43 protein-coding genes and 2 pseudogenes (1 of these 45 running past the window's edge) are annotated in these 57,671 nt (G+C 31.0%); 29 read left to right on the top strand and 16 right to left on the bottom strand.

Annotation, left to right across the window (positions count from 1 at the left end; all coding sequences use genetic code 11):
- From CF66_RS00225 to CF66_RS00210, 4 genes are all read left to right on the top strand, one after another.
- Window positions 1-169, top strand: the 3' portion of a protein-coding gene (locus CF66_RS00225) for a glycosyltransferase family 2 protein (protein WP_187649141.1). 1,028 nt of this gene lie to the left of the window's left edge; the window shows 169 of its 1,197 coding nt (coding positions 1,029-1,197); the start codon falls outside the window, past its left edge; its stop codon occupies window positions 167-169.
- Window positions 162-827 (top strand): sugar transferase, encoded by a 666-nt coding sequence (locus CF66_RS00220; protein ID WP_420887249.1) that lies wholly within the window; start codon window positions 162-164, stop codon window positions 825-827. Before CF66_RS00225 ends, CF66_RS00220 begins: the two co-directional genes overlap by 8 nt.
- Window positions 828-890: 63 nt before the next feature.
- Window positions 891-1,469, top strand: coding sequence for a nucleoside triphosphate pyrophosphohydrolase family protein (locus CF66_RS00215; RefSeq protein WP_016504032.1), 579 nt, complete (start codon window positions 891-893; stop codon window positions 1,467-1,469).
- Between the two features lie 10 nt (window positions 1,470-1,479).
- On the top strand, window positions 1,480-3,282 hold the full coding sequence (locus tag CF66_RS00210) for a M3 family oligoendopeptidase (RefSeq protein ID WP_034411062.1): 1,803 nt from the start codon (window positions 1,480-1,482) through the stop codon (window positions 3,280-3,282).
- A 209-nt stretch (window positions 3,283-3,491) separates the two neighbouring features.
- On the opposite strand, the gene asd is transcribed toward CF66_RS00210, so the two are convergent.
- Both asd and rluC read right to left on the bottom strand, forming a co-directional pair.
- Complete coding sequence (gene asd / locus CF66_RS00205; RefSeq protein WP_034411060.1) at window positions 3,492-4,613, bottom strand: aspartate-semialdehyde dehydrogenase; 1,122 nt, start codon at window positions 4,611-4,613, stop codon at window positions 3,492-3,494.
- Between the two features lie 322 nt (window positions 4,614-4,935).
- Complete coding sequence (gene rluC, locus CF66_RS00200; protein WP_034411057.1) at window positions 4,936-5,898, bottom strand: 23S rRNA pseudouridine(955/2504/2580) synthase RluC; 963 nt, start codon at window positions 5,896-5,898, stop codon at window positions 4,936-4,938.
- Window positions 5,899-6,359: 461 nt separating this feature from the next.
- Here rluC and rne point away from each other — a divergent pair, with 461 nt between their 5' ends.
- A complete protein-coding gene (gene rne, locus CF66_RS00195; protein ID WP_052541644.1) occupies window positions 6,360-8,699 on the top strand; it encodes a ribonuclease E in 2,340 nt (779 codons plus the stop codon).
- Between the two features lie 126 nt (window positions 8,700-8,825).
- Here the strand turns inward: rne and CF66_RS00190 are convergent, their stop codons facing one another.
- Complete coding sequence (locus CF66_RS00190) at window positions 8,826-9,410, bottom strand: Fe-Mn family superoxide dismutase (protein ID WP_016504027.1); 585 nt, start codon at window positions 9,408-9,410, stop codon at window positions 8,826-8,828.
- Window positions 9,411-9,567: 157 nt separating this feature from the next.
- Here CF66_RS00190 and grxD point away from each other — a divergent pair, with 157 nt between their 5' ends.
- The gene (gene grxD, locus CF66_RS00185; protein ID WP_016504026.1) at window positions 9,568-9,882 is read left to right on the top strand and encodes a Grx4 family monothiol glutaredoxin; all 315 of its coding nucleotides are present in this window, start codon (window positions 9,568-9,570) and stop codon (window positions 9,880-9,882) included.
- 124 nt (window positions 9,883-10,006) lie between these two features.
- Here grxD and ligA read toward each other — a convergent pair whose 3' ends face one another.
- Together ligA and zipA are read right to left on the bottom strand one after the other, a co-directional pair.
- Entirely contained in the window at window positions 10,007-12,037 is a 2,031-nt protein-coding gene (gene ligA / locus CF66_RS00180; RefSeq protein ID WP_016504025.1) for an NAD-dependent DNA ligase LigA, read from the bottom strand.
- Window positions 12,038-12,095: 58 nt separating this feature from the next.
- Window positions 12,096-12,836, bottom strand: coding sequence for a cell division protein ZipA (gene zipA / locus CF66_RS00175; protein ID WP_034411116.1), 741 nt, complete (start codon window positions 12,834-12,836; stop codon window positions 12,096-12,098).
- A gap of 696 nt (window positions 12,837-13,532) precedes the next feature.
- Here zipA and CF66_RS00170 point away from each other — a divergent pair.
- From CF66_RS00170 to crr, 3 genes are all read left to right on the top strand, one after another.
- On the top strand, window positions 13,533-13,790 hold the full coding sequence (locus CF66_RS00170; protein WP_016504023.1) for an HPr family phosphocarrier protein: 258 nt from the start codon (window positions 13,533-13,535) through the stop codon (window positions 13,788-13,790).
- Between the two features lie 143 nt (window positions 13,791-13,933).
- Complete coding sequence (ptsI, locus tag CF66_RS00165; protein ID WP_016504022.1) at window positions 13,934-15,658, top strand: phosphoenolpyruvate-protein phosphotransferase PtsI; 1,725 nt, start codon at window positions 13,934-13,936, stop codon at window positions 15,656-15,658.
- A gap of 68 nt (window positions 15,659-15,726) precedes the next feature.
- Window positions 15,727-16,239: a PTS glucose transporter subunit IIA gene (gene crr, locus CF66_RS00160; protein ID WP_016504021.1), complete on the top strand. Its 513-nt coding sequence runs from the start codon at window positions 15,727-15,729 to the stop codon at window positions 16,237-16,239.
- A gap of 102 nt (window positions 16,240-16,341) precedes the next feature.
- Here the strand turns inward: crr and CF66_RS00155 are convergent, their stop codons facing one another.
- Window positions 16,342-17,493: an FAD-dependent monooxygenase gene (locus CF66_RS00155; protein ID WP_016504020.1), complete on the bottom strand. Its 1,152-nt coding sequence runs from the start codon at window positions 17,491-17,493 to the stop codon at window positions 16,342-16,344.
- Between the two features lie 175 nt (window positions 17,494-17,668).
- Between CF66_RS00155 and miaB the strand changes: the two are divergent.
- The 14 genes and pseudogenes from miaB to lipA form a co-directional block, all read left to right on the top strand.
- Window positions 17,669-18,988: pseudogene (miaB, locus tag CF66_RS00150) on the top strand (tRNA (N6-isopentenyl adenosine(37)-C2)-methylthiotransferase MiaB); the annotation flags it as partial.
- 116 nt (window positions 18,989-19,104) lie between these two features.
- Window positions 19,105-19,551, top strand: coding sequence for an rRNA maturation RNase YbeY (gene ybeY / locus CF66_RS00145; RefSeq protein WP_034411053.1), 447 nt, complete (start codon window positions 19,105-19,107; stop codon window positions 19,549-19,551).
- 75 nt (window positions 19,552-19,626) lie between these two features.
- Window positions 19,627-20,529 (top strand): CNNM family magnesium/cobalt transport protein CorC, encoded by a 903-nt coding sequence (corC, locus tag CF66_RS00140; RefSeq protein ID WP_034411051.1) that lies wholly within the window; start codon window positions 19,627-19,629, stop codon window positions 20,527-20,529.
- Window positions 20,530-20,544: 15 nt separating this feature from the next.
- Window positions 20,545-22,089 carry an apolipoprotein N-acyltransferase gene (gene lnt, locus CF66_RS00135; protein WP_016504016.1) on the top strand — a complete coding sequence of 515 codons (1,545 nt, stop codon included), beginning with the start codon at window positions 20,545-20,547 and terminating at the stop codon, window positions 22,087-22,089.
- Window positions 22,090-22,224: 135 nt separating this feature from the next.
- Window positions 22,225-24,807, top strand: a complete 2,583-nt coding sequence (gene leuS / locus CF66_RS00130) for a leucine--tRNA ligase (RefSeq protein ID WP_034411049.1) — start codon at window positions 22,225-22,227, stop codon at window positions 24,805-24,807.
- A gap of 103 nt (window positions 24,808-24,910) precedes the next feature.
- Window positions 24,911-25,450, top strand: a complete 540-nt coding sequence (locus CF66_RS00125; RefSeq protein WP_052541642.1) for an LPS-assembly lipoprotein LptE — start codon at window positions 24,911-24,913, stop codon at window positions 25,448-25,450.
- On the top strand, window positions 25,440-26,444 hold the full coding sequence (holA, locus tag CF66_RS00120) for a DNA polymerase III subunit delta (RefSeq protein ID WP_034411109.1): 1,005 nt from the start codon (window positions 25,440-25,442) through the stop codon (window positions 26,442-26,444). Before CF66_RS00125 ends, holA begins: the two co-directional genes overlap by 11 nt.
- A 128-nt stretch (window positions 26,445-26,572) precedes the next feature.
- Entirely contained in the window at window positions 26,573-28,468 is a 1,896-nt protein-coding gene (mrdA, locus tag CF66_RS00115) for a penicillin-binding protein 2 (protein WP_016504012.1), read from the top strand.
- Window positions 28,469-28,473: 5 nt separating this feature from the next.
- Window positions 28,474-29,595, top strand: coding sequence for a rod shape-determining protein RodA (gene rodA / locus CF66_RS00110; RefSeq protein WP_034411047.1), 1,122 nt, complete (start codon window positions 28,474-28,476; stop codon window positions 29,593-29,595).
- Between the two features lie 9 nt (window positions 29,596-29,604).
- Window positions 29,605-30,393 (top strand): septal ring lytic transglycosylase RlpA family protein, encoded by a 789-nt coding sequence (locus tag CF66_RS00105; RefSeq protein ID WP_016504010.1) that lies wholly within the window; start codon window positions 29,605-29,607, stop codon window positions 30,391-30,393.
- Window positions 30,394-30,489: 96 nt separating this feature from the next.
- Window positions 30,490-31,653, top strand: a pseudogene (locus CF66_RS00100) (serine hydrolase); the annotation flags it as partial.
- Window positions 31,654-31,720: 67 nt separating this feature from the next.
- Entirely contained in the window at window positions 31,721-32,002 is a 282-nt protein-coding gene (ybeD, locus tag CF66_RS00095) for a DUF493 family protein YbeD (RefSeq protein ID WP_016504008.1), read from the top strand.
- A 91-nt stretch (window positions 32,003-32,093) separates the two neighbouring features.
- Entirely contained in the window at window positions 32,094-32,771 is a 678-nt protein-coding gene (lipB, locus tag CF66_RS00090; RefSeq protein ID WP_016504007.1) for a lipoyl(octanoyl) transferase LipB, read from the top strand.
- A 3-nt stretch (window positions 32,772-32,774) separates the two neighbouring features.
- Window positions 32,775-33,740, top strand: a complete 966-nt coding sequence (lipA, locus tag CF66_RS00085; protein WP_016504006.1) for a lipoyl synthase — start codon at window positions 32,775-32,777, stop codon at window positions 33,738-33,740.
- Between the two features lie 29 nt (window positions 33,741-33,769).
- On the opposite strand, the gene glyA is transcribed toward lipA, so the two are convergent.
- The 3 genes from glyA to CF66_RS00070 all read right to left on the bottom strand — a co-directional run bounded on the left by glyA (window position 33,770) and on the right by CF66_RS00070 (window position 39,381).
- Window positions 33,770-35,020, bottom strand: a complete 1,251-nt coding sequence (gene glyA, locus CF66_RS00080; RefSeq protein ID WP_016504005.1) for a serine hydroxymethyltransferase — start codon at window positions 35,018-35,020, stop codon at window positions 33,770-33,772.
- A gap of 210 nt (window positions 35,021-35,230) precedes the next feature.
- Window positions 35,231-38,329: an efflux RND transporter permease subunit gene (locus tag CF66_RS00075; RefSeq protein ID WP_034411046.1), complete on the bottom strand. Its 3,099-nt coding sequence runs from the start codon at window positions 38,327-38,329 to the stop codon at window positions 35,231-35,233.
- 29 nt (window positions 38,330-38,358) lie between these two features.
- Window positions 38,359-39,381 (bottom strand): efflux RND transporter periplasmic adaptor subunit, encoded by a 1,023-nt coding sequence (locus tag CF66_RS00070; RefSeq protein ID WP_016504003.1) that lies wholly within the window; start codon window positions 39,379-39,381, stop codon window positions 38,359-38,361.
- Between the two features lie 324 nt (window positions 39,382-39,705).
- On the opposite strand from CF66_RS00070, the gene gmhB reads away from it, so the two are divergent.
- On the top strand, window positions 39,706-40,275 hold the full coding sequence (gmhB, locus tag CF66_RS00065; protein WP_016504002.1) for a D-glycero-beta-D-manno-heptose 1,7-bisphosphate 7-phosphatase: 570 nt from the start codon (window positions 39,706-39,708) through the stop codon (window positions 40,273-40,275).
- A gap of 50 nt (window positions 40,276-40,325) precedes the next feature.
- On the opposite strand, the gene thiI is transcribed toward gmhB, so the two are convergent.
- The 3 genes from thiI to pomA all read right to left on the bottom strand — a co-directional run bounded on the left by thiI (window position 40,326) and on the right by pomA (window position 43,485).
- Window positions 40,326-41,774 carry a tRNA uracil 4-sulfurtransferase ThiI gene (gene thiI / locus CF66_RS00060; protein WP_034411043.1) on the bottom strand — a complete coding sequence of 483 codons (1,449 nt, stop codon included), beginning with the start codon at window positions 41,772-41,774 and terminating at the stop codon, window positions 40,326-40,328.
- Window positions 41,775-41,861: 87 nt separating this feature from the next.
- A complete protein-coding gene (locus tag CF66_RS00055; RefSeq protein WP_016504000.1) occupies window positions 41,862-42,728 on the bottom strand; it encodes a flagellar motor protein MotB in 867 nt (288 codons plus the stop codon).
- On the bottom strand, window positions 42,721-43,485 hold the full coding sequence (pomA, locus tag CF66_RS00050) for a flagellar motor protein PomA (protein WP_034411040.1): 765 nt from the start codon (window positions 43,483-43,485) through the stop codon (window positions 42,721-42,723). Before pomA ends, CF66_RS00055 begins: the two co-directional genes overlap by 8 nt.
- 270 nt (window positions 43,486-43,755) lie before the next feature.
- Between pomA and CF66_RS00045 the strand changes: the two genes are divergently transcribed.
- The 4 genes from CF66_RS00045 to CF66_RS00030 all read left to right on the top strand — a co-directional run bounded on the left by CF66_RS00045 (window position 43,756) and on the right by CF66_RS00030 (window position 48,682).
- A complete protein-coding gene (locus CF66_RS00045) occupies window positions 43,756-44,025 on the top strand; it encodes an exodeoxyribonuclease VII small subunit (protein ID WP_016503998.1) in 270 nt (89 codons plus the stop codon).
- Window positions 44,018-44,902 (top strand): (2E,6E)-farnesyl diphosphate synthase, encoded by an 885-nt coding sequence (ispA, locus tag CF66_RS00040; RefSeq protein WP_016503997.1) that lies wholly within the window; start codon window positions 44,018-44,020, stop codon window positions 44,900-44,902. Before CF66_RS00045 ends, ispA begins: the two co-directional genes overlap by 8 nt.
- Window positions 44,903-44,925: 23 nt before the next feature.
- Window positions 44,926-46,791, top strand: a complete 1,866-nt coding sequence (dxs, locus tag CF66_RS00035; RefSeq protein WP_016503996.1) for a 1-deoxy-D-xylulose-5-phosphate synthase — start codon at window positions 44,926-44,928, stop codon at window positions 46,789-46,791.
- A gap of 160 nt (window positions 46,792-46,951) precedes the next feature.
- A complete protein-coding gene (locus tag CF66_RS00030; RefSeq protein ID WP_034411038.1) occupies window positions 46,952-48,682 on the top strand; it encodes a proline--tRNA ligase in 1,731 nt (576 codons plus the stop codon).
- A 33-nt stretch (window positions 48,683-48,715) separates the two neighbouring features.
- Here the strand turns inward: CF66_RS00030 and purL are convergent, their stop codons facing one another.
- Entirely contained in the window at window positions 48,716-52,612 is a 3,897-nt protein-coding gene (gene purL, locus CF66_RS00025; protein WP_034411036.1) for a phosphoribosylformylglycinamidine synthase, read from the bottom strand.
- A 168-nt stretch (window positions 52,613-52,780) separates the two neighbouring features.
- Here purL and tadA point away from each other — a divergent pair, with 168 nt between their 5' ends.
- The gene (gene tadA, locus CF66_RS00020; protein ID WP_034411034.1) at window positions 52,781-53,275 is read left to right on the top strand and encodes a tRNA adenosine(34) deaminase TadA; all 495 of its coding nucleotides are present in this window, start codon (window positions 52,781-52,783) and stop codon (window positions 53,273-53,275) included.
- A gap of 89 nt (window positions 53,276-53,364) precedes the next feature.
- Here tadA and dnaJ read toward each other — a convergent pair whose 3' ends face one another.
- From dnaJ to grpE, 3 genes are all read right to left on the bottom strand, one after another.
- The gene (gene dnaJ / locus CF66_RS00015) at window positions 53,365-54,501 is read right to left on the bottom strand and encodes a molecular chaperone DnaJ (RefSeq protein ID WP_034411033.1); all 1,137 of its coding nucleotides are present in this window, start codon (window positions 54,499-54,501) and stop codon (window positions 53,365-53,367) included.
- Window positions 54,502-54,686: 185 nt separating this feature from the next.
- Window positions 54,687-56,609 carry a molecular chaperone DnaK gene (dnaK, locus tag CF66_RS00010; protein WP_016503991.1) on the bottom strand — a complete coding sequence of 641 codons (1,923 nt, stop codon included), beginning with the start codon at window positions 56,607-56,609 and terminating at the stop codon, window positions 54,687-54,689.
- A 386-nt stretch (window positions 56,610-56,995) separates the two neighbouring features.
- The coding region (gene grpE, locus CF66_RS00005; protein ID WP_155993911.1) for a nucleotide exchange factor GrpE at window positions 56,996-57,671 on the bottom strand (676 nt) is incomplete at its 5' end.

Here is a 57,671-nt window from a genome sequence, read left to right as displayed (position 1 = left end):
TTTAGTATATGCTTTAGCTTTGCTAGGCTATCTATTTCCAGGTTTTTTTCAACATAAATTTTTCCTGCTACTAGTCTATTTCGTAGTCGGACATTATGCAAACTTTATCGGTGGAATACGCTATTTACTTGGATTGGAATCTAAAAAATGGACAAAAGTAAATAGTTAAGGAATCTCAAATGAGCAGAAAAAAAATAATTCGTATGTTAATAGGTTATCTAAAAAGAAGTTTTGACCTTTATGTGTCTTGTTTCGCTTTAGTATTACTATTACCAATAATCTTGACAATTTCTTTAATAATCAAAATAAACTCAATTGGGCCTGTATTTTATAGAGAAATGCGAGTTGGAAAGTTAACAAAAGAAAAAATTACACTTTTTAAAATCATTAAGTTTCGAACTATGTATCAACACTCTAAAGCACATCATGACCCACTATGGACAACAAAAAATGACCCTAGAATCACCTCTTTTGGTAAATTTTTACGAAAAACTCATCTTGATGAAATTCCACAATTTATTAATGTCATAAAAGGAGAAATGTCTATAATTGGACCAAGACCAGAATCTCTAAGTTTCTATAAAAAGCTTGATAAAGCTATCCCTTTTTTTTCTGATAGAACCTACCAAGTAATACCTGGTATTACAGGGCTAGCGCAAGTAAATCAAGAATATGATACCTGTATTGAAGATGTTATTCGTAAAGTTGGATTTGATCATAGTTATGCACTGTCACTATCTTCTTTTCAATCTTGGATTGCTATGGATATAAATATCATAAAAAAAACAATTCTAATCATGATTAATGGGCATAGACATAGACGTTAGAAATCTTTATATTCGTTATATATTTACAATAATCTTGATAAAACACATATGCTAAATCAAAAAATGGAATTGTCTAAATTAAACCAGAATATTTTTGATCATCTTTATCTTGATATAATTGAATTTCGTAAAACCTTTGATCTGCCAGTTTCAAAACCATTAACCTTAGATGAAAAATCTGATAAATTGCATAATTCTCTTGCTATTGAGGAATTAACAGAGCTTGCACAAGCTGAAAATAAAATTGAACAGGCAGATGCCATTATTGATATCGTATACGTTTTAGTTGGGCGTTTAGTTCACCTGGGTCAATCTAAAATAAAAGATAACTTAACAATCAATTATTTAATTGATTTATTGTTGAGCGTATCAATTAATCTTGGCATACAATTTCTTCCTTGCTGGAATGAAGTGCATCTAAGCAATATGAGTAAAGCATGTCGAAATAAAAAAGAATACCTGGATACTAAAGCATTTTATAAAAAACAAGGCATAAAATTAATTGGTATACCTAAAGATAATTATATTATTGCTAAATGTTCTGAAGATTTTATAAAAAACAATCAAATTATTCTCAAAAATAAAATAATAAAATCAATTTATTATCATCCAGCTAACTTAGCATCTATCATTCAGAAGTAGGGATTCGATAATGAAAATACCAACTTGGGATCTTTCTATTAGCTATAATGGATTAAGTGATGAAAAAATCTTTAAAGATATCGAACTTATTGAAGAATACATAAAAATGCTACAACTTCATGTTGGTAAGCGCAATACTGTATTTACGATGCAAAATGCTATACAAAACTTAGAATCAGCAAAAAAAATTGTAGAAACAATTGATACATTCTCTAACTGTTATATTTCTGTTGATTCTACTCATGAAAAAGCTAAAGCTATATCGGATTATATTGCAACTTTAAGCTCAAAATTATCACAATCTTTTGAACCATATAAAAATATTCTAATTAATGAAAATGAAAAATTTATAAAAGAAGTTTTAAATCATCAAAATAATAATATTTCAGGTCAAGCATTTCAAATTAATCGGTTACGAAAACAAGCAGATATTCAACTACCAATATCTGAAGAACAACTTCTTCTAGCTATGCAAGTAAATGGAAGAGATGCTTGGGGGAGGTTATATGATAATTTAACTGCTTCAATACAAGTAACATTAAAATTTAATGATGGTAACACAGAAAAAATGGGATTATCTAATGCTGTAAGTATTCTTTATAGTAATGATTTTGAAAAACAAAAATCCGCTTGGCTGGCAATACAAGATACGATGATAACACATAAAGAAAGTTTAGCTTCAATTTTAAATGCCTTAGCTGGTTGGAGGCACGTAGAATATAAAAAACGTTCAATAGTAAGAAATATTCACCATTTGGATCATAGCTTACATGAAAATTTAATCTCTAGAAAAACACTAGATACAATGATGTTAATTACAAAAAACAATCGAAAAATTGGACAAAAAGCTGGGAAATTAATGGCAAAAGTTCATGGTTTAGATACTATGAAACCATGGAATTATCTTGCATCAATGCCTATTATGAATATGAAAAAAAAAGTTTACTCCTTTAATGAAGCTATTGAACTAATCAAAAACGCTTTTAGAGAAATTAGCTTAGAAATGGCAGAATTTGTTGAGACTATGATTATTAATGGCTGGATTGATGCAAAACCAAGCGATAATAGACGCTTAGGAGCTTACTCTACTCAACTTGCTTCAAGCCGTTCTCCACTTATTTTTATGACCTGGGGAGGTAGTCTCTCAGATTTAATCACATTATCTCATGAACTCGGACATGCTTTTCATAGCTGGGTTATGCGTGATATGCCGTTGTGTAAAACCAACTATCCAATGACATTGGCAGAAACAGCTTCTATTTTTTCTGAAAACATTGTTCGGGATTACCTATTTACGCATGCGCAAAGTAATAAGATAAAACTTGAAATGTTATGGGAAGAACTTTCTGCTTGTTATGGACTAATGATTAATATTCCAATGAGATTTGAATTTGAAGATGCTTTTTACCAACAACGAAAAAAAAGAGAATTAACTGCACAACAACTGTGCATTTTAATGACCAAATATTGGAAAAAATGGTATGGAGATTCAATGAGCGAACCTGATCCTTATTTTTGGGCAAGTAAATTACATTTTAGTATTTCTGAAATAAGTTTTTATAATTATCCATATCTATTTGGATATTTATTTAGCAATAATCTATATTCAAAATTCAATGAAAAAAGAGATGGATTTAATCAAGATTATATCCATCTCTTAAAAGACACTGGAAACATGACAGTAGAGAATTTAGTTAAAAAACATTTAAATATGGATCTATCTGAAAAACAATTTTGGCAACAAAGTATTGATATAGTAAGAGATAAAGTGAATTTATTTGAATCATTACTTAATAAAGTTCATCTTAATTAATTTATATAAATGAAATCTTCTCTTCACATCTTGCTAGATAACTTAAATCTAAAAATACAATAACTTTAGTTATACATAATCCAGATTACATAGAACACTTTACTATATTCAATCGAGGAGATGTCTTTGGTTATGATATGATAGAAATAAGGGCAGCTCTTACAGAATATTAATTCCTAGATTTATTATTTCTGATTAGTAAGTTTAGTTTAAATAAAATTATTTTCAGATAAAATAATTCTTAATGTTCTTCGCAATACTTCAGCAGCACCCCATAATAATTGATCTCCAACAGTAAATGCATTTAAAAAATTTTTACCTATTGACATCTTACGTAACCGACCTACAGGAATTGACATAGTTCCTGAAATTTTAGCGGGAGTAAGTTCTTTAGCAGTTATATCAGGCTCATTTGGAATTACTTTAACCCAATCATTATGGGTTGAAATAATCTCCTCAATTTCATCTAACGGAACATTTTGTTTCAATTTAATAGTTAAAGCTTGAGCATGACAACGCATAGAACCTATTCGAACACAAGTACCATCTATCTTTATAGGAGACATTTGTAAATCTAAAATTTTGTTGGTTTCTCTAGCTATCTTCCATTCTTCTTTACTTTGTCCATTGTTACAATTCATTCCAATCCAAGGAATCAATGAAACTGCAAGCGGAACATGAAATTCTTTAGTAGGAAATGAAGATGAACGAATAATCTCTAAAATTTTTTTATCAACATCTAAAATTGAATTCGTTAGATTAATATCCTCTGAAGTAATCTGATCAGTCACTGCAATCATTTGTAAAAGTAGTTCTTTCATATTCTTAGCTCCTGCTCCAGATGCAGCTTGGTAAGTCATGCAACTTATCCAGTCAATCATCCTTTTTTCATATAAACCACCTAATGCCATTAACATTAAACTAACTGTGCAGTTAGCACCTACAAATGTCTTAATACCAGAATAAATACCTTGCTGAATTTGAATTAAATTAATTGGATCTAAGACAATGATTGAATTTTTATCCATACGTAGAGTAGATGCAGCATCAATCCAATATCCTTTCCAACCGGACTGACGAAGTACTTTATATACTTTCTCTGTATAATCATTACCTTGACAAGTAACAATGCTATCTAGCTTTTTTAAGCTATCAAAATCAAATGCATCTTTTACTGAGCCAAACTGTTTATAAAAACTAGAAGGAGAGATAGTAATTTTTGATGTACTATAAAGTATAGGCTCAATAAAATGGAAATCTCCTTCTTCTTTCATGCGCTGCATCAATACTGATCCAACCATTCCACGCCATCCTATTAAACCTACTTTCATTTTTTACGTTCCATTAGTATATTTCTAGTTTTTTTAGTAAAAATAAAAATCATAGTTAGTAATCTAAAATCCTATAAATATAACTGCATCATCCTTTAATATTTCTCCTCATTTAATAATCTACTAAATAGATATAAAAAGTTAGTAAATTTAGCATTATCAAATATCCAGATTGTATTAATAATTTCGCTTATCAGTTTAATAGCAATTTAGACAAATAACCATCATTAGTATAAAAGTTATCAATTTCTCAATTAACTTAATATTATCAAACCTAAAGGATTCCTACATCATTAGGATTGTTTAATGAAACAAGAAACTACTACACCCTATCTAATATTGATATTCTACTATTTTGATCTAATTTCCTTAAATTTCTCAAAACTATTTTAAGCTTATCTTCCATCGGTGCATTAATTTCTAACCACTGTTTAGTTTTTGGATGAATAAAAAGAATTCTAGAAGCATGAAGAAACAAACGATCCAAACCAATTGTATTTATGTAAGAATTAAAAGATAGTGAACCATACTTACTGTCGAAAGCAATTGGATGTCCAACATATTGGCTGTGAACACGAATTTGATGAGTTCTTCCAGTGATTGGAGTTGCTTGTATTAAAGTAGCTTTGGAAAACTGCTCTATAATTTTAAAATGAGTCTTGGATGGTTTACCTTGAATATCAACATGAACAACTCCATTACCTTTATTTTTTAACAATGGTGCATTTACTATCTTGCAGTTAGTATCCCATTTCCCCATCATTAATGCAGAATAAAATTTCTTAACGGTTTTTTGTCTAAATTGTTCTTGTAAACTACGTAAAGCAGAACGTTTTTTAGCAATTAATAAAATACCAGAAGTATCTCTATCAATACGATGAACTAATTCTAAAAAAGAAAGATTAAGATATAATGCTCTTAGTGATTCTATAATACCAAAACTCAGTCCACTACCGCCATGAACAGCTGTTCCTGAAGGCTTATTAAGAACCATAATGTGATCATCTTCTAAAAGAAGATGAGATTTTAATTTTTTAATCTTATTTAAGTTACTAATTGTAAACTTCGAATTTTGTTTTTCACTCCTAATAGGAGGAATACGTATTAAATCATTTATCTGTAATTTATATTTAGGTTTAATTCTTTTTTTATTAACACGAACTTCTCCTTTCCTAATAATTCTATAAATTGTGCTTTTTGGAATTTTTTTAAAATAATTACACAAAAAATTATCTATACGTTGACTAATTCTATTATTATCAATTTTAATAAATTGAACTTTCATTTTCTGTATTCACCTGTAGATTTTATTTGTATAATTATCTTTACAAAATAGGAAATAAAATATAGTATCGGCCTGCCTTTCAAGTGTACCATTGTATTGTACTGCTAGTTTCTATTTATAATAGGGTAGATTCCTATTGCTTTAAAACACTGCTATGATCGGTGGTTAAATCTGATTAAAAATTGATAGTTTATAAAAATAGCAAATAATAAAACATTTAGTGTTGTGGTCTCAAGAATAACGTAAAATATAATCAAACTTAGTCATCTTGCTTAATTCGTAGTCATCATAATATATTTATATTGACTTTTCCTAAACTAATTTGAAAAACAAGCACTGTCGTTTGAAGTATAAATTTTTTCATATTTATGGCATCTCTTCTAAATAGAGGAATTCCAATATTGTAAAGATAATAAACGAGTAAAAGCATTAAATATAAAAAAAGATAATGAGATTTTTAAATGAAAAGAATGTTAATCAACGCAACTCAAAAAGAAGAATTACGCGTTGCACTGGTTGATGGCCAACGACTATTTGATTTAGATATTGAAAGTCCAGGTTATGAATCTAAAAAAGCAAATATATATAAAGGACGCATTACCAGAGTTGAACCTAGCTTAGAAGCTGCTTTTGTAGATTATGGTTTAGAGAGACAAGGCTTCCTTCCACTAAAAGAGATTGCTCGTGAATATTTTCCAGATGATTATATTTATCGTGGTAAGCCAAGTATTAAAGAGATTCTTTCTGAAAACCAAAAAATTATTGTACAGATAGAAAAAGAAGAACGCGGTAATAAAGGAGCTGCTTTAACCACATTTATTTCTCTAGCAGGCAGTTATTTAGTTTTAATGCCAAATAATCCCCGTGCTGGTGGAATTTCAAGAAGAATAGAAGGAAATGAACGTACTCAACTTAAAACAGCCCTCAATACGCTTAACCTGCCAAAAGGAATGGGATTAATCGTACGTACTGCAGGTGTAGGGAAAAGTGTGGAAGAACTTGAATTAGATCTAAATATTCTACTAAATCACTGGGGATCAATCAAACAATCTTTTTGTTCAAATCCTACTCCATTTTTAGTTCACCAAGAAAGTAATGTAATAGTTCGAGCTATTCGAGATTATTTACGTCACGATATCAGTGAAATTTTAATTGATAGTAATACTGTCTATAAACGTGCTTTAGAATATATTCGACTGGTCCGACCTGATTTTGTTAATCGAATAAAAAAATATAAAGGTGAAATTCCTTTATTTAGCTACTATCAAATCGAAAGTCAAATTGAATCAGCATTCCAACATGAAGTTCAACTACCTTCTGGGGGATCAATTATTATTGATACAACAGAAGCACTGACTGCTATTGATATTAATTCAGCTCGCTCAACTAAAGGAAACGATATTGAAGAAACAGCATTAAATACCAATTTAGAAGCTGTAGGAGAAATTGCAAGGCAATTACGTTTACGTGATTTAGGGGGGTTACTTGTAATTGATTTTATTGATATGATGCTTTTGCGCAACCAACGTGCGATAGAATATCATTTACGTGATGCTGTTCGCCTAGATCGTGCTCGTGTTCAGGTTGGTAGAATTTCTCGTTTTGGTTTACTAGAAATGTCTCGTCAACGTCTAAGCTCTTCATTAGCTGAGGCAAGTCATCATGTTTGCCCACGTTGTACAGGTACTGGAGTTATTCGTGATAATGAATCTTTAGCACTATCTGTTCTTAGATTAATTGAAGAAGAAGCTATGAAGAGAAATACTGAAGAAGTGTTGACTATTGTTCCAATACCTATAGCATCTTATCTTTTAAATGAAAAACGCTCCTCAATAAATTATATCGAAAAAAATCAAAAAGTTAAAATTATAGCAATACCTAATTCAAATATGGAAACCCCTAATTTTAAAGTTATTCGTTTACGTGATGGAGAAACATGTGATCTTCCATCATACTTAGTTCCGAAAAAACTTGACATATTCAAGCATGCTGAGATACAGGAACCCAATGTTGAAAACACTATCCAATCAAATTTTATTTTACCAATCAAAACAATAAAAAAATCTGAAAAAGAATCATCTAAAAATAAAAAAAATGGAATGAATATAATATATCGGATTTTTTTACTATTTAACAATGTATTATTTTCTAATACTAAAAAAAATCAATCTAAAAGCAAAACAAAAGAACAACGTTATCGTAATAAACAGGAAGATAAAAAACATCAATTAGTAACACGTGATAAACAAGGAATATCTAATAAAGAAAAAAAACAAACAAATCGAAAATTTAAACAGGAGCATCGCAATAATTGTTATCATGATGGTAATAAAACCTCTGTATTTACAGAAAAGAAACCAAGGAGGACTCTAGAATCTAATCTCAACCATATAAAATCTCAAGCAGAAAGAAAGATGACTTCAGAAAAAGAACATCGTAAGAACTTAAGTAAAAAAAATACAGAAAAAAACAAACAGAAACAATATCAAACAAACTTATTTGCTAAAGAGAGATGCCTATATTTTGGTGGAGTCTCATCACCAGAAATAGCTATGGGAAAAATAATGTTGTGTTATAAAATATATTTTAATCAAACTAATAAAAATCAATATAAAAGAACAATTAAATCTAAAAAATTAAATAACACATCTAGTACAAATCAAAATTTTTTCAGAGAGCAGAAAGAAATTAAAAGAACTATTAGCAATAGTTCTTCTTCTATACCTTCTCAATCTAAAGGTGCAGGAGGCCATACAGCTAGCAATCAATCTTATTCTCCAGTTACTAAACCTGATAAATGAGAAAAATGCCCGATAATTTCAAGGACAGTTTAGATCTAAACTGTCCTTGAAATTTAGTATTGTATTTAAAATATGAATCTTATAGTAGTATATTAAAGCTCTAGAGCTATTATTCCTGATAAAATATTAACCAATTAATTTTTTTTCGACAAAATTCCAGTTGACTAAAGCCCAAAAAGCATTCATATAATCTAAACGAACATTTCTATAATCAATATAGTAAGCATGCTCCCACAAATCTACAGTTAAAATCGGAGTGGTCTCCTTTTCTTTTAATGGAGTTAAGGCATTAGACGTATTAATAATCTTTAAAGAACCATCTGTTTTGCTCACTAACCAAGTCCATGATGAGCCAAAATTATTAATAGCGGATTCAGTAAATTCCTGTTTAAATTTTTTAAAAGAACCAAAAGTAGTAACGATAGAATTCGCTAAAAAACCTGTCGGTTGTCCTCCTGCTTTTGGTGCTAGACAGTGCCAATAAAATGTATGATTCCAAATTTGAGCTGCATTATTAAAAACACTACCAGAAGAATTTTGTATTATTTCTTCCAAAGTTTTATTCTCAAATTCAGTACCAGAAATAAGAGCGTTGAGTTTAGTTACATAAGTATTATGATGTTTTCCATGATGAAAATCTAACGTTTCAGATGAAATATATGGTTCCAAAGATTTTTTTTCATAAGGAAGATCCGGTAATTTAAATACCATAGTTTAATTCTCCAGTGTACTTTGTTATTATATTTCGAAATAGTATGTTTAGTATTTGAATTTCTTTGATTATAATGTATTTTTTTTCTATATTAAAACAATTACTAAATTATATATGAACCTGTTTAAAGGAATTAATTAATAACAAGAGAAAATAATGGAAACTATCGAAAAAATCAAACAACAAATTTCAACAAATTCAATACTTCTCTACATGAAAGGCTCTCCGGAATTTCCAGCATGTGGTTTTTCTTCTAAGGCATCTGAAATATTGATAGCATGTGGAGGAAAATTTTCACATGTAAACGTTCTTCAAAATCCAGATATCCGTTCTTTGCTTCCTTCTTACGCAAAATGGCCTACTTTCCCACAATTATGGATTCAAGGTAAATTAATCGGAGGTTATGATATCATGTTAGAAATGTTTCAAAAAGGTGAACTCCAAAAACTTATCCAAAAAAACAATAAATGAAAAACTCTGAACTGAAGATTTTCTAAATATTATTTTTTCATAACTTGGAATTAGATGGTAACAGAAAATTCTATTGAATACAAAGAAATAACAACTACTATTTATTATTAATAGATATGCATTTTTAATCTGAAAAGTTATTAAACTGGATAATTTTTAGAAGGTCTTGTTCAGTTTTAATTTGTATCCCTAATTTTCTAGCCTTGATCAATTTATTAGAACTAGGTGATTGACCAACAAATAATATATCAGTTTTCTTAGAAATAGTATGTTTTACAAGCATTCCATGTTTTTCTAAAGCATATATTATTTTTTTACGAGAGCAATTATAAAAAAAACCAGTAATTACAACAAGTTGCTTGTTTATTTTTTTTAATTTTAACTTATTATCTGTTTGCAATTCCACTTCTGGCCAGGTTACACCTAATTTAATTAACTCTTTTATAACCTGTTGATTTTCGTTTTGTGCAAAAAAAACTACAATAGAACTCGCAATTGCAGAACCGATACCAGGAACCTTTAGCAACATTTCATTCGATGCTACTTGAATTTTTTCTAAAGTAAAGAAATTTTTGACTAAAATTCTAGCAGTTCCTTCCCCTACTTTTCTAATACCTAATGCATATATGAAACGGATTAAAGAGGTCTTTTTTGATTTTTCTATCGCTGTTATTATATTTATCGCAGACTTTTCTCCCATGTTATCTAAACTAGTAATTATTTCCTTTGAAAGTTTAAATAAATCAGCTGGATTTTTAATTATTTCTTTATTAACAAGTTTTGCAATTAGGGTACCACCAAGACCATAAATATTCATTGCTTTTCTAGATACAAAATGTTTCAACAATTCCTCACGCTGAGCATAACATGCTAATCCAGCAGTACAACAAATAGCTCCACCCTCTAAGTGTTCAAGTTTTGAGTCACAAATTGGACAAAATACAGGAAATTCAATATCTTTCTCTTTGTTTGTACGACATTCAAATACAACAGAAACAATCTGAGGGATAACATCCCCTGCTCGTCGTATCACCACTGTATCTCCTATTTTTATTTTCAATCGAATTATTTCATTAATATTATGCAGCGTTGCACTTTTTATCATCACACCACCAACAAATACAGGCTCTAATTTAGCAATTGGTGTAATGGTACCAATTCGACTAACCTTAAATTCAATATCGATTAATAATGTTACCTTTTCCTGTGCTGGAAATTTATAAGCAATTGCCCAACGTGGCGAACGAGCAATATTCCCTAATTTCTCTTGTAACTTAATATTATCAATTTTAATAACAATACCATCAATTTCATAAGATAGATTTTTCCGACGATATAAAATATCTTGATAGTAAGCTTTTACCGAAACTAAAGAATTTATCAGACGTACTTCAGAACAGATAGGCAATCCCCATTCCTTAAGTTGAAAAAAACGTTGATAGTGACTATTTGATAATCTTCTACCTTCGATAACTCCAACACCATAAACATAAAAACTAAGTGGACGATTAGCTGTTATTCTAGAATCTAACTGACGTAGACTACCTGATGCTGCATTACGTGCATTTATAAAAATCTTTTTACCTTGTTGAACAGCATCTTCATTTAGCTTTTTAAAGCCTGATTTTTTCATAAAAACTTCACCACGAACTTCTAATCTATAGGGCCAATTATTGCCATTAAGTCTTAAAGGAATTTCAGAAATAGTTCGGACATTTTCAGTGATATTTTCACCAACTTTCCCGTTCCCTCTTGTTGAACCTTGAATTAAGATCCCATCTTTATATAATAAACTTACTGCTAATCCATCTATTTTTGGTTCACAACAATAATTTTCTACACTAAGAAATTTATCACGAAAACGATTATTGAACCTATTAAGTCCTTGTTCATTAAAAACATTTTCTAAAGATAACATCTCTATTTCATGTATTGTTTTATTAAATTTATTTAATTCTGGAGAACCAACTCTTTGACTAGGAGAATCTATAGTGATTAAGTTAGGATTTTTTTTTTCAATATTTAAAAGCTCTTGCATTAAAAAATCATACTCAGCATCCGAAATTTCAGGAGAATCTTTTAAGTGATAACATAAGGAATGATGGTGTAAGGCTTTTTTTAATCGAATTAATTTAGATTTTATTGATTGAGACATAAATTACTCTAAGTTTAAAATAACTTCTCTAAACAAAAATAAATACTAGAAATAATTACTATTTAGCTTGCATTGTAATTTTGAAATCTTGAATTTGCTTTCTATAAGCTAGCAAACGGTCTGGAGTCATTAAGTTGCGTGAATCATCTAATACGTTACCCCCTAAGTCATCAGCAACTTGCTGAGCAGTTTTTAGCATGAGTTTAAAATTTTGATGTGCTTCCCAAAAACAAGGCAAAGTCATAAAAAAAGAAAGTCCAGGAGTCTTAAAAGTATTGAAGTCAACGTTCTTAAATGTTCCTGGTTTTATCATGTTAGCAACACTAAACAATGACTTACTATTCTTAGATAAATCGGAATAACGATGGAAAATATCCATATCACCATACAAGAGACCATTCCTTTCTATGCTTGCAAATAGTGTTCTACCAATGAAAGGTTTATCACCAAGAGAGTGAACATTTATAATAATTACCTCAACATCAGATTCTGAGGTATCTTGAACAGATGGAGTATTAAGAATATCTGAAAAAGGAGTATTTTGAATAGTTTCTACAGATGGACTTAACTCCAACGATTTTGAAGCATTAGGTTTTTTTACTTTAGATTTATGATTAGTATTATGTACTTGTGATAAAACTGTTCCTTTCCCTTTCTTTTTAGTTGTATTACTCAAATTGATGATTGACCGATTATAAAATCTAATACGAGTCCCTTTTTTCGTTGAAAAACCATGCACTAATAAACCAATTATAGCTAGTGCGCCAACAACAATAAGTACTAATCGCAATTCGTGCATTTCCTTCTTCCATATATTTTTTGCTTTATGAAATTGATTCAAAAGCAATTTCTAACTTTTATAGTATAGGTAAAAAACAATATATGAAATAGAAAATTATAATTACAACGCTACAAAATTGGAAATCAGATATCGCTAATCTATCAACTCTTGCTCTACCTATCTTTAAATAAAGTTCTAAATATTTTCTCAATCAAGCAAATTTAATTACAACTAATTTTTATTGCTAAATAGTATGCTAAGTATATACATATCTTTCATATCTGATTTAATGATTATCAAATTATTTATAGTAATAAACAATGCATAAGAGTTATGACTATACAAAACTATATTATATAATCAACTTCACTTTTGATTAAAAACTGAAATTTCTTGAAAAAATGGTTATTATCTTTATGAAAATTTGAAATACCAAAGTAAAAGAAACCTATAGTTAATAGATTACTTCTAAAAGAAATTAACAAGTTTAAGTGTTTTTTTACCTTCTGTGACGTAGCATCGGCATTAATTTTTTTACAATTTTAAATAAACATGATAAATCATTATAGGCTTACAATAGTACTAAATATTACTACTTTCGAAACCTAAAACAAATAGTAGTTTTAATTATAAAATATGCTACTCTTCCGCCAAGTAAGAAGGAACTAGCTTATTTAAGAGAGCTAAATTTAAAATCAATCGGGGTATATAATAATGTATGAGAAACAAGTAGAAATCACTGCCGAAAACGGTTTTCACACTCGTCCTGCTGCGCAATTTGTTAAAGAAGCTAAATCATTTGATGCAAATATTACTGTAACTTCTAATGGAAGAAGTGCTAGTGCTAAAAGCCTATTTAAACTACAAACTCTTGGATTAGTAAAAGGAACTGAATTAACTATTGCAGCAGAAGGACCACAAGCTCAGCAAGCTGTAGAGCATTTAGCCAATCTAGTAAACAAGCTACACTAGACTTTTTTTCAATGTATATAAAACTCATTTCTAATAAAGGTATTTTAGCTATGCTAAATAAAAATAGAAAAAATGTATATACCTCGTAGTTAGTATTTTACATTCTCTACCGTCTATACAATTAACCAATTTAAGGTAACGCTATGATTTCAGGCATCCTAGCATCTCCAGGTATTGCTTTCGGTAAGGCATTACTCCTCAAAGAAGATGATATTTCCCTTAATACACGCTCTATCTCAAACGATCAAATTAAAGTTGAAATTCAACGCTTTTTTGACGGACGTAATAAATCTTCATCACAATTAAAAGCGATCAAGCAAAAAGCACTTGAAACATTTGGTGGAGAAAAAGAAGCAATCTTTGAAGGTCATATCATGCTTCTTGAAGATGAAGAATTAGAACAAGAGATTCTGATACTTATTGAACAAGATAAAATGCATGCTGATAATGCTATTCACACCGTTTTTGAAAAACAAGCATCTACACTCGAATCTTTAAAAGATACATATTTACAGGAACGTGCGATAGACATTCGCGATATAAAAAAACGTTTTATAAAAAATGTTCAAGGTAGCGATATTATATCTTTATGTGACATCAAAGAAGAGGTTATTTTAGTAGCACATGATCTTACTCCCTCTGAAACAGCACAAATCAATTTAAATTACGTCATAGGATTTATCTGTGATATTGGTGGTTCTACTTCACACACTTCAATTATGGCTCGTTCTCTAGAACTTCCAGCTATTGTTGGCACTAATAATATTACAGAACAAGTCAAGACTGGTGATATACTAATACTTGATGCTATAAATAATAAAATTATTATAAACCCATCTGAAAGTGAACTTTATGAAGCAAAAACAATCAAAAATATATTTATAGAAAAACAAGAAAAATTAACAAAATTAAAAACTCTTCCAGCCAAAACTTTAGATAATCATAGAATAAAAATATGTGGCAATATAGGAAGTCCTAAGGAATGTGATAATATAGTTGATAATGGAGCTGAAGGTATTGGCTTATATCGTACTGAGTTTTTATTTATGGACCGTAATTCTTTTCCAACTGAAGAGGAGCAATATATAGCATACAAGCAAGTTGCAAAATTAATGAATGGAAAATCAGTAGTTATCCGAACTATGGATATTGGTGGTGATAAAGATTTAGCGTACATGGATTTACCAAAAGAAATGAATCCATTTCTAGGACTACGTGCTATACGAATTAGTTTAAATCATCGTAATATTTTACGTGATCAATTACGTGCCATTCTACGCGCCTCCATATATGGGAAATTACGAATTATGTTTCCTATGATTATCTCTGTTGAAGAAATTCGTGAGCTTAAAAAAGCAATTGAAGAGTATAAAGTAGAGCTTTGCAGTGAAAAGTATAGATTTGATAGAAAAATTGAAATTGGTATAATGATTGAAACTCCAGCTGCTGTAGCTATTTCATCGCACCTAGCAAAGGAAGTTGATTTTTTTTCTATTGGAACAAATGATTTAACTCAATATACATTGGCTGTTGATCGAGGAAATGAGTCAGTATCGCATTTATACGATCCATTATCACCAGCAGTACTAACTATGATCAAACAAGTGATTGATGCTTCTCATTCTGAAGGTAAATGGACTGGTATGTGTGGTGAACTGGCAGGAAATGAACAAGCAACACCACTATTACTAGGTATGGGATTGAATGAGTTCTCAATGAGTGCAACTTCTATCCCAAGAGTAAAAAATGTTATCCGAAATTTAAAATTTAAAGAAATGAAGACAATGGCAAAGGATATCCTTTCTTTCTCAACATCTAATGAGATTAAAACTTATACGGAACAATTTATATCTAAAAAACTCAGATAAATCTACTAATATTAAATCATAAGAAATATGCTAGGGGAAAAAATAAACATTGGGAGGAACATGACATAATGAGTTTTTTAAACAAGATAAAAAACCTGGTATCAGATAGTAGTGAACATGTTAATTTTACTGAAATAATTGCACCTCTATCTGGCAATCTTGTAAATATAGAAGATGTACCAGATGTTGTTTTTGCTGAAAAAGTTGTTGGTGACGGCATTGCTATTAAACCTATTAATGAAGAAATGACATCTCCAGTTGACGGTATTATTGGTAAAATCTTCGAGACAAATCATGCTTTTTCTATTAAATCTAACAATGGTATTGAGCTATTTGTTCACTTTGGAATTGATACAGTTGAATTAAAAGGTAAAGGCTTTAAACGTATAGCACGAGAAGGACAATTGGTAAAAGCGGGGGAAACAATTATTGAATTCGATTTGCCATTTCTAGAAAAACAAGCTAAGTCTACTTTAACTCCAGTCGTTATTTCTAATATGGATAAAATCAAAAAATTGCATAAATTTTCTGGTCCTGTAATTGTCGGTGAAACTTCAATATTACATGTAATATGTAAATAATATTTTATTAACATGAAACACGTTAAAAAGCTAGTGGAGCACTGTTTTAGATTGTAGTTACGTATGTTCTACTAGCTTTTTAAGACTATGAATTCATATCGTTTATAGACCTAAAGCATACCTTAGTGCCCGTTTCTTAATAATTTTTGAACTATCAATAAACTTAATCATAGCATTTCTCGCAATTTTTAATGGTAAAATATCATTGCCAAACCCTTGATAAAGTAATTCTAAACCATTTTGCATTAGTAAATTATCAAATCGTCGTTGCTCCTCATATTGTGAAAACAAAACTTCATCTATTTTAACTTTATCACTTATTTTTAATAAAGAAGAAACATCTTTGAAACCCATATTAACTCCTTGACCAGCTAAAGGATGAATTGTATGAGCTGCATCACCAACCAATACACACCTTTTATTTAAGTATTTCCGAGCATGGGACCTTAATAAAGAGAAAAACCCTTTTTCCAATACTTGGATCTTTCCAAGATTTTTAGGGAAATGTTCCATAATTTCAAGACATAATTGCTTTGAATTCATAGAAAACAGTTCTTTAATACGATTTGGTGAATCATACCAAACCAATGAGGCATGGTTCCCACATAGTGGCAAAAATGAGCGAGGACCGCTAGAAGTAAAATACTGCCAAGTAATATCTTGCTGAGATAATTCAGTCTTTACATTAATACAAAGACAATATTGTCGATAATCCCAAGCAATAATTCTAATATTAGCTAATTTTCTAACTAAAGAATGGCTACCATCAGCACCAATAACCCATTTAGCTATAAGTTTTTTTCCGGATTCTAAAAATACTCTATTATTAGAGCTATTGAATTCTATGTGTTTAAGCTTGTCAGGGCAAGAAATCACTAAATTTTCATATTTAGAAAATTGTTCTAACAAACCTAATTGAATTATTCGATTCTCTATAATATAACCGAGCTGGGATAAACCCATAATTTGACTATCAAAGCAAAGTCGATTCTCTGAAAACTCCCAGGTTTCTAATCGACGATAAGGACATACTCTCATATCCATAATTGTATCCCAAGCACCAATTTGCTTTAATAATTGTACTGATGCCTGAGAAATAGCAGAAACTCGAAGGTCCATCGGTTGATTAGCTATAAATTTATCTAATTGATAATGTTCAACTATCATAACCTGGCGACCTTGCTTGGCAAAACCTAATGCAACAGCAGTACCAATCATACCACTGCCAATTACAATTATATCATAATGAGTCATTTTCAATTCAGAACTTTTGCTATAATAAGTTTTTAATTTTAATTATACCACTTAATTATTTAGAACATAACAATCAACATATCACACGAAACAATTTAGAGTTATCAAAAAATTTATTTTTTATAACTTTATACATATTATGCTTATAATAAATTGAAATTAAAATGGGAATAAAATGAACAAAAAACTTCTAGTTAAAACCTGGGGCTGTCAAATGAATGAATACGATTCATCAAAAATTATTGATCTACTTAATGTCAGCAACAATTATGAATTAACTGAAAGACCAGATGAAGCAGATGTATTACTACTAAACACTTGTTCTATCAGAGAAAAAGCACAGGAAAAGCTTTTTCACCAACTTGGACGTTGGAAAAAACTAAAAAACAATAAACAAGGTCTAATTATAGGTGTTGGTGGATGTGTTGCTACGCAGGAAGGAGAGAATATTCGAAAACGTTCACCATTCGTTGATATCATTTTCGGTCCACAAACATTACATCGGCTTCCTAAAATGATTGAAGAATCTATGAATAATAAAATACCTATCATAGATATTTCATTTCCCAAGATTGAGAAATTTGATAGTTTACCTGCTCCTCGTACAAAAAATGCCACAGCCTTCGTATCTATTATTGAAGGATGTTCAAAATATTGCAGTTATTGCATAGTGCCATATACTCGTGGTGAAGAAGTGAGTCGTCCAATAGATAATATAATCTTTGAAATTAATCAATTATCAGAACAAGGGGTACGTGAAATAAATTTATTGGGACAAAATGTTAATGCCTATAGAGGATTAACTCATAGCGGTAAGATTTGTTCATTTGCAGAACTTTTACGTTTAGTAGCTTCAATTCGAGGAATAGAACGTATTCGTTTTACTACAAGCCATCCAATAGAATTCACTGATGATATTATTGCTGTTTATGAAGACACACCTAAAATTGCCAGTTTTTTACACTTACCAGTACAAAGTGGTAGTGATAAAATATTAACTATGATGAAACGCTCACACACTGTTATTGAATATAAATCTATTATTAGAAAACTGCGTGAAGTTCGCCCAAATATACAGATCAGCTCTGATTTTATTGTTGGATTTCCTGGAGAATCAGATAAAGATTTCGAAGATACGATGAAACTTATAAAAGATATCAATTTTGATATGAGTTTCAGTTTTATTTTCTCACCTCGTCCTGGAACACCTGCGTCGACTTATCCGTGTGATATCCCTGAACAAGTTAAAAAAAATCGATTATATAAACTACAAAAAACAATTAATAATCAAGCAATTAACTACTCTAATCGTATGCTTAATACTAAACAACGAGTACTAGTGGAAGGTTTATCTAAAAAATCTTCTGACTATTTATATGCTCGAACAGAAAATAATCGCGTTGTGACCTTTAAAGGTTCTTTAGATTTGATTGGTCAATTTATTGATGTGAAAATTACAGATATATTATCACATTCTCTTCAGGGTAAACTCATTAACCAATGATGTTTTGGTTAATGAGTAGTTGTAATCAATAAATTATTTATTGATAAATAATTTAAAACAATTAGAACACCAGTATAAATTTCTTGAAATGAAAGTGAAAACAAGCAATGACAATCAAACTCGATCTACAATTAGCTGTTAAAAACAATAATGGACTTCCTTCTAAACGCACTATTTATCTATGGTTAACAGCTTTGATAATAAAACCTTATAGCGAAATCACCATTCGCATTGTAGACTCAAAAGAAATCCAAAATTTAAATTATCAATATAGAGGGAAAAAAACATTAACTAATGTACTCTCGTTTCCTTTTGTAGCTCCTCTCAATATAAAATCAAACCTATTAGGTGATGTAGTAATTTGTAGACAAGTAGTCGAACAAGAAGCCATTCAACAAAATAAACCTTTAATGGCTCACTGGGCTCATATGATTATACATGGAAGCCTGCATTTATTAGGTTATAATCACATCAAGGATAATGAAGCTAAAAAAATGGAATTTCTAGAAACAACTATTATAAAAAAAATAGGCTTTGCAGACCCGTACCTCTAATAATACAAAGTAAGGGAATAAATTTATATTAAACATAATGCTTTAAATAAGAGTATTTAAACTTTAGAGAGAATAATGAACGAAGATAACTCATCCTTTTCCACTGAAAAAAAGAAATTAAAATTTACTAATTGGAATAGGGAATCTTTCTTTAAAATCCTAAATATTTTTCAAGGTAAATCTGAAGATCTTTCAAAGTTAGTAGATACAATTCGTGATTCAGAAAAAAATAATATAATTGATCATGACACGCGTGATATGTTAGAAGGTGTTATTCAAATTTCAGAAATGCGAGTACGGGATATTATGATCCCGAGATCACAAATGGTTACTATAGATAAAAACAATGATTTAGATACACTAATAGCATTAATTACTAATGCGCAACATTCTAGATATCCAATAATTAGTGAAGATAAAGATCATGTTGAGGGTATACTATTAGCTAAAGACTTACTTAAATATTTAGGTTCAAATAGTCCTAATTTTAATATAGAGCAAGTCATACGTCTTGCTGTGGTAGTTCCAGAAAGCAAACGTGTTGATCGCTTACTTAAAGAATTTCGTAAAGAACGATATCATATGGCTATTGTTGTAGATGAATTTGGTGGAGTTTCAGGTTTAGTTACAATTGAAGACATCCTTGAAGAAATTGTTGGTGAAATTGAAGATGAATTTGACAATGAAGAAGGAGTAAAAATCAAAAAATTAAGCAAGCGAACATTTTCTGTAAAAGCATTAACTACTATTGATGAATTTAATAATATGTTCAGCACCCATTTCAGTGATGATGAAGTCGATACAATAGGTGGTATAGTAATGACAGCATTAGGGCATTTACCATCCCGTGGAGAAGTGATAATAATTGATAATTATAGCTTTAAAATTACATCAGCCAATAACAGACGTGTGATACAACTACAAGTTACTATTCCTGAAAAAGAACCATCAATAAAATTATCTAAAACAACTCCTTAAATTATAAAATAAAACATGACCTCAAACCTAACTACTTTGCTAGTGAAAACTATTTCAGCTGCTTTTGTTGGAATGGTAGTAACTTTATCTTTTTCTCCATACAAAAATTGGCCTCTTGCTATTATTAGCCCTTTATTTCTATTTTTACTTCTAAATAAATGTTCTGAAAAATTAGCACTATTAATTGGTTATGCATGGGGTATAGGAGAATTTTCAACAAGCATAAGCTGGATACATTCTAGCATTTACAATTTTAGTGACATGAATAAATTTACTAGTCTTTTTTTAGTAATATTACTAATTGCTTATCTCTCTACTTATTCTGCTTTCTTTTCTTGGACATTAAATAAGTTTTTTTCAAAAAATAATAAGATACGTTTTTTTTTAGCGATACCTTCACTTTGGTTAATTTTTGATTGGTTACAGGGTTGGATAATGACTGGTTTTCCTTGGCTGTGGCTAGGATATAGTCAAATTGAATCTCCACTAGCTAACTTTGCTCCTTTAGGAGGAGTAGAATTTATAACATTTATAGTTATTCTTTGCTCTTCATCCATAGCATTTTCTATTATACAAAAAGTTTGGATAACCTTACTAATCCCAATTGTAGCTATGATGACTGGATGTATTCTAAATAACATAGATTGGGTAACAGTAAATCCTAATAACGTAACTAAAATTGCTCTCATTCAAGGCAATATAGATCAAACTACTAAATGGTTGCCCAATCAACGATGGCCAACAATTATTCAATACACTGATTTAACTCAAAAAAATTGGGATTCAGATATAATTATTTGGCCAGAAGCTGCAATTCCAGCTTTTGAAGATGAAATTCCTTTATTCCTTCAATACCTAGATCTATCTGCAAAAACTCATAATAGTTCAATTATCACTGGTATACTAAGTCGAAGTGAAGATAAGATTAAGCATTATAATAGCATATTGGTAATTGGAAATGAAAAACCAGAAAAATATGATCGTAATTCAAATCAACGTTATAATAAATATCACTTACTTCCTTTCGGTGAATTTATTCCATTTAGAAATATTTTAAAACCATTTGGAGCAATTTTAAATTTACCTATGTCCTCTTTTAGCCAAGGTAATTTTATTCAAAAGAACATAAATATTAATGGCACATATATGGCTCCAGCACTTTGCTATGAAATTATTTTTAATGAAAGACTAAGAAAAAATATCACAAATGATACAGACTTTATTCTTACCCTTTCAAATGATACTTGGTTTGGAGACTCAATAGGGCCATTTCAACATATGAATATTGCTCGAATGCGAGCTAAAGAACTAGGAAAACCCTTAATTCGCGCCACCAATAACGGAATCACAGCAATAACTGATCATAATGGTAATATTATAAAAAAAATTGCTCAATTTAAAACAGCAGTGCTTAAAACAGAATTAACTTCAACGTACGGAAAAACACCTTATACGTTTATAGGTTCTTGGCCTTTATATATATTAGTATTTCTAAGTTTATTTGTTAGTTTCTTTAAACAATATGCTCCTAATCTAAAGCAAATAGCTCATTTCAAGTAATATTCAGATCTAATAGACTTGTTTCTTTTGAAAGTAAAATATAGTATTACTATATTACCTAACTTTAGATGTTCTGAGTAAAAAACTCTATCCTATTCCATACTAATAAATTCCAAACAGATCGGATTCTACTAAATGCAAGAGCAATATAATCCACATCATATTGAAGAAAAAGTTCAAAAACACTGGGAAAATAATAAAACCTTTGTAGCTAAAGAAGATTTAAATAAAGAAAAATTTTACTGTCTATCAATGTTTCCTTACCCAAGCGGTAACCTTCATATGGGACATGTACGCAACTATACTATTGGTGATGTAATATCTCGTTTCCAACGATTGCAAGGAAAAAATGTAATGCAGCCAATTGGTTGGGATGCTTTTGGTTTACCAGCAGAAAATTCGGCAATTAAAAATAATATAGCACCTTCTAAATGGACTTATAAAAATATTCAATACATGAGAAAACAACTTAAACGTTTAGGATTTAGTTACGATTGGAATCGAGAATTTTCAACATGTACACCTGAGTATTATCAATGGGAACAAAAATTTTTTGTTATGCTGTATAAACAAAATTTAGTCTATAAAAAAACTGCATTAGTAAACTGGTGTCCAAATGATCAGACTGTTCTAGCAAATGAACAAGCAGAACAAGGACTATGTTGGCGTTGTGATACTCCTATTAAACAAAAAAAAATCCCTCAATGGTTTATCAAAATTAGCACATATGCAGAAGAAATCCTCAATAGTTTAGAATATCTTGACGGTTGGCCTGAAATGGTAAGATCTATGCAACGTAACTGGATTGGTCGTTCTGAAGGAACCGAACTTTTTTTTCCAATAAAAAACAAAAAAACGATACTAAAAATATTTACCAAACGCCTTGACACTATCATGGGGGTAACCTATATCGCTATCTCTACGGAACATCCATTAGCTGAAAAAATATCAAAAACTGACTGTAATTTATCTAAATTTATTAAAAAACTGTTTAATACTAGTACATTAGCTGAAGCTAAATTAGCAAAAATGGAAAAAAAAGGAATGTTCACTAACTTAAAAGCTATTCATCCATTAAATGGTCGTGAAATACCTATTTATGTAACTAATTTTGTTTTCATGAACTATGGAACAGGTGCAATAATGGCAGTACCAGCTCATAATCAATGTGATTATGAATTCGCGATTAAATATGGATTAGCGATCACTCCAGTAATTAGACCAGAAAATGGAAAAAAAACATATACTCGTAAGAGACCGTACACAAAAAAAGGCATCTTATTTAATTCAGGCGAATTCAATGGCCTTACTTCCTTCGAAGCATCTAATGCAATTTTAGAAAAACTTAAACTAGAAGGTAAAGGAAAACAAACTGTATACTTCCGATTGCGTGACTGGAATGTTTCTCGTCAACGTTACTGGGGAGCTCCTATTCCGATGTTAACTACAGAAGATGGTAAAATTCATTCAGTATCTACTGAAGATCTACCAGTGATTCTTCCTGAAGAAGTAATAATGAAAAATATAAACACTTCATATAATAAAGATTCTAACTGGGCTAAAACAACTTTAAAAGGTCAATCTGCAATACGTGAAACTGACACTTTTGATACTTTTATGGAATCATCTTGGTACTATGCCCGTCATTGTTCTCCAAAAGCCAATGATATTATTGAATCAGATAAAGCAAACTATTGGTTACCAGTAGACCAATATATTGGTGGGATAGAGCATTCCTGTATGCATTTACTGTATGCTCGTTTCTTTCATAAATTGCTACGTGATAATGGCTACGTAACATCTGATGAGCCATTTAAACGACTGTTATGTCAAGGCATGGTTTTATCTGATGCATTTTTTTACAAAAATGATAAAGGTAATAAGGAATGGGTTAAACCTTCTGAACTTACAATAAAACGTGATAACAAAGGAGTTATTAGACAAATTATTGATAAAAAAGGCAGAAAAATTGAACATTCAGGCATGATTAAAATGTCAAAATCTAAAAAAAATGGTGTAGATCCAAAACAAATGGTAGATAAATACGGTGCTGATACTGTTCGTTTATTTATAATGTTTGCTTCTCCAGCTGAAATGACACTCGAGTGGCGCGAATCTGGTGTTGAAGGAGCTAATCGCTTCCTTAATCGCATGTGGAAATTAGTACGAGAACATATAAAAAGAGGCCCTATTGAAATAGGAAAAGTTGCTAAACTCTCTAGTAATCAAAAAAAAACACGCCGCGCTATACATAGGACTATTATTAAAGTTAATGATGATATTGAACGAAGACAGACATTTAATACTGCTATTGCAGCAATTATGAAGCTAGCGAACCAACTAAGTAGATCTCCTAAAGATAATATGCAAGATCGTATTATTCTTGATGAAGGTCTAAAAGCAATTGTGCTTATGCTATATCCAATCACTCCACATATTTCTTATGAATTATGGAATAAACTAGATAACTCTGATATAGATTTAGCCAAATGGCCAAAAGTTGATGAAAAAGCATTAATAGAAGATGATACGATCACTATCGTAGCTCAAGTAAATGGGAAATTACGTGCAAATCTAATCGTCTCCGCTAATTCGAGTAAAGAACAAGTAGAGCAGTTAATTTTAAATCATAAAAACATTGTTAAGTTTATTAATACTAAGAGTATCAATAAACTAATTTATATTCCAAATAAACTTATAAATATCGTAACAGACTAACATACTTATCTATATGATCTTTATCAGCATATACAATTACAATGTAAAAAATCACTATCAAAACAGAGCATAATTAAATTCTAATAAAAGAAGTTAGCATACGATGTATTCCGTTGTATTAAAAATAATTTGTATTGTTTTAACTACAAATATAATTTCTGCTTGTGGTTTCCATTTCCGTAATAATGAACTATCTTCAGAAACATTCAATAAAATATCTTTAATAAGTTATAATCAAGACAGTACATTTACTCGTGCACTAAAAGAACAATTACGTATAAACAAAATTCTTATTGTTCCAGAAGAAACTAATATACCTAGTTTACATATACTTAGTGGAACAATAAATAATCAAAACTTATCTCTATATCAAAATATGCATATTGCAGAGATGGAACTAACTTTTTTAACCAAGTACAATATTACAATTCCTGGATTAACATCTAAAACTTTGTCTACAAGAGTAACTCGTAGCTATCTAGATAATTCTTTTATACCATTAGCTAACTTAGTAAAAAAAAACATGATTAAAAACGAAATATATCAATTAACTGCAATTCAAATTATACGTCAAATAGCTAGTTTAAAAGCTAATATTAATGCAAATAAAAAAAAGGGATTACCAACCTATAATGAGAGTTGAAGCAAATAAATTACAACAATGCTTAAATAAACAACTTTACTCTATCTATTTATTACTTGGTAATGAACCATTATTGATTGAAGAATCTCGAAAAGCAATTCATCAAAAAGCAAAAAAAGTTGGTTTTAATGAATTTCAATATTTTAAGATCGAACGTCAACTAGATTGGAATCAAGTGTTTAATTATTGTCAATCATTTAGTCTTTTATCAAATAAACGTATTATTGAACTAGAAATTTGCGAAAAAAAAGAAGAGATTAATAGAGAAGTAAATACCTTAATTAAAATGATGAATAATGATATTCTATTAATTATACACAGAAAAATACTGTCTAAACTGAAAGAAAACCAGCAATGCTTGAATCCACTTACATCTAAATGTTGTTTTATACATTGCTTTACGCCTGATATTCATCAATTCCCTCAATTTATTCAAGCTAGATGCAAAGTACTCGGTTTAAAAGTAGATAACCAAACTATAAAAATGCTAGCTCAATGGTATGAAGGTAATCTATTTGCGCTTTCTCAAAGCTTAGAAAAGCTTATGTTAATTTACCCAGACTGTAAAATCAACGAAACTCGATTAAAAGAATCGCTTAGTCATTGCAACCATTTTTCTTCTTTTCATTGGATTGATGCCTTGCTTTTAGCAAAACCGAATCGAGCTCAACGCATTCTTCGACAATTAAAAAATGAAGGTATAGAAGCAATCGTTCTTATTAGAATTATTCAAAAAGAGCTATTAAAATTATTACAAATGAAATATGAGCTTAACAACTCAACTTTAATGCAAGTTTTTGATAAACATAAAATATGGCGTTCTAAACACCATGTTTATATTTCTGCACTGTCAAGACTTTCCTTTAGTATTCTCAAAATGCAGATAAAATTGCTTATACAATGTGAAATGGCAACTAAAACTACAGTTCAACACTATTTATCTCCTTGGTCTATATTACAGGAACTTAGTGTAAAACTGTCCATATATAAGTGAATATACATATAAAAAATAATTGGAATTAGACTACATCTACTATATCTTGATTATTGTTCAAGTAATAAAAAAATCTGCTGAAAGCAGATTGTAAACCACTGATATCTGTTATTTTCATCGAGATTCATATGTTACGTAAACGCACGACAATTCGTGACTATCAAATAGAACTACAATATTTTAAAAAATCTTCCATAGTATCTTTTATTGTTATTCTACTATTAACATGTTTATTATTATTGAACCTATATGATATTCAGATCAATCAATATCAAGATTATCAAACCCGATCTAATGATAATAGAATTAAAATTGTACCTATTTCACCTAATAGGGGGTTAATTTTTGATAGAAATGGTAATTTACTTGCAGAAAATCGTCCTGTGTTTCAACTAGAAATTGTACCAGGAAAAGTTAAAGATATAGATTATACGATTGCAAAACAACAACAAATTTTCCCTCAAATCACTTCTGAACATATTAAAGCATTTAAAAAAGAACAGCGACAAAATCAAAATCTAAGATTCAAATCAATACCATTATTAACTCAATTAACACCAGAACAAGTTGCTAAATTTTCTGTTAATCAACATAAATACCCTGGAGTTTCAGTAAATGCTAGTCTTAAACGTTACTACCCATACGGAGAAGGAGTAACCCATATAATAGGTTATATATCAAGAATTAATGAAGAAGATATGAAAAAACTTATTCGTGAAGGGAAAAATACCAATTATCAAGCAACAAGAAATATTGGTAAAGTTGGAATTGAACGGTATTATGAAGAAATTCTTCATGGAACTTCAGGTTACCAAAAAGTAGAAGTTAATAGTCAAGGAAATGTTATTCGAATTTTAAAACATGTCCCAGCAATCCCAGGTAAAAATATTATTCTAAACCTAGATATTGAACTTCAGCTATATATATATAGATTATTTAATGGAAGGAAAGGTGCTGCTATTGTACTAAATCCTAGTGATAATAGTATACTTGCCATGGTTTCAAGTCCAAGTTATAATCCAAACTTATTCGTACATGGTATATCCAATAAAATATACAGTTCTCTTATTGATAATAAAAATAGGCCATTGGTAAATCGTGCAACTCTTAGTATATATCCACCAGCTTCTACAATAAAACCATTCATATCAATTGCAGCACTAGAGGAAGGGATTATTACGCCAACTACAACTAGAAATGATCCAGGGTACTGGAACATTCCAAATTCTAATGCTAAACCATTTAGAGATTGGTTACGTTTTGGACATGGTGAAGTAAATATTTCTAAGGCAATTGAAGAATCAGTAGATACTTTCTTTTATCAAATTGCTTATACTATGGGTATTGATAAAATTTCAAAATGGATGATGATGTTTGGTTTTGGAAAATATACTGGCATCGATATTTATGAAGAAAGTAAAGCGAACATGCCAACTCGAGCATGGAAAATGGATCGCTACAACGCCCCATGGTATCAAGGTGATACTATTCCAGTTGGAATTGGACAAGGCTACTGGACTGCTACTCCAATACAAATTTCTAAGGCTACTTCAATATTAGTTAATCATGGCAAAGTAATGGCTCCGCATTTACTACGGACAATAATTGATAGTGACCATAATTCTAATTTAACCAAAATTTCTAAAATCAAAACCTATCCATCAATCAAAGGTATACCTAAACAATATTGGAATATTGCAGCTGATGGGATGAAACTTGTAAACCACGGAAAAAAAGGAACAGCTAGAAAGGCATTCAAAAATACAAAATATTTAAGTGCTGGAAAATCTGGTACTGCACAAGTATTTACTCTTTCTGAAAATGAAGAATATAAAGCTGAAGATTTAGAAGAACATTTACGTGATCATGCTTTATTTACTGGTTTTGCACCTTTTAAAAAACCTAAATTTATTGTTACTGTAGTCTTAGAAAATGCTGGAGGTGGTTCTAGTCATGCCGGCCCATTTGTTAGAAAAATATTTGATCGTGCTATTTTAGGAAAAGAAAAAGATCTTAAAGACTAATAATAATGCAACTAAATACACTACATGGTCCAAAAAGGACTTTTTTTCAAAAATTACATATTGATCTTCTACTATTTCTTGGGATTCTATTACTTATAAGTTTTGGTCTTATTGTTATGTATAGTGCTAGTGGACAAAACTTAGCTATAATGGTTCGTCAATTGATAAGAATTCTATTATCACTAGGAATTATGCTGTTTTTAGCACAGATATCACCAAAAACTTATGAATCTATTGCTCCATTAATGTTTGTTGTTGGTATTGTTTTATTATTTGGAGTACTTCTTTTAGGTGAAGCAACTAAAGGAGCACAGCGTTGGCTTAATCTTGGATTTGTTCGTTTTCAACCTTCAGAACTTTTAAAATTAGCTGTACCACTTATGATTGCTCGATTTATAGGAAATAAAACCTTTCCTCCAACATTTTATACTTTATTAATTTCATTAATAATAGTTTTTGTTCCTACAATGCTAATTGCTAAACAACCAGACTTGGGTACTTCTATGCTAATTGCTGCATCGGGAATGTTTGTTATTTTTCTCTCAGGTATAAGTTGGAAAATTATTGCAGCTACATTATTGAGCATAGCTGCATTTTTACCAATACTTTGGTTTTTCTTAATGCTAGAATATCAAAAAACGAGAGTAAGAACTTTATTTAATCCAGAGTATGATCCTCTTGGTGCTGGTTATCATATTATTCAAAGCAAAATTGCAATTGGTTCTGGTGGTATTTTAGGTAAAGGTTGGTTACAAGGAACACAATCACAACTAGATTTTCTTCCAGAGCGCCACACAGATTTTATTTTTGCCGTAATTGCTGAAGAATGGGGGTTAGTTGGTATTTTAGGTCTTTTTTTTATCTATCTATTTATTATTGGTCGAGGACTTTATCTAGCAAGCAATATACAAACTGCATTTGGTCGTATGATTACCGGCAGTATTATATTAAGTTTTTTCTTTTATGTGTTTGTTAATATTGGTATGGTAAGTGGAATTCTACCTGTAGTGGGTGTTCCTTTACCACTAGTTAGTTATGGTGGTACATCAATGGTCACGTTAATGTCTGGTTTTGGCATTTTAATGTCAATTTCTACACATAAAAACGCTTTTTCAAAAATTATATAATAGATTAATATGAAACAAAAATATTTTTTTTTACTTATTACTATAATAGAAATATTACTTTTATCTGGCTGTTTACACTCTAGATCCCGATATAGTATTGATAATGATCTGGCTCCTAAAAAACCTATATCACTCCACCATATTGAAGACGTAGTCCCAAGATATGAATTATATAGTATAGCTGGAAATAAAAATTATACCTTAAATGGCAATAGTTATTTAATTATAAAAAATACTAAAGATTTTTCTGAACGAGGAATAGCTTCTTGGTATGGGGAAAAATTCCATGGTCACTTAACTGCAAATGGTGAAGTATACGATATGTACTCTATGTCAGCAGCGCATAAAACATTGCCAATTCCAAGTTATGTTAAAGTTATCAATTTAGATAATGGTAAATCAACTATCGTACGAATTAATGATCGGGGACCATTTCTGAAAAATCGCATTATTGATTTAAGTTATGCATCTGCATCTAAATTAGATATGATAAAATCTGGTGTTGCTAATGTAGTTATTGAAGCAATAACTATAGATGCACCTCCTAAAGATATGCAACAAAAAACAAAATGCTCTTATGTAATCCAACTGGCTGCATCACAAGATAAACAATATTTAAAAAATTTATCTGAAAAATTGAAAAATAGATTATTAATAGACAATTTTATCACACACAATAAAAGAACATTTCGATTTTTTTTAGGACCGTTTAACAATTATATATTAACTCAAAAAACTTTAGAGCAAGTAAAAGTACTTGGTTATCACTCAGCATTCATAAAAAAATATAATTGTTAATCTAAGTAAAAACCAATACTAGTTTCAAATATTATTTCTGTTAGAATACAATGCAAACTTAATAATTACTAGCTAACCAATATACTCATGTTAATTATGAAAAAAATCACTTTAATAAAATCTGTTTATAGCATTTCTACTTTTCTTTTTTCAGCATTAGTTACTGCCCATATTATAGTACCTGATGCTCCAACAATTGCAGCTAAAGGCTATATATTAGTTGATCATCATTCAGGGAAAGTAATTACAGAAAAACAAATGCACACTAAATTACCTCCAGCAAGTTTAACTAAAATAATGACTAGTTATATTATAGGACGTGAACTTGAACAGGGTAACATTTCTAAAGAAGATGATGTTATTATCAGCAAAAATGCCTGGTCTAAAAATTTTCCTAATTCATCAAAAATGTTTATAGAAGTAGGGAATATAGTTAAAGTTAGAGATCTTAATCGTGGTATTATCATACAATCTGGTAATGATGCATGTGTTGCCATTGCTGAGTACATCTCAGGATCTGAAGATTCTTTTGTAGATTTAATGAACGCTTGGGCAGATTCCCTTGGTATGCTTAATACCCATTTTTCTAACTCTCATGGACTGGATAATTCTGACCTTTATTCAACACCTTATGATATAGCATTACTCTCTTCAGCTTTGATTCAAGATTTTCCTGAAGTATATAAAATTTATTCAGAAAAAAAATTCACTTATAACGAAATTACTCAATATAATCGAAATAGTCTGCTTTGGGATAAAAGTATTAATATAGATGGCATCAAAACTGCTCATACAAATAATTCAGGTTATAGCTTAGTTACATCAGCTACTCAAGATAAAATGCGTTTAATTGCTGTTGTGATGGGAACTGAAAGCAATGAAATTCGAAAATCTGAAAGTAAAAAGTTACTCAACTATGGATTTCGATTTTTTGAAACAATTTCACCACATCAAGCAGGAAAAGTTTTTGTTGAAGAAAGAATCTGGATGGGTAAAGATAACACTGTTTCTTTAGGTGTTGATAAAAATACTTACGTAACTTTACCTAAAGGAGAAGCTAAAAATTTGAAAGCAAGTTTTGTACTTGAAAAAGATCTTGAAGCACCAATAATGAAAGGAGAACAAGTAGGTATACTTTACTACGAATTGAATGGTAATAAGATTGCTGAATATCCACTACTTACTTTAAACGAAGTTCAACAAGCAGGACTATTAAGTCGTCTCTGGGATTATGTGGTTTTGTTATTCAAAGACTTGTTTTCTCTCTTAGAAAATGCGAAAGCAACTGCAAGTGAGAATACTGAGAAGACTGGGTGTTGTGCTTCTCATGGTTAATAGTAATTTTTTAGATACAAAATTAAAAGATCTACTCAAGTTCCCGTGTTTATTTACATATAAAGTGATAGGTGATGCAAAACCTGAATTAATAAATCTCATTTCAAACGTGATCAAGTGTTATGTATCCGGTAATTATACTACAACTATCAAACCAAGTACTAAAGGTAATTACTATGCAGTTTCTATCAGAATCGTAGCAGCTTCTATTGAACAAATAGAAAATCTTTATAAAGATTTCTCTGAAATAAGTATTGTTCGTATAGTGTTATGAAAACTGTAAAACTTTAAAATATACTCTATGATAGTTCTAATATTTTTGTATCTACATAATATAAAATAAATTAAAAACAAAAAGGTCATTATTGGAAAATCAAGTTATTATCAAAAAGTTTGGACTGTGTGAGTATAAAAAAATCTGGGGTGCTATGAGAGAATTTACTGATAAACGCACAAATAAAGATCTAGATGAGCTTTGGCTCTTAGAACATTATCCGGTTTTCACTCAAGGTCAATCAGATACAACAAAGCAAGTATTTAATAATATTAACATTCCTTTAATTAAAAGTGATCGAGGTGGTAAAATTACTTATCACGGTCCTGGACAGTTGATTGTATACTTCTTAATTGACCTACATAGAAAAAAAATAAGTGTTCGAGATTTTGTGACTTGTATCGAAAAACTCGTGATTAATACATTAAAAAAATATAATATTGATTCAATATCTCAACCTAATGCACCAGGTGTATATGTTAATAACAAAAAAATTTGCTCTATAGGACTGCGTATTCGTAAAGGATGTTCTTTCCATGGGTTAGCTCTGAATGTCAATATGGATCTTTCTCCTTTCCTGTATATTGATCCATGTGGTTATCACGATATGGAAATGGTGCAAATTAGTCAATTGGGAGGTCCTAAACAATTGAACCATATAGAACAAGAAATCATAAAAGAATTTATTATATTATTTAATTACAAAGATATAATCTATATAAAAGATATAAATCTAAGTACATATACAAACAGATATTTTAGTTTATAAAGTATGAAGAAACGAATTCAAATCAACAAAAACATTAATAGAGCTGATAAAATTGCTTCGATTTCATTCAGAAAGCCTATAAAGATCAAAGAAACAAAAGAAAAGCTTAAAAAACCAAAATGGATGAAAATAAAGTTACCATTAGATAATAGGCGCATTCAACAAATTAAGTTAACAATGCGAAAAAATGGACTCCACTCAGTATGTGAAGAAGCTTCATGCCCAAATTTATCAGAATGTTTTAATCGTGGCACGGCTACTTTTATGATACTGGGTATAGTTTGTACTCGTCGTTGTCCTTTTTGTGATATTACTCATGGTCGTCCTTTCCCTCCAGATCCTGATGAACCTAAAAGACTTGCAGAAACAATTAAAAATATGAAACTAAACTATGTTGTAATTACATCTGTTGATCGAGATGATTTACGCGATGGTGGTGCACAGCATTTTTCAGATTGTACTCGTGAAATTCGTTTATTAAATCCAGGAATCAAAATCGAAATACTAGTTCCAGATTTTCGGGGACGCATGGAAGTTGCATTGAATTTAATGAAAATCAACTTACCAGATATTTTTAATCATAATTTAGAAACAATTCCTCGTCTTTATAGCCAAGTCCGACCAAGTGCAAACTATGAATGGTCACTGAAACTATTAAAAAAATTCAATGAACAAAATCCAAATATTCCAACAAAATCAGGTTTAATGATGGGATTGGGTGAAACTAAAAAAGAAATCATAGAAGTTCTCAAACACCTTCGTAATCATGAAGTAAGCATGCTTACTATAGGTCAATACTTAGCACCTAGCCAACATCACCTTTCTGTTAAACGTTATATTACACCAGAAGAATTTAAAGAGATAAAAGAAATTGCTATTAAATTAGGTTTTACTCATGCTGCATGTGGACCTTTCATACGTTCATCATATCATGCTGATCTTCAGGCAAAGGGAAAAGAAATTACATAAATATAAGTATATGCTATTTATAAAATAATCTAGATGTAAACTGGTAAACGTTTACAAATTTTTAACACTTGTATTTTAGTGGCTTTAATAATAGTTCGATCTCCTATATTATCTAGGATATTACAAATCCAAGTAGCTACTATTTTCATGTCTGATTGTGTAAAACCTCGACGTGTTGCAGAGGCAGAACCAATTCGAATTCCAGAGGTAACAAATGGACTGTTAGGATCATTTGGCACCGTATTTTTATTTACTGTAATATTTGCAGCACCTAACGCCTCATCAGCTTCTTTTCCTGTAATTCCTTTATTTGTTAAATCAATAAGAAATAAATGATTTTCACTAGAACCAGAAACCACTTTATATCCACGAGATAAAAATATATTAACCATTGCTTTAGAATTTAAAATAACACGAGATTGATATTCTTTAAACTCAGGTTCTAGTGCTTCTTTAAAAGCAACAGCCTTAGCTGCAATAACATGCATCAAAGGACCTCCTTGGCTACCAGGAAACAATGAAGCATTTAGCTTTTTATATAACTCGTTACCCCCATTAGATAAAATAAGACCCCCACGAGGACCTGCTAATGTTTTATGGGTTGTTGTCGTTACTACATCTGCATATTTTACAGGACTTGGATAAACACCTGCTGCAACAAGACCTGCAACATGTGCCATATCTACAAAAAAATAAGCACCAACTTTATTAGCTATTTCACGCATACGTAACCAATTACAAATTTGTGAGTAAGCAGAAAAACCACCGATAATCATTTTTGGCTTATGCCGTATTGCTAGAAGTTCCATTTCTTTGTAATTAATTTTCCCTTTTTTATCAATACCATAATGGATAACATTATAAAGCTTGCCAGAAAAATTTACAGAAGAACCATGAGTAAGATGACCACCATATTCCAAACCCATACTTAAAATAGTATCTCCTACATTTAATAAAGCCATATAAACTGCATTATTTGCTTGAGAACCTGAATGTGGTTGCACATTCGCATATTCTGTACCAAATAAAGAACATGCTCGTTTAATTGCCAATCTCTCAACTTGATCTACGTACTTACAACCTCCATAATAACGTTTACCTGGATAACCTTCAGCATATTTATTCGTTAACTGAGACCCTTGAGCTTCCATAACCCTTTGACTTGTATAATTTTCTGAAGCAATTAGTTCAATATGTTCCTCCTGTCTACGTTCTTCGCCTTTCATTGCTAAAAATAGCTCTGTATCATAATCAGAGATACTTACCTCAGGATTAAACATTTTTAAAATTCCTCCAATAACAACTTTCTTGATTTGTAATGACATATAACTAAAAATTCTTAAACTAATCATTGATTTATTATATCACTCATATATTCAGGAAAAAATCTAAGTATATCCAAATTAATGATGAATAAACACGAAGTAAACTAACTTAATAAGTTGCATAAAAACCTAAAAATTTTACCTACTTAATACCTTTAAATTAAATTAATTGTCATTTTTTAATTCTTCATTTAATTGCATTGCAATATATCCTGGTGATTTTGTAGATGCTGAAATCAAATTATACATAGCAGGGATAATAAACAAGGTTATTATAGTTGAAACCCCCATTCCAAAAAAAATAACCGTCCCTACTGAAATGCGACTTTCATGACCAGGTCCTGTTGATAAAATTAATGGCATTGAAGCAATGATGGTTGTAAATGAAGTCATTAAAATTGGGCGTAATCTTCTTTCAGAGGCATTAAGAATAGCTTTTTCAAAGGATAAACCAGAATCACGAAGTTGATTAGCAAACTCAACAATTAAAATCCCATTTTTAGTTACCATACCAATGAGCATAATCATACCAATCTGGCTATAAATATTTAGACCTTGATTTGTTAAAAACAAACCTAATAGACCACCAAATCCTCCTATAGGAACAGTAAAAATTATAACTAGGGGATTAATGAAACTTTCAAATTGAGCTGCGAGAACTAAGTAAGCAACAAATAAAGATAAAATAAATATGATTAAGATATTTGATCTATTCTCTTTATATTCTTTAGATTCACCAGAATAATTTATTGAAATATCACTCGGTATTATCTGAATAGCTTTTTTTTCTAAAAAATTTAGAGCTTGTCCAAGAGTATGACCATTCGAAATATTAGCTGTTAAAGTAATTGATTTTTTCCTATTATAGTGAGATAAGCGATTAGAAGAAGTCATTTCTTCAATATTAGCTATAGTATTTAAAACTACCAATTTACCTGAAGCAGTAGGAATATATATTTTGCTTAGATCCATAACGTTATTAAAACTACTGTCATCTCCACGAAGATATACATCGTACTCTTCACCTCGTTCTATGAAAGTTGTCTCGCTGATACCATTAAGCATAACTTCTAATACATGAAAAATATCAGAAACATTAATCCCAAGTGCCGATACACTTTTCTTATCAACAGTGATAACTAATTCTGGTGTTTTCTCTGAATAATCAATGTCTACCCCTTCCATAAATGGAGAAATTTCAGCCTGATGTTTTAAAATATTTGCTAATTCTTGTAACTCTACATAGTCAGAACCTGATAGAATAAACTGAATAGGCTTAGTTAAACCACTTGAAAAACTTGGTATAAAAGAGGAAATTTTTACATCAGGAATATCTATAAATGCCTGACGAACTTTATCTAATGCTTGATGAACAGTGAGAATCCTTTTATCCCAATCTTTCAGGATCATAATTATAAAACCAGTCTGATCACCATGAAGCCCTGAAAATGCCGGAGATTGAATACTAAACGACTTCAAAAAATCTTGATCAAGCATAGGCATTAGACGATCTTCAATAAGATTCATACTTGAAGATATCCGATGATAACTACTAGAATCACTCCCCCTAACAAAAGCTAAAATTACACCACGATCCTCTACTGGCAATAATTCTGATGGCAATTTAATACTCAATAAAAAGCTAGCACATATACATGATATAATTGAAAACGGTCCTATCCATTTCCGCTTTAAAATGTATTTTAAAAGATTACGATAATAGAATTCTAACTTAGAAAATTTGTGCATTATAAAGCTGGTCAATGTATTAATTTCGCTGTATACACCTGGTTTTAAAAGTTTACTGCTTAATACTGGTGTTAGAGTCAGTGCAACAAAAGAAGAAGATATTACTGACATGGCTAAAAAAACAGAAAATTCTTTAAAAAATAATCCTACTATCCCATCCATAAAAGAGATTGGTAAAAATACCATAACTAATATTAATGTCGTTGCAATAACTGCGAAACTAACTTCTTTTACGCCTCTATATGCAGCAACTAAAGCTGATTTACCCTGCTCAAGATGGTGAAAAATATTTTCTAGCACTACAATAGCGTCATCTACAACAAGACCAATGGATAAAATAAGTGCCATTAATGTGAAAAGATTAATAGAAAACCCAAAATAATTAGCAACTATAAACGAAGATATTAGAGATATAGGCACTGTCAATGCTGGAATAAAAGTTACACCTAACTGACCTATAAAAATATATAAAACAAAGATAACTAAAGCGATAGTAATAAATAATGTAGTATATACTTCATCAATAGAACGTTTAATAAACAGTGTTGCATCATAATCAATATCTAAACGAGTTCCATCCGGTAAAAATTTCTGAATTTTTTTTAGTTCGTCCTTTATTAAATAAGACACTTCAAGTGGATTAGCATCAGATTGTGTTATAATGGCCATGCTAACGTTAACAGCACCATCACTTTTAAAGCTTGAATTTTCATTTTTATTACCAATGTATACATCAGCTACATCTTTCAAATAAATAGGAATATTATTATGAGCATATTTCACAATTAAATAATTAAAATCTTTAACATGATTATATGATCGCGCAACACGCACTGACATCGTAATAGCATCATTGCTAATTTGACCTGCCGAATGTTCAATATTCTCATTTTTTAATGAATTTATAACATCAACTGTTCTAACTCCTCGAGCAGCCATTAGATCTGGTATGAGTTTTACATACATTACTTTTTGAAGGCCACCAAAAACATGAACAGAACTTACCCCAGAGATTAAATTAAACCGATCTATTAAGACCCTATTTACATAATCAGTCAATAAAAACCTGTCCATTATAGATGAACTTAAATTAATGTATAAAGAAGCTTCAGCTAATCCTTCATCTTTAATAAGAATTGGATCATTAGCTTTATCAGGCAATAAAGGTCGAACACTAGCTAGACGATCACGAATATCATTTATAATAATATTCGTATTAGAGTCGGAGCGAAACTTAATTAAAATACGAGAAAAACCTCTTCTAGTTGAAGAAGTGATTTCATCAATACCGCTAATATTTGATAAATGCTTTTCTATTATAGAGGTAATTTGATTCTCAATAATGCTTGCTGACGCCCCTTTATAATGAGTATTAATAGTTACTGATAAAGTATTAATATCAGGCATCTCACGCACAGGAAGTTTTAAGAAAGAAACGATTCCAAATAAAACAAGCAATAAGCTAAGTACAATGGCTATCACAGGTCGTTTAATCGATACATCGGATAACCACATTAATTAACTTCCTTTTTCTCTAGTACGTCTTAGTTAAGTTCATGAATGATCATTCCATCACGTACTTTAACAATACCTTGAACAATAATTTTTTGACCAATTTGCAAACCTTGTTTAATCAAAATTGAATTATTACCAACATGAGAACCTAAAACCACTTCTGTACGAATGGCCTTAGAATTTTTGTCAACTATATAAACAAAACGTTTAGTTCCTGAATATTCAATAGCTTCAACAGGAATAACCAATGCTTTTATTGGAGAGAAAAGCATATTAACTGACATTAACATACCAGGTTTTAGTTTCATAAAATTATTTTCAAAATGAATTCGAACTGTTAAAGTCAATGTATCTTTATCAATATGAGAATCGATGGCAGTTACTTTCCCAACAAACTGCTCGCTTTTCCAGGCGTTAGTATTTGCTATTACTTCCATACCAACATTAATCATAGATAAATAAATTTCTGGGACTTGTACATCAAGTTGCATTATTGAAAGATTATCTAAAGTAAATAATTTATCACCGACACGAACTAATTCACCTCGATTTAAATCTACCAAACCTATAGTTCCAGAAAAAGGAGCAATAATATGAAACTGCTTTAAAGAAACTTCATGGGCAGCTAAACGAGATTTAGCTATTTCAACATTAGCTTTCTGATAGTCTACTTTGGTTTTAGTTATTGCTCCTTTTTGTAAGAGCTGCTTGAACTCTTTAAGAATACGATTTTGATTCTTAAAATGAACTTTAGCCTCTCGTATCGATTCCTGAATTTTTGAATCATCTAACCGAAAGAGCAATTGCCCCTGCTTAACTACTTGATTTTCTTTAATTGCAATTTCATCGACTTTACCTGTGATTTCAGAAGATATCAAAACAGATTCATTAGATTTAAGTTTACCATATAAAGAAAGGGACTGAGGAATCTCATTAACTTGAACCTGTCCTGTAACCACTGTGATACGTTGAAAATCGTCAAGACTTTTTTTCGCATGAACAGTCAAAACTAAAATGTAGAAAACTAGAAATGTAATGATTTTTTTAATCATGGCAATTATCTACCATAGCGAATTCTATGAATCAAACAAGCTAAATTAAAATCAAAAAAAAGCATTAGTATTTATTATAGATAGGCAGTATACATACAATAGATTGCGACAAAAAAACAAATCCAGACCGATTAGTTCATCATTTTTTAGTCTACAATCAATGTAGTGATGTCTATCGAAATATTTTCACTACTTCATGTTATAGTAATGCATACTATAACAAAAAGCACAAGATTGACTTTGACTTTTATTAAAATTTTTAAATGCTTGAAATAAATCTCATGGATTTTAAAATTTTTAGTTGAAAATTTCATAGGAGGAGCTTTGTCTAAACCAGCGGTATTTTTAGATCGTGATGGTGTCCTTAACGTAGACTATGGATATGTATATAACAAATCCAATTTTGATTTTATTGATAATGTATTTGAGGCAACTAGACAATTGCAATGTATGGGCTACATACTTGTGTTAATTACTAACCAATCTGGTATTGCCCGCGGACTTTTTACTAAAAAAGATTTTTTATCACTAACTACTTGGATGTATAGAAGTTTCCTTAAACATAAGGTAGAGTTTACTGGAATTTATTATTGCCCACATCATCCAACATTGGGTCTCGGAAAATATTTAACACAATGTAATTGTAGAAAACCAAAACCTGGTATGCTTATAAAAGCTCGTGACTATCTAAATATTGATATGAAAAATTCAGTTATGGTGGGTGATAAGGTTGAAGATATGATAGCAGCAAACAGAGCTAATGTAGGAACAAAAATTCTAGTCCGTACAGGAAATCCATTGACTAAAAAAGGAGAAATACTATCTACCAAAGTACTAGATAGCATAAAAAACGTCCCTGAGTATTTGATAAGTAATAAAAAACAATCAACATAATTAGTTATATTGAAAATAATCTAGCATCTTTTGATTGAAAAAATATAAAATTAAGGACGATAAATTTTTACATTATTAAAGCCACAATTCTGTAAATTTATAGCTTGATATAAACTCATTATACCATGTTCGCAATAAAGTAAATACACCTTGTCTTGATCTAAATTTTTAAACTGATTTATTAAACGAAAAAATGGCATATGCCTTACTTCAACATTATCCATTACTAATGGATTTTTGCTTTTATCATCAGGACTGCGAATATCTAATATAATTGAATCTATTTCAGCTACCTTAACTTGATTGATTTTTGGAAAAACTTGAAAGTTTTTTGATATAATATTACGTATGTTGGTAACCTGAACATCCAAGGTTACTTGTTCAAGAATCGAAAAATCAAATTTTGATTCTTCAATTTCTACCTTCTTTTTTATAGCTTTAACTGTAGGTTTTTTTGAAATAACTCCGCAAAACTCTGGAACAGATTTAGAAAAAACTTCAGTACCAATATCTCTTGCAAGCTTAATAATATCTTCTTTATCCCAATTGATAAGTGGACGAAGAATTAAAGTATCAGTCACACTATCAATACAACGTAAATTTGTTAAGGTTTGGCTAGATACTTGACCAAGAGATTCACCAGTTATCAATGCTTGAATTCCATATCGTTCTGCTAAGATAGCACCAGCACGAATAAACATTCGCTTCAAAATAACACTCATATAACTATTATCAATTTTTTTAAGAATTTCGGTTACTACAGGTACAAAATTTACTGAAAAAAAATTTACTTTAGCTGATGAACCATATTTTTTCCAAAGAAAATAAGAAATTTTTCTTACCATAATTTCATGAATAGAACCATCTAAGTTAAAAAAACAATAATGTGTTTTAGAACCACGTTTAATATGTAAGTAGCTAGATACAGCAGAATCAAAACCACCAGAAATAAGGCTAAGTACATCCTCTTGAGTACCTAAAGGAAAACCACCTAAACCTCGAATACGAGTAATAATTTGATTTAATTTATTATTAAAAATTTCAATACTTATCGTTAAATCTGGTTTAACTAACCTAACAGAAGCACTTTGAATTGATTCATTTAAAAAACAACCTATATAACGTTCTAATTCTACTGAAGTAAATTCATGTTTCCCATGACGTTTAACACGAACAGAAAAAGTTTTATTCTCCATATTTGAACGATGTAACTTTAATACTTGAGTAGAAATATCATGCATATCAGTAAAATATGATTGCTGAACTTGTAATATATGATGAATACCTGGTGTATTTTTTAGAATATTAAGTACTTCTTCAAAATCAAAATTGCTTTTTAACGTTACCTCTATATGATCTCGGCAATTGAAAACCTTAACATATTCTGTCTGACGCTGAACAATAATACGAATATTACAAGTTAAAATTTTTACAAATCGCTTACGAACCGAAGAACTCTTAACAAAAATTTCTGGATGAATCTTAACAATAAACTTCATTCTTTCATTTTAAAATAAAAAAGGTTATATACAGAAAATAAAACTAAGGATACTACAATATTTTATACTATTTTAACAAGAACCTTATTAAGGAAACAATGAAATCTCTTCGCTATAGGTAGGTTCACCTTGAAGAATAGCAATTTCAACTCTTCTATTTCTTGCACGTTGCCACTCAGTATCGTTAGGACCTAAAGGATTAGTATCTGCCATTCCTACAACTCTAATCCTCTGGTGAGAAAAACCTGGTACTTTCTCCATATCATGAGCAACAGATACTGCACGTTGTGAAGATAGGTCCCAATTTGAACGATATAGTTCAGAATCTAAAGGCTGATTATCTGTGTGACCTGAAATACGTACAATTCCAGGAATATCTTTCACAAGATTAGCAATACGACGAATTAATGGTTTAAATTGAGGTTGTAAAAAAGCAGATTCTTCAGGAAAAACACCTTTTTCTTGAATTCGAATGACAATCTGTTGTCCTAAATTTTCAATCTCAATAATACTTTTTGAAAGCTCCATGCGTAATGCCATTTTTAGACTTTTTTCAATTTTTTTAGAAAAAATTTCAGACTGTCTATATTTATCTATAGATAGTTTAGATTTAATTCCATCATTTTTAGAATCAATCTCTTTATTACTAATATTGATAGCTTCTTGCATAATTGTCTCAATTGGTGTAGGATTCATTTGGCTAGGTAAAAAATCCTGGGCAATAATACTACTTCCTTTTGGAAGAAGCTCTAGATCTGTTCCTTTTTGTATCCCAAAAGCAAATTTCATTGAACCCGATATTTGCTTGAATTTTAAAACATCCATTTCAGAAAAAGATAATAGCAATACAAAAAAACACATGAGTAATGACATTAAATCAGCAAATGTAGCCATCCATAACGGTAACCCGGCAGAAGTGTTAGATTTTTTATTGTTATCTAGTTTGCTATTCATTATCTAAATCAAAAAATCGCTTGCTTTCATTCAGATAATTTTTTAAATAACTATCTATAACACGAGGATTGTGACCATCTTGAATAGCCAATACACCATCCATAACTAAACAACGATTTAATCTTCCTTGTTCGCGACGAAGAGAAAGTTTATCTGCAATTGGAAGAAAAACCATATTAGATAAAATAGCGCCATAAAGGGTAGTTAAAAGAGCTATTGCCATAGCAGGACCAATAGCCTTTGGATCATCCATATTTGAAAGCATGGCAACTAAACCAACTAAAGTACCAATCATTCCCATAGCGGGTGCAACATCACCAAAAGCACGAAATACAGCTGAACCTTTCTCATGACGTTCATCAGTTAAAGCAATGTCCTTCTTTAAGGTTAATTTAACCACATCAGAATCATAACCATCAACCAATAAATCGATGCCTTTTTTCATAAAACTATCCTTGATTTCAATACTTTCTAATGCTAGAAAACCACCTCTACGTGCTGCATTTGCCATTTCTACTATTTTAACAATTAAATCTTCTGGTTCATCTAGCTTAAATATGAATGCTTTACCAGCAATTTTAGCTGCAGCTAAAAATTGTCTTATAGTAAATTTCATTAATACAACAAAAGTTGAACCAACCATAACAATTAAAATCGACGTAACATCAAGAAACATCATAATACTGCCACCAAGAATCATCGCGATTACAACGGAAGCAATAGAACCAACGAGCCCTATTAACGTCGCTAAATCCACAAAACACCTCTTGCTAAAAAAAACTTAAATATACATAAAAATTAACTAAAAAAATTTATTTATTTATAAAAACTTTAGTTAAACTGATTTTTTTCTATATTAAGAAAAGACAATTTTTATAACTTATTTTAAACTTCATAATTATTCTATTCAATCTTAGATAGTAATATCATAATGTGAAATTAACTAAGAAAATTTATTTAAGTTAAATTTGACCAAAACAAATCCCTAAGGTAACTTTTACCTACTTAGATTAAATATATGTGAATTATGACAAATACAATACGAGAAAACATGTCTTTTGAAGAAATGATTGAAGAACTCAACATTTTAGTAAGCCAACTTGAAGATGGTAATCTAACCCTAGATGAAGCCTTAAAAAAATTTGAAAATGGAATTTCTTTAATACGTGCAAGTCAAAAAAAACTAGCTAATGCAGAACAACGTATCAATATCTTACTAAAAAATGATGATTTAAAATTAAGTAAATTTGATGTTTGCTTAGAAAAATCTTCAGATAGTGAACTTAATCATGATTAAGGCATTAAAATTTTATCAAAAACGAAATCATTCTCAACTTAATGTATGGTTGCAAAACTACATATCTCATAAACATCAAACTTTGACTGATGCGATGAATTATGGATTAATGGGTGGAAAATGCATTCGACCAATCTTAGTTTATATTACTGGTAAAGTTTTAAACTGCTCTTTGGAACAGTTAGATACTCCAGCATCGGCAATAGAATGTATACACGCTTATTCTTTAATTCATGATGACCTTCCTTCAATGGATAATGACAAACTACGCCGTGGACAACCAACTTGTCATATTAGGTTTAATGAAGCTATGGCAATACTAACTGGTGATGCTTTGCATACCTTAGCTTTCACTATTCTTTCAGAAGGAAAACTTTCAAAAAAAGCTGAATCTAATCGAATCACAATGATTCAAATACTTGCTCGAGCATCTGGAGCGTATGGAATGTGCATGGGACAATTTCTCGATCTGGAAGCTGCAGAACAAATGTTATCTTTAAAGGAATTAGAAAACATTCATCGAAACAAAACAGGTGCACTTATTAAATGCGCGATTCAATTAGGTGCTTTATCTGCTGGAGATAAAGGCATTAGCATCATGCCTCAACTTAATAAATATGCTGATGCAATTGGCCTTGCTTTTCAAATACAAGATGATATTTTAGATATTACTAGCAATACAGAAATCTTAGGGAAACCACAAGGTTCTGATCAGGAACGAAAAAAAAGCACCTACCCTGCATTACTTGGTCTCAATGGTGCTATTAATAAATCTAAAACTCTATTAAATGAAGCAATCCAAGCTCTACAAACCATTCCATATAATACAAAACCACTTGAAGAATTTGCAAAATACCTTGTTAAACGAAAAAATTAATTAATCAGAACAAGCTCACACATATGACTCTCGATATTTCTAAATATCCAATATTATCTCTAGCAAATACACCCAGAGAATTACGTAGCCTAAAAAAGGAACTGCTACCGCAATTATGCGATGAATTGCGTATATATCTATTGAATTCAGTAAGTCAATCTAGTGGTCATTTAGCGTCTGGTTTAGGTACAGTAGAACTAACAGTTGCATTACATTATATATATGAAACTCCATTTGATCGACTTATTTGGGACATAGGACACCAAGCTTACCCTCATAAAATTTTAACTAACCGTCGACATCAAATGGCAACTATTCGAAAAAAAAATGGACTTCACCCTTTTCCATGGAGGGAAGAAAGCGAATATGATACACTATCCGTTGGACATTCTTCAACTTCAATTAGTGCTGCACTTGGCATGGCAATTACTCTAGATAAAGAGGGAAAAGATCGAAAAGTAGTAAGCGTAATTGGTGATGGATCGATCACAGCTGGAATTGCGTTTGAAGCAATGAATCACGCAGGTGATGTTCATCCAAATATGCTAATAATACTAAATGATAATGAGATGTCCATATCAAAAAATGTTGGGGGATTAAATAAATATTTAACACAATTACTTTCAGGAAATTTATATACCTCTATTAAAGAGGGAGGGAAAAAAGTATTATCTGGAATTCCACCAATCAAAGAATTAGCTAGACGAACTGAAGAACATATAAAAGGTATGATCATACCAGGGACTTTATTCGAAGAATTAGGATTTAACTATATTGGACCTATAGATGGTCATAACATTAGTGAACTTGTTAAAACAATTAAAAAAATGCGTGATCTAAAAGGTCCTCAATTTCTGCATGTTATAACTAAAAAAGGTAAAGGATACAAACCAGCTGAAAAAGATCCTATCAGTTATCATGGTGTACCTAAATTTGATCTTAGCCAAACTACTTTGCCTGAAAATGTTAGTAAAAAACAAACTTTCTCAGAAATTTTTGGGGATTTTCTATGTGATATGGCGACATTAGATCCTAAATTAATGGCAATTACTCCAGCTATGTGTGAAGGATCTGGAATGGTGCGTTTTTCAAAAGAATTTCCACAACGATACTTTGACGTTGCTATTGCAGAACAACATGCAATTACCCTTGCAACTGGAATGGCAATTGCTGGTGATAGACCTATTGTATCTATTTATTCTACTTTTTTACAACGTGGATATGATCAATTAATTCATGATGTTGCAATTATGAACCTTCCTATTATGTTTGCCATAGATCGATCAGGATTGGTGGGATCAGATGGAGAAACACATCAAGGCGCATTTGATTTAAGTTTTATACGTTGTATTCCAAATATGACAATTATGGCACCAAGCGATGAAAATGAATGTCGTCATATGCTATATACTGCTTATAAACATAATGCTCCAAGTGCAGTCCGATACCCTCGTGGTTATGGCATGGGAACTCAAATTCAAATAAAATTTAGCGCGTTTGAAATTGGAAAAGGTCGTATTATTCGTAAAGGAAATAAAATAGCTGTTTTAAATTTTGGAACTTTGTTGAAAAATGTTCTTAAAGTAGCAGATAAACTTAATACTACAGTTGCTGATATGCGTTTCATTAAACCTCTTGATGAAAAACTTATTGTACACCTTATAGAAAACCATGATATGCTTGTCACCATAGAAGATAATGTAATTGCAGGTGGTGCTGGTTCTGCGGTAGTCGAATATATGATGAAAGAAAAACTTATCAAGCCAGTTTTAAATCTAGGCTTGCCAGATAGGTTTATTGCTCAAGGAACACAAGAAGAACTACATCAAGAACTAGATCTGGATCCAGATGGTATTGAAAAAGCAATTAGAGATTATTTAGTTAAATAGTATATAGATATTTTATATCAGGATCAGGACAAATTTCATCAATTGAAAGTTTTTTAAAAGCTATCCTTACTTATTATTCATTTAATTCAATAAGATAAACAAACTTAACTAAATCAGTTTACTTATGATATCATAATCAATAACCTAAAAAGGAGCATAAATGCGTGTCACTAAATACCTTCTCTCTACTTTAAAAGAGACTCCAAGTGAAGCAGAAGCTATTAGTCATAAATTAATGCTACGTTCAGGTATGATTCGTCAACTAGCGTCAGGTCTATATACTTGGTTACCTACAGGCCTTCGCGTTTTAAGAAAAGTTGAAAAGATTGTACGTGAAGAGATGAATCATATAGGAGCTATAGAGATTTTAATGCCAATCATGCAGCCTTCTGTGCTCTGGAAAGAAACAGGAAGATATAATGAATTTGGGTCTGAGTTACTTAAAATTTCAGATCGTCATAATCGATCATTCGTACTGGGTCCTACCCATGAAGAAATAATTACAGATATAGTTCGCAACAATATAAAATCTTATAAACAACTTCCATTAAACTTATATCAAATTCAAACAAAATTTCGTGATGAAATTCGCCCGCGTTTTGGTGTTATTCGTGCTCGAGAATTTACTATGAAAGATGCGTATTCTTTTCATCTAAATAAAAAAAGTCTAAATAAAACATATGAAACGATACATCAAACATACTGCAGAATTTTCAACCGTATAGGATTACGTTTTCTTTCAGTCGAAGCAGATACAGGTTCTATCGGTGGTGATAAATCTCATGAATTCCATGCTTTAACGGATATTGGTGAAGATTTGATATCGTTCTCATCTAATTCTAATTATACATCAAATATTGAAAAAGCTTCAGCTTTTTCTCCTATTCTTAGAATGCCTAATGCAACTAAAAAAATGGAATTAGTGAACATAGAAAATATTAACACAATCGAAGAATTAGCAAAACAGCATAAACTTTCAATTGAAAGTTTTGTTAAAATTATATTTGTTAAGGCATCTAATCATGTTGATAGTTCAATTATTGGACTACTTATAAAAGCAACTCATGAATTAAATGAAACTAAAGTAGAAAAGTTAACTGAAATTGCCTTTCCATTACAAATGGCAACTGAAAAAGAAATTTATCAATTAATTGGTGCTCACCCTACTTCATCAGGTCCAGTTAATCTTAAATTGCCATTTATTGTTGATCGTTCTGTTGCATCTATGAGTAATTTCCATGCAGGTGCTAATATCGATGGAAAATACTATTTCTATATTAATTGGCATCGTGATGTAAAACTCCCAAAAGTACGGGATCTTAGAAATGTAGTAGAAAACGATCCTAGTCCATGTGGTCAAGGGAAAGTAATAATTAAACGTGGCATTGAAGTAGGACATATTTTTCAACTTGGTCATAAATATTCAAAATCAATGAATGCTTATCTTCTTGGTTCTGATAGTAAGAAACATATTATAGAAATGGGATGTTACGGTATTGGTTGTAGCCGTGTAGTTTCAGCTATAATTGAGCAAAATAATGATAAATACGGAATTATTTGGCCAGCAGCAATAGCGCCTTTTCAAGTTGCAATTATTCCAATAAACATGCGTGTATTTACACGTGTTAAAATAGAAGCTGAAAAACTGTATATTGCGTTAACTTCTATAAACATTGATGTATTATTTGATGATCGTCTAGACAGAATAGGTATAATGTTATCTGATATTGAACTTATAGGTATCCCACATATTATTCTAATTAGTGATGATGGAATAAAAGAAGGAAAGTTTGAATATAAAAATCGTAAATTAGGTAAAAAAATAATAATAAGCATGGATGCTATTATTGAACATATAAAAACACAAATCTTTACAGACAAAAAAAACTAAACTTATCCTTTTAAGACTATAACTTACTAGTTACTAGTTAAGATTTTTTCTTGCATTTTGAAACATACGCATCCAAGCACCATTTTCTCCCCAATCTTCTGGAGCCCAAGAATTCGAAATAGTTCGGAAAACTCGTTCAGGATGAGGCATCATAATCGTCACACAACCATTTTTAGTTGTGAGCCCCGCTATAGCATTAGGAGAACCATTAGGATTACTAGGGTATTTTTGTGTATGTTGACCATAATTATCTACGTAACGCAATGATATAGTACCTGAATCTTCAATTGCCAACAAATGTGCTTCATCACGAACTTCCACACAACCTTCAGCATGTGAAACTACAATTGGGATTTGAGATTCTTCCATACCACTTAAAAAAATTGAAGGTGACTTTTGCACTTCTACTAAACTAAATCTAGCTTCAAAAGATTCAGATTTATTTCGTATAAAACGAGGCCAATGTTCAGAACCTGGAATCAGGTCACTTAAATGTGATAACATTTGACAACCATTACAGATACCTAAAGAAAAAGTATTACGTCTAAAAAAATCTTCGAATTGAGCACTAAGTTTCTCATTCAATAAAATTGACTTTGCCCACCCTCCACCAGCACCTAATACATCACCATAAGAAAAACCTCCACAAACTGCTAAACCATCGTAACCTACAAGAAATTTTTGATTCATTTCAATATCACTCATGTGAAAATCAACAGAATCAAAACCTGCACGATTAAAAGCAGCTGCCATTTCAATATGAGAATTAATACCTTGCTCACGCAAAATTGCTACTTTAGGTTTAGTACTAGTATTAATCATAAAAGGAGCAGAAATATTTTCATTAATATCAAAACTTAATTTTACGTTCAAACCAGGATCTAACACATCCTTTTTAATATCATGCTCTTGGTCTGCACAAGCTGGATTATCTCTTAAAGATTGCATTTGATATGTTGTTTCTGCCCAAATTAAACGTAGTTCAGTTCGAGTTCTATCAAGAACTATATGCTCACCAGAAGTAATTAAAAAAGTATCTTTATCTTCAACAGTACCAATAACATGAGAGCACTGAGCTAATCCGTTACTTGCTAAAACATCGAAAACATTATCTAGCTCAGTATTCTTAATTTGAATTACAGCACCTAGTTCTTCATTAAATAATACAGATAAGTTACATTTGCCCAATGGCTTAATATCTATTTTTACACCGCAATGACCAGCGAATATCATTTCAGCTAAAGTAACTAATAAACCTCCATCACTCTTATCATGATAAGCAATAATCTTATTATTTTGTATTAGAGTTTGAATGCTTTGATAAAATCCATTTAAATACGCTGGATTATCTAAATCAGCAGCTTGATCACCTAACTGTTTATATACCTGAGTCAATGCTGTTGCACCTAAACGATTTTTACCATTACCAAGATCAACCAGAATAAGAGAAGTATCACCTTTGTCTATCCTTAATTGAGGAGTAATAGTTTTACGCACATCTTCAACACGTGCAAACGCTGTGATAATTAATGAAAAGGGAGAAGTAATTTCTTTATATTTACCATTCTCTTTCCATGTTGTTTTCATGGACATTGAATCTTTACCGACTGGAATAGTCAAACCAAGGAATGGACAAAGTTCTTCCGCTACTGCTTGAACGGCTCTATAAAGACCTACATCTTCACCAGGATGTCCTGATGAGGACATCCAATTAGCAGATAATTTAATCCGTTTAATATCACCAATATTTGTAGCCGCAATATTAGTAATTGACTCTCCTACTGCTAAACGAGCTGAAGCGACAAAATTTAATAAAGCACTAGGTGTACGCTCACCTATAGATACTGCTTCACCATAATAAGAGTCATAACTAGCAGCAGTTACTGCACAATTAGACACTGGAATTTGCCAAGGCCCTACCATTTGATCACGTACTACAAGTCCACTAACTGAACGATCAGCAATCATAATTAGGAAAGTCTTTTCTGCAACAGCAGGAAGGCGTAAAACTCGATCTAACGCTTCATTAATTTCAATTCCTTTCAAATTAATAGTAGTGTTCTTTACATTTAACACTTCTGCATAATAATGTTTCTTTGGAATTTTAGAAAAAATAATATCCATGGGTATATTAATAGGAGTATTATTAAAATATGAATCCTTTAATTCTAATACGCGCTTTTCAGTTGCGGTACCAATTACCGCGTACGGTGTGCGTTCTCGATTACAAATAGTCTCAAATAGAGGCATTTTATCAGGAGAAACAGCTATTACATAACGCTCTTGAGATTCATTACACCAAATTTCAAGCGGACTCATGCTTGGCTCATCATTTGGTATATTGCGTAATTGAAAAATACCTCCTCTTTTACTGTTATCCAGTAATTCTGGTAATGCAGTAGATAATCCACCTGCACCAATATCATGAATTGATTCAATTGGATTCATATCACCTAATTGCCAGCAAGAATTAATGACCTCCTGACAACGTCTTTCCATTTCTGGATTTTCACGTTGTACAGAAGAAAAATCTAGTTCTCCAGTTAATTGACCATATTCTAAAGAAGAGGATGAACTACCACCAAGTCCAATATTCATAGCGGGACCCCCAAAAAGAATTATATTAGCCCCTATTGAAATTTCTTTCTTTATTACATGCTCATCACGAATATTACCTATACCACCGACAATTATTATTGGTTTATGGTAACCACGAATCTCTTCACCAGCATGAGAATTTACTTTTTCTTCATAGGTGCGAAAATAACCAAGCAAACTAGGACGACCAAATTCATTATTAAACGCTGCACTACCAAGTGGTGCTTCCAACATGATATCAAGAGCAGAAACAATACAACCAGGCTTGCCAAAATCACTTTCCCATGGTTGATGAAAATTAGGGATTCGTAAATTTGAAGTTGTAAAACCAACTAAACCAGCTTTTGGTTGAGCACCAATGCCTGTTGCCCCTTCATCACGAATTTCACCTCCAGAACCTGTAGCAGCTCCTGGCCAAGGAGAAATAGCTGTTGGATGATTATGTGTTTCAACCTTCATTAGAATATGAACTTTTTCTTGATTATAACCATAATGGTGAGTTCTTACATATGGAAAAAAACGTCCAACTTCTGAACCTTCCATCACTGCAGAATTATCTTCGTAAGCAGACAATATATAATCAGGAGTCATTTTAAAAGTATTTTGAATCATTTGAAAAGGTGTTTTTTCTTGCCTTATACCATCAATAATCCAAGTAGAATTAAAAATCTTATGGCGACAATGTTCTGAGTTAACCTGAGCAAACATCATTAATTCAATATCTGTTGGATTTCGTTTTAACTTATTAATAAAAACCTCTAGCAAATAATCTATTTCTAAATTAGAAAGAGCAAGACCTAGGGTAGAATTTAATTTTTCAATTTCAAAACGACCATTACTAAATATGTCTACACTTATGATAGGTGATGGGTTTAATATTTTAAATAATGCGCTAGCTGATTTAAAATTATGGAATACAGATTCCATCATAGGATCATGTAAAATTCCTACTAATGTTGACATTTGTACCTTAGTAAACTTTGAGGAACTTTTCAAATAATAAGCTATACCTCGCTCTAAACGTAAGATCTTACTCAACCCACAATTTTTAGCAATATCTGTCGATTTAGATGACCAAGATGAAATAGTTCCTAGCCTAGGAGTAACAAGAATCAGGAACCCATTGGGTGATTCTTGACGAACATTAGAGCCATACTTCAATAATTTCTTTAATTTTTCAATTTCATCACTATTTAAATCTGAAACTAAATTAACGAAATGAACAAATTCAGCATAGATATCACTCACTGGTACATTTGATACATGACAAAGTTTCATAATTTTACTAATACGAAACTTAGAAAATACTGAGGAACCACGAAAAATTCTCATATAATTAGGTCTCTTATTTTTTTTAGTGATAAAACATGTTTGTTCCTACTTATATAAATCTATATTACTGTTTTTTTAGATTGTAATAAATTTTAAAATGCTTAATTTTAGAATAAAATTTACTATTTTATTTACTAATGTTAACTGCGTTAATTAGGGAAACATATTTTGTCTAATTTTATATTCACTCAGCAAGATAAATATTTCATGTATCGAGCAATAAAACTTGCTTCTTTTGCAGAAAAAAAAGGAGAAGTTCCTGTTGGTGCACTGCTGATAAAAAATCAAAGAGTAATAGCAGAAGGATGGAATCAGTCTATTAATAAAAACGATCCTACAGCGCATGCAGAAATAGAAACACTTCGTAAAGCTGGTAAATTACTAAAAAATCATCGATTAATTAATACTACCTTATATGTAACACTAGAACCTTGTCCAATGTGTGTAGGAGCTTTACTACAAGGACGAGTACGACGTGTAGTATTTGGAACTCCAGCTCTAAAAACTGGAGCTGCAGGTACAGTGCTTAATTTATTTAAAGACCATTCTGCATACCACTATACTGACGTAGAATATGGTCTTCTTAAAGAAGAATGTCATATCCAGTTAAAAAACTTTTTTAAACAACGCAGAAAAAAAATAAAGAAAGCCATAGTATTATAACGGGACACAAAATTGTATCATCTAAAAAATGAAACTATAAAAGCAATATTGCGTTAATTCTTACCGTAATTATAATATTACGGTAAATTTTAACTAGTTAAATCATCAAAGAACTTTTTTACTCCATTAAAAAACCCTTCAGATTTTGGTTTATGCTTAGCTTTACCAGCACAAGACTCTTCAAACTCACGCAATAATGATTTTTGTCGAGCACTTAATTTAACTGGCGTTTCAACTACTAGTTTAACAATTAAATCACCAACAGCGCCACTACGAACACTTTTTACACCTTTAGCTCGCATTCGAAACATTCGCCCAGTTTGGGTCTCTGACAAAACTTTAAGATTTACACGTCTATCAAGAGTTGGCACCTCTACCTCGCCACCTAATGCTGCCATAGTAAAACTGACGGGAACCTCACAGTAAAGGTTATTACCATCACGTTTAAAAATATGGTGCTCTTTTACATGAATTTGAACATACAAATCACCTGCTTGTGCTCCTCTCTCACCAGCTTCACCTTCTCCAGATAAACGTACTCGGTCACCAGTATCCACACCAACAGGAATTTTAATATTGAGAATTTTACTCTTTTGTATTCTACCTTGACCGTGACAAATATTACATGGATCTTGAATTATCTTACCTTGACCATGACATGTAGGACAAGTTTGTTGTACAGCAAAGAATCCCTGACGCATTTGAATTTGACCATGTCCATGACAAGTTGAACAATTTTTTGGAGATGAACCTTTTTTAGCACCAGTACCCCGACATGAATCACACTGAACTAGTGTTGGAACCTCTATTTCTTTTGATACCCCACGAACTGCTTCCTCTAAAGATAACTCTATATTATAACGTAAGTCAGCTCCACGATGCTGAGAATGAGCTTGTCCAGTCCGACGTCCTCCACCAAAAATATCACCAAATACATCACCAAAAATATCACCAAAATCACCTTGATTGCTACTATTAAAACCGGTACCCATTCCTCCTTGATCAAAAGCAGAATGACCATATTGGTCATACGACATTTTTTTTTGCGGATCTAGCAAAACTTCATACGCCTCTTTAATTTCTTTAAATTTATCTGCAGCATACTTATCCCCTTGGTTACGGTCAGGATGAAATTTCATTGCTAATCGTTTATAGGCTTTTTTAATATCACGTTCAGATGCATCACGAGTAATACCTAATACTTCATAAAAATCACGTTTTGACATACTATTTGTCACCAATTCCCCGCTAATATAACGACATTATGCATGTCGTTAATTATTTATCTCCAATAAAAAATCGCCTTGTAAAATAGAATATAATAAGAGCATACGGGCGAATGAGTTATTTCAAACGCCCGCATCAAACAAAAATCTGATATATACACGGAGGGGAAAAATGTTTTAATAGTTTACTTTTTTCCGTCTTCTACTTCTTCAAACTCTGCATCTACAACATTATCTTCTTTAGAAGAAGAATTTTTTCCGCTATCAGTTTTAGAACTTTTGCTTGTTTGCTTAGCTTGTTTTTGAGAAACTTCCATTAGTTTTTTTGAAGCTATCATTAAGGCTTGAACCTTAGCATTTATAGCTTCCTTATTACTAGTTTTTTTTGCATCTTCTAATTCTTTAATCGATGCATTAATTTTTTCTTTTTCATCAGAAGAAAGAGCTTCACTAACTTCTTCCATTTGTTTTTGAGTACTATGAATAATTTGATCTGCATGGTTACGTGCAGTTGCTAATTCTTCAAATTTTTTATCAGCTTCTTTATTAATTTCAGCTTCTTGGACCATTTTCTTAATTTCTTCTTCACCTAAACCACCTGATGCCTGAATAGTAATTTTCTGTTCCTTACCAGTTTGCTTATCTTTTGCAGACACGTGTAAAATACCATCAGCATCTAAATCAAAAGTTACTTCAATCTGTGGCATTCCACGAGGTGCTGGCTGAATGCCCTCTAAATTAAATTGACCTAACGACTTATTATAAGTTGCTTGTTTACGTTCACCTTGAAGAACATGAATAGTCACTGCACTTTGATTATCTTCTGCCGTTGAAAAAACTTGATTAGCCTTAGTGGGGATAGTCGTGTTTTTTTCAACTAGCTTAGTCATTATGCCTCCCATAGTCTCAATACCTAGTGATAAAGGCGTCACATCTAATAAAAGCACATCCTTTACATCACCAGCTAATACCCCTCCTTGAACTGCAGCTCCCATAGCTACTGCTTCATCAGGATTTACATCTCTTCTTGCTTCTTTACCAAAAAATTCAGCTACTTTAGTCTGAACCATCGGCATGCGAGTTTGACCTCCAACAAGAATAATATCATTAATATCACTTACAGAAAGATTTGCATCTGATAAAGCAACTGTTAATGGCTCAAGAGATCGCTGAACTAAGTCCTCTACTAAGGACTCTAGCTTCGCTCGAGTTACCTTAACATTCATATGCTTAGGACCAGTGGAATCGGCAGTAATATAAGGTAAATTAACATCAGTTTGTTGTGCAGAAGACAATTCAATTTTCGCTTTCTCTGCTGATTCTTTTACACGTTGCATAGCAAGAGGGTCATTCTTAAGATCCAATCCTTGCTCTTTTTTAAACTCTTTAACTAAATAGTTAATCAAACGATTATCAAAATCTTCACCACCAAGATGAGTATCACCATTAGTTGCTAGAACTTCAAAAGTTTGCTCACCTTCAACATCATCAATTTCTATAATAGAAATATCAAACGTACCACCACCAAGATCATATACAGCAATAGTACGATCGCCAGCTTTTTTATCTAAACCATATGCTAAAGCTGCAGCTGTTGGCTCATTGATAATGCGCTTAACTTCAAGACCTGCAATTCGTCCAGCATCTTTAGTTGCTTGACGTTGAGCATCATTAAAATAAGCAGGAACTGTGATAACTGCACCGTCTATTTCTTCACCCAAAAAATCTTCAGCAGTTTTTTTCATTTTTTTTAGCACCTCAGCAGATACCTGAGGAGCAGCCATCTTTTTACCTCGAGCTTCAACCCAAGCATCTCCATTATCTGCCTTTACGATATTAAAAGGCATAATGCCAATATCACGTTGTACCTCTTTATCTTCAAAACGACGACCGATTAAACGCTTAATTGCAAAAAGCGTATTTGTAGGATTTGTAACTGCTTGACGCTTCGCTGGCTGGCCAACTAAGGTTTCGCCATCTGTATATGCAATTACCGATGCTGTTGTACGCTCACCCTCAGCATTTTCTATGACGCGCGATTTGTTACCATCTAGAACAGCAACACAAGAATTAGTAGTACCCAAATCAATACCAATGATTTTGCCCATCAGGCTATCTCCGAATAAATTTTTATCTTCACCCTTTTCCCATATCCTTTTCCCATACATAGGTACGAGGGAAAAAAGCAATCTGGTAACCCTTAATTTTCAAACAATAACAATCATGTTTGCTTCCATATGGACCATAGATAAGGGCGCATTGAGACTTTTCAAGGGGGAATATTAAAAAAAACCATTTTATAATATCATTATGTTAACTGAGAAAATAGAAACTAACTTCAATAAATATTTAATCTATCTTTTCACTTAAACTATATATTAAATAAATGCATACAGTTTTAAATTTTAAGAATTAGAAATGTTTCACTAGATTCCTAACACCTTGAAAGTAATCAAATCTGATAAAAACAATATTTAACACGGGTAAAAATCAACTACTTTGTCACTACAACCATAGCAGGACGTAGCACACGACCATTTAATTCATAACCTTTTTGCATTACATTCATAATCACATTTGATGTATGATTGCTGTTTTCTTCAATTGACATTGCTTGATGAAATTCTGGATTAAACCCTTCACCCTTTTCAGGGTTAATCTCTTTTAAACCAAATTTAGCAATAACCTCTATAAATGTTCTATAAGTCAATTCCACACCTTCAAGAATTGGTTTTATAAATTCATTTTTAATATCACCTGATTGAATAGCACGTTCTAAATTATCAATAACTGGCAATAACTCTTCTGAAAATTTGTTCAAAGCATACTTATGGGCTTTATTAATCTCAACTTCTGTACGACGACGCATATTTTCTACTTCTGCTTTTGCACGTAGAAGTAATCCTTTCTGTTCTTCTTGTTTGGCTTTACTTGCAAGTAATTGAATCTCTAATTGAGCAATTTTAACCTTGTAATCATTAATTTGAGACTGTTCATTTAATGTAACATTAACATTAGTGTTTTTTAGAAGATCAGCCTCCTGATCTTGTGAATGTTCTTTTTCCTGTTTAGTACTTTTATCTTGAACTTTTAATTGTTCTGATTGTACAGTATTTTCACTTAATTGTTCTGATTGTACAGTATTTTCACTTAATTGTTCTGATTGTACA

The organism is Candidatus Photodesmus anomalopis, assembly GCF_000731785.2.
Classification (GTDB): domain Bacteria; phylum Pseudomonadota; class Gammaproteobacteria; order Enterobacterales; family Vibrionaceae; genus Vibrio; species Vibrio anomalopis.
Note: the sequence above shows the minus strand (reverse complement) of the source record. Positions and strands in the feature narration are given on the sequence as shown.

Bases quoted from the DNA above. Each gene is read 5' to 3' on its own strand.
- CF66_RS00105 (WP_016504010.1), top strand. From the start codon at position 29,605: ATGAAACAAAAATATTTTTTTTTACTTATTACTATAATAGAAATATTA.
- CF66_RS00075 (WP_034411046.1), bottom strand. From the start codon at position 38,329: ATGTGGTTATCCGATGTATCGATTAAACGACCTGTGATAGCCATTGTA.
- lnt (WP_016504016.1), top strand. From the start codon at position 20,545: ATGACCTCAAACCTAACTACTTTGCTAGTGAAAACTATTTCAGCTGCT.
- holA (WP_034411109.1), top strand. From the start codon at position 25,440: ATGAGAGTTGAAGCAAATAAATTACAACAATGCTTAAATAAACAACTT.
- ispA (WP_016503997.1), top strand. From the start codon at position 44,018: ATGATTAAGGCATTAAAATTTTATCAAAAACGAAATCATTCTCAACTT.
- CF66_RS00190 (WP_016504027.1), bottom strand. From the start codon at position 9,410: ATGGTATTTAAATTACCGGATCTTCCTTATGAAAAAAAATCTTTGGAA.
- dnaK (WP_016503991.1), bottom strand. From the start codon at position 56,609: ATGGGCAAAATCATTGGTATTGATTTGGGTACTACTAATTCTTGTGTT.
- lipA (WP_016504006.1), top strand. From the start codon at position 32,775: ATGAAGAAACGAATTCAAATCAACAAAAACATTAATAGAGCTGATAAA.
- CF66_RS00070 (WP_016504003.1), bottom strand. From the start codon at position 39,381: ATGATTAAAAAAATCATTACATTTCTAGTTTTCTACATTTTAGTTTTG.
- CF66_RS00210 (WP_034411062.1), top strand. From the start codon at position 1,480: ATGAAAATACCAACTTGGGATCTTTCTATTAGCTATAATGGATTAAGT.
- leuS (WP_034411049.1), top strand. From the start codon at position 22,225: ATGCAAGAGCAATATAATCCACATCATATTGAAGAAAAAGTTCAAAAA.
- asd (WP_034411060.1), bottom strand. From the start codon at position 4,613: ATGAAAGTAGGTTTAATAGGATGGCGTGGAATGGTTGGATCAGTATTG.
- crr (WP_016504021.1), top strand. From the start codon at position 15,727: ATGAGTTTTTTAAACAAGATAAAAAACCTGGTATCAGATAGTAGTGAA.
- purL (WP_034411036.1), bottom strand. From the start codon at position 52,612: ATGAGAATTTTTCGTGGTTCCTCAGTATTTTCTAAGTTTCGTATTAGT.
- ybeD (WP_016504008.1), top strand. From the start codon at position 31,721: ATGGTTAATAGTAATTTTTTAGATACAAAATTAAAAGATCTACTCAAG.
- ybeY (WP_034411053.1), top strand. From the start codon at position 19,105: ATGACAATCAAACTCGATCTACAATTAGCTGTTAAAAACAATAATGGA.
- dnaJ (WP_034411033.1), bottom strand. From the start codon at position 54,501: ATGTCAAAACGTGATTTTTATGAAGTATTAGGTATTACTCGTGATGCA.
- CF66_RS00030 (WP_034411038.1), top strand. From the start codon at position 46,952: ATGCGTGTCACTAAATACCTTCTCTCTACTTTAAAAGAGACTCCAAGT.
- CF66_RS00045 (WP_016503998.1), top strand. From the start codon at position 43,756: ATGACAAATACAATACGAGAAAACATGTCTTTTGAAGAAATGATTGAA.
- CF66_RS00155 (WP_016504020.1), bottom strand. From the start codon at position 17,493: ATGACTCATTATGATATAATTGTAATTGGCAGTGGTATGATTGGTACT.
- ligA (WP_016504025.1), bottom strand. From the start codon at position 12,037: ATGTCTCAATCAATAAAATCTAAATTAATTCGATTAAAAAAAGCCTTA.
- dxs (WP_016503996.1), top strand. From the start codon at position 44,926: ATGACTCTCGATATTTCTAAATATCCAATATTATCTCTAGCAAATACA.
- CF66_RS00170 (WP_016504023.1), top strand. From the start codon at position 13,533: ATGTATGAGAAACAAGTAGAAATCACTGCCGAAAACGGTTTTCACACT.
- rluC (WP_034411057.1), bottom strand. From the start codon at position 5,898: ATGAAAGTTCAATTTATTAAAATTGATAATAATAGAATTAGTCAACGT.
- zipA (WP_034411116.1), bottom strand. From the start codon at position 12,836: ATGCACGAATTGCGATTAGTACTTATTGTTGTTGGCGCACTAGCTATA.
- thiI (WP_034411043.1), bottom strand. From the start codon at position 41,774: ATGAAGTTTATTGTTAAGATTCATCCAGAAATTTTTGTTAAGAGTTCT.
- glyA (WP_016504005.1), bottom strand. From the start codon at position 35,020: ATGTTTAATCCTGAGGTAAGTATCTCTGATTATGATACAGAGCTATTT.
- grxD (WP_016504026.1), top strand. From the start codon at position 9,568: ATGGAAACTATCGAAAAAATCAAACAACAAATTTCAACAAATTCAATA.
- mrdA (WP_016504012.1), top strand. From the start codon at position 26,573: ATGTTACGTAAACGCACGACAATTCGTGACTATCAAATAGAACTACAA.
- ptsI (WP_016504022.1), top strand. From the start codon at position 13,934: ATGATTTCAGGCATCCTAGCATCTCCAGGTATTGCTTTCGGTAAGGCA.
- corC (WP_034411051.1), top strand. From the start codon at position 19,627: ATGAACGAAGATAACTCATCCTTTTCCACTGAAAAAAAGAAATTAAAA.
- rodA (WP_034411047.1), top strand. From the start codon at position 28,474: ATGCAACTAAATACACTACATGGTCCAAAAAGGACTTTTTTTCAAAAA.
- rne (WP_052541644.1), top strand. From the start codon at position 6,360: ATGAAAAGAATGTTAATCAACGCAACTCAAAAAGAAGAATTACGCGTT.
- CF66_RS00215 (WP_016504032.1), top strand. From the start codon at position 891: ATGGAATTGTCTAAATTAAACCAGAATATTTTTGATCATCTTTATCTT.
- CF66_RS00055 (WP_016504000.1), bottom strand. From the start codon at position 42,728: ATGAATAGCAAACTAGATAACAATAAAAAATCTAACACTTCTGCCGGG.
- CF66_RS00125 (WP_052541642.1), top strand. From the start codon at position 24,911: ATGTATTCCGTTGTATTAAAAATAATTTGTATTGTTTTAACTACAAAT.